This is a genomic window from Kitasatospora sp. NPDC056783, assembly GCF_042789895.1.
Classification (GTDB): Bacteria; Actinomycetota; Actinomycetes; order Streptomycetales; family Streptomycetaceae; genus Kitasatospora.
The window spans coordinates 1-54,570 of record NZ_JBHUAF010000001.1; the positions used below are offsets into that span (position 1 = coordinate 1).

General features: G+C 71.8%; 62 protein-coding genes and 2 pseudogenes (1 of these 64 only partly in view). 50 read left to right on the plus strand and 14 right to left on the minus strand.

The window, feature by feature from the left end; translation table 11 throughout:
* Positions 1 to 39 precede the first annotated feature (39 nt).
* Positions 40 to 1,668: an ADP-ribosylglycohydrolase family protein gene (locus tag ACFRMQ_RS00005; protein WP_380725082.1), complete on the minus strand. Its 1,629-nt coding sequence runs from the start codon at positions 1,666 to 1,668 to the stop codon at positions 40 to 42.
* Between the two features lie 315 nt (positions 1,669 to 1,983).
* Between ACFRMQ_RS00005 and ACFRMQ_RS00010 the strand changes: the two genes are divergently transcribed.
* From ACFRMQ_RS00010 to ACFRMQ_RS00180, 35 genes are all read left to right on the plus strand, one after another.
* Positions 1,984 to 2,283, plus strand: a complete 300-nt coding sequence (locus tag ACFRMQ_RS00010) for a DUF3263 domain-containing protein (protein ID WP_380725084.1) — start codon at positions 1,984 to 1,986, stop codon at positions 2,281 to 2,283.
* A gap of 38 nt (positions 2,284 to 2,321) precedes the next feature.
* The gene (locus tag ACFRMQ_RS00015) at positions 2,322 to 3,365 is read left to right on the plus strand and encodes a hypothetical protein (protein ID WP_380725086.1); all 1,044 of its coding nucleotides are present in this window, start codon (positions 2,322 to 2,324) and stop codon (positions 3,363 to 3,365) included.
* Positions 3,366 to 3,544: 179 nt separating this feature from the next.
* Entirely contained in the window at positions 3,545 to 3,742 is a 198-nt protein-coding gene (locus ACFRMQ_RS00020; RefSeq protein WP_380725088.1) for a type II toxin-antitoxin system HicA family toxin, read from the plus strand.
* A gap of 75 nt (positions 3,743 to 3,817) precedes the next feature.
* A complete protein-coding gene (locus ACFRMQ_RS00025; protein ID WP_380725090.1) occupies positions 3,818 to 4,096 on the plus strand; it encodes a hypothetical protein in 279 nt (92 codons plus the stop codon).
* Between the two features lie 80 nt (positions 4,097 to 4,176).
* Positions 4,177 to 5,652 (plus strand): hypothetical protein, encoded by a 1,476-nt coding sequence (locus tag ACFRMQ_RS00030; RefSeq protein WP_380725092.1) that lies wholly within the window; start codon positions 4,177 to 4,179, stop codon positions 5,650 to 5,652.
* A 407-nt stretch (positions 5,653 to 6,059) separates the two neighbouring features.
* Positions 6,060 to 6,623 (plus strand): hypothetical protein, encoded by a 564-nt coding sequence (locus tag ACFRMQ_RS00035; RefSeq protein ID WP_380725094.1) that lies wholly within the window; start codon positions 6,060 to 6,062, stop codon positions 6,621 to 6,623.
* 248 nt (positions 6,624 to 6,871) lie between these two features.
* The gene (locus ACFRMQ_RS00040; protein ID WP_380725096.1) at positions 6,872 to 7,345 is read left to right on the plus strand and encodes an ATP-binding protein; all 474 of its coding nucleotides are present in this window, start codon (positions 6,872 to 6,874) and stop codon (positions 7,343 to 7,345) included.
* Between the two features lie 66 nt (positions 7,346 to 7,411).
* Entirely contained in the window at positions 7,412 to 8,332 is a 921-nt protein-coding gene (locus ACFRMQ_RS00045) for a hypothetical protein (protein ID WP_380725098.1), read from the plus strand.
* Positions 8,333 to 8,381: 49 nt separating this feature from the next.
* Positions 8,382 to 8,657 carry a hypothetical protein gene (locus ACFRMQ_RS00050; protein ID WP_380725100.1) on the plus strand — a complete coding sequence of 92 codons (276 nt, stop codon included), beginning with the start codon at positions 8,382 to 8,384 and terminating at the stop codon, positions 8,655 to 8,657.
* Between the two features lie 2 nt (positions 8,658 to 8,659).
* The gene (locus ACFRMQ_RS00055; RefSeq protein ID WP_380725102.1) at positions 8,660 to 9,508 is read left to right on the plus strand and encodes a hypothetical protein; all 849 of its coding nucleotides are present in this window, start codon (positions 8,660 to 8,662) and stop codon (positions 9,506 to 9,508) included.
* A 63-nt stretch (positions 9,509 to 9,571) separates the two neighbouring features.
* Positions 9,572 to 10,486 (plus strand): N-6 DNA methylase, encoded by a 915-nt coding sequence (locus ACFRMQ_RS00060; protein WP_380725104.1) that lies wholly within the window; start codon positions 9,572 to 9,574, stop codon positions 10,484 to 10,486.
* Between the two features lie 144 nt (positions 10,487 to 10,630).
* Complete coding sequence (locus ACFRMQ_RS00065; RefSeq protein ID WP_380725106.1) at positions 10,631 to 10,939, plus strand: hypothetical protein; 309 nt, start codon at positions 10,631 to 10,633, stop codon at positions 10,937 to 10,939.
* Positions 10,940 to 10,976: 37 nt separating this feature from the next.
* Positions 10,977 to 11,492, plus strand: a complete 516-nt coding sequence (locus ACFRMQ_RS00070; protein ID WP_380725108.1) for a hypothetical protein — start codon at positions 10,977 to 10,979, stop codon at positions 11,490 to 11,492.
* Positions 11,493 to 11,861: 369 nt separating this feature from the next.
* Positions 11,862 to 12,128, plus strand: a complete 267-nt coding sequence (locus ACFRMQ_RS00075; protein WP_380725110.1) for a hypothetical protein — start codon at positions 11,862 to 11,864, stop codon at positions 12,126 to 12,128.
* Positions 12,129 to 12,252: 124 nt separating this feature from the next.
* Complete coding sequence (locus ACFRMQ_RS00080) at positions 12,253 to 12,858, plus strand: TetR/AcrR family transcriptional regulator (RefSeq protein WP_380725112.1); 606 nt, start codon at positions 12,253 to 12,255, stop codon at positions 12,856 to 12,858.
* A 223-nt stretch (positions 12,859 to 13,081) separates the two neighbouring features.
* The gene (locus ACFRMQ_RS00085; protein WP_380725114.1) at positions 13,082 to 13,396 is read left to right on the plus strand and encodes a DUF6354 family protein; all 315 of its coding nucleotides are present in this window, start codon (positions 13,082 to 13,084) and stop codon (positions 13,394 to 13,396) included.
* A gap of 197 nt (positions 13,397 to 13,593) precedes the next feature.
* Positions 13,594 to 14,277 (plus strand): hypothetical protein, encoded by a 684-nt coding sequence (locus ACFRMQ_RS00090; RefSeq protein WP_380725116.1) that lies wholly within the window; start codon positions 13,594 to 13,596, stop codon positions 14,275 to 14,277.
* 122 nt (positions 14,278 to 14,399) lie between these two features.
* Positions 14,400 to 15,635, plus strand: coding sequence for a hypothetical protein (locus ACFRMQ_RS00095; protein WP_380725118.1), 1,236 nt, complete (start codon positions 14,400 to 14,402; stop codon positions 15,633 to 15,635).
* 92 nt (positions 15,636 to 15,727) lie between these two features.
* Complete coding sequence (locus tag ACFRMQ_RS00100) at positions 15,728 to 16,432, plus strand: hypothetical protein (RefSeq protein ID WP_380725120.1); 705 nt, start codon at positions 15,728 to 15,730, stop codon at positions 16,430 to 16,432.
* 73 nt (positions 16,433 to 16,505) lie between these two features.
* The gene (locus ACFRMQ_RS00105; protein ID WP_380725122.1) at positions 16,506 to 17,243 is read left to right on the plus strand and encodes a hypothetical protein; all 738 of its coding nucleotides are present in this window, start codon (positions 16,506 to 16,508) and stop codon (positions 17,241 to 17,243) included.
* Positions 17,240 to 17,692, plus strand: coding sequence for a DUF6248 family natural product biosynthesis protein (locus tag ACFRMQ_RS00110; RefSeq protein WP_380725124.1), 453 nt, complete (start codon positions 17,240 to 17,242; stop codon positions 17,690 to 17,692). The genes ACFRMQ_RS00105 and ACFRMQ_RS00110 overlap by 4 nt, the downstream gene beginning before the upstream one ends.
* A 165-nt stretch (positions 17,693 to 17,857) precedes the next feature.
* On the plus strand, positions 17,858 to 18,217 hold the full coding sequence (locus ACFRMQ_RS00115) for a hypothetical protein (RefSeq protein ID WP_380725126.1): 360 nt from the start codon (positions 17,858 to 17,860) through the stop codon (positions 18,215 to 18,217).
* Positions 18,218 to 18,830: 613 nt separating this feature from the next.
* Positions 18,831 to 19,559, plus strand: a complete 729-nt coding sequence (locus tag ACFRMQ_RS00120; RefSeq protein WP_380725128.1) for a hypothetical protein — start codon at positions 18,831 to 18,833, stop codon at positions 19,557 to 19,559.
* A 108-nt stretch (positions 19,560 to 19,667) separates the two neighbouring features.
* Positions 19,668 to 19,868 (plus strand): hypothetical protein, encoded by a 201-nt coding sequence (locus ACFRMQ_RS00125; protein WP_380725130.1) that lies wholly within the window; start codon positions 19,668 to 19,670, stop codon positions 19,866 to 19,868.
* Complete coding sequence (locus ACFRMQ_RS00130) at positions 19,865 to 20,407, plus strand: DUF262 domain-containing protein (protein ID WP_380725132.1); 543 nt, start codon at positions 19,865 to 19,867, stop codon at positions 20,405 to 20,407. The genes ACFRMQ_RS00125 and ACFRMQ_RS00130 overlap by 4 nt, the downstream gene beginning before the upstream one ends.
* Positions 20,408 to 20,548: 141 nt before the next feature.
* Positions 20,549 to 21,292, plus strand: coding sequence for a hypothetical protein (locus tag ACFRMQ_RS00135; protein WP_380725134.1), 744 nt, complete (start codon positions 20,549 to 20,551; stop codon positions 21,290 to 21,292).
* A gap of 52 nt (positions 21,293 to 21,344) precedes the next feature.
* A complete protein-coding gene (locus ACFRMQ_RS00140) occupies positions 21,345 to 21,800 on the plus strand; it encodes a hypothetical protein (RefSeq protein WP_380725136.1) in 456 nt (151 codons plus the stop codon).
* Positions 21,801 to 21,868: 68 nt separating this feature from the next.
* Entirely contained in the window at positions 21,869 to 22,132 is a 264-nt protein-coding gene (locus ACFRMQ_RS00145) for a hypothetical protein (protein WP_380725138.1), read from the plus strand.
* Positions 22,133 to 22,274: 142 nt separating this feature from the next.
* Positions 22,275 to 22,706 (plus strand): hypothetical protein, encoded by a 432-nt coding sequence (locus tag ACFRMQ_RS00150; RefSeq protein ID WP_380725139.1) that lies wholly within the window; start codon positions 22,275 to 22,277, stop codon positions 22,704 to 22,706.
* A gap of 237 nt (positions 22,707 to 22,943) precedes the next feature.
* The gene (locus ACFRMQ_RS00155) at positions 22,944 to 23,468 is read left to right on the plus strand and encodes a hypothetical protein (protein WP_380725141.1); all 525 of its coding nucleotides are present in this window, start codon (positions 22,944 to 22,946) and stop codon (positions 23,466 to 23,468) included.
* A gap of 77 nt (positions 23,469 to 23,545) precedes the next feature.
* Positions 23,546 to 23,977: a PH domain-containing protein gene (locus ACFRMQ_RS00160; protein ID WP_380725143.1), complete on the plus strand. Its 432-nt coding sequence runs from the start codon at positions 23,546 to 23,548 to the stop codon at positions 23,975 to 23,977.
* Positions 23,974 to 25,275: a PH domain-containing protein gene (locus ACFRMQ_RS00165; protein ID WP_380725145.1), complete on the plus strand. Its 1,302-nt coding sequence runs from the start codon at positions 23,974 to 23,976 to the stop codon at positions 25,273 to 25,275. Before ACFRMQ_RS00160 ends, ACFRMQ_RS00165 begins: the two co-directional genes overlap by 4 nt.
* 485 nt (positions 25,276 to 25,760) lie before the next feature.
* Positions 25,761 to 26,213 carry a hypothetical protein gene (locus ACFRMQ_RS00170; protein ID WP_380725147.1) on the plus strand — a complete coding sequence of 151 codons (453 nt, stop codon included), beginning with the start codon at positions 25,761 to 25,763 and terminating at the stop codon, positions 26,211 to 26,213.
* A gap of 113 nt (positions 26,214 to 26,326) precedes the next feature.
* On the plus strand, positions 26,327 to 26,776 hold the full coding sequence (locus ACFRMQ_RS00175; RefSeq protein ID WP_380725149.1) for a hypothetical protein: 450 nt from the start codon (positions 26,327 to 26,329) through the stop codon (positions 26,774 to 26,776).
* A 48-nt stretch (positions 26,777 to 26,824) separates the two neighbouring features.
* Positions 26,825 to 27,511 (plus strand): GNAT family N-acetyltransferase, encoded by a 687-nt coding sequence (locus tag ACFRMQ_RS00180; protein ID WP_380725151.1) that lies wholly within the window; start codon positions 26,825 to 26,827, stop codon positions 27,509 to 27,511.
* Between the two features lie 150 nt (positions 27,512 to 27,661).
* On the opposite strand, the gene ACFRMQ_RS00185 is transcribed toward ACFRMQ_RS00180, so the two are convergent.
* Positions 27,662 to 28,312 carry a hypothetical protein gene (locus tag ACFRMQ_RS00185; protein ID WP_380725153.1) on the minus strand — a complete coding sequence of 217 codons (651 nt, stop codon included), beginning with the start codon at positions 28,310 to 28,312 and terminating at the stop codon, positions 27,662 to 27,664.
* Between the two features lie 139 nt (positions 28,313 to 28,451).
* Positions 28,452 to 29,702, minus strand: coding sequence for a transposase (locus ACFRMQ_RS00190; RefSeq protein ID WP_380725155.1), 1,251 nt, complete (start codon positions 29,700 to 29,702; stop codon positions 28,452 to 28,454).
* A 200-nt stretch (positions 29,703 to 29,902) separates the two neighbouring features.
* On the opposite strand from ACFRMQ_RS00190, the gene ACFRMQ_RS00195 reads away from it, so the two are divergent.
* Both ACFRMQ_RS00195 and ACFRMQ_RS00200 read left to right on the plus strand, forming a co-directional pair.
* A complete protein-coding gene (locus ACFRMQ_RS00195) occupies positions 29,903 to 30,175 on the plus strand; it encodes a helix-turn-helix domain-containing protein (protein WP_380725157.1) in 273 nt (90 codons plus the stop codon).
* Between the two features lie 93 nt (positions 30,176 to 30,268).
* Positions 30,269 to 30,478 (plus strand): annotated as a pseudogene (locus tag ACFRMQ_RS00200) (transposase); the annotation flags it as partial.
* 64 nt (positions 30,479 to 30,542) lie between these two features.
* Here ACFRMQ_RS00200 and ACFRMQ_RS00205 read toward each other — a convergent pair.
* Positions 30,543 to 30,965: a hypothetical protein gene (locus ACFRMQ_RS00205; protein ID WP_380725160.1), complete on the minus strand. Its 423-nt coding sequence runs from the start codon at positions 30,963 to 30,965 to the stop codon at positions 30,543 to 30,545.
* 207 nt (positions 30,966 to 31,172) lie between these two features.
* Between ACFRMQ_RS00205 and ACFRMQ_RS00210 the strand changes: the two genes are divergently transcribed.
* The 8 genes and pseudogenes from ACFRMQ_RS00210 (at position 31,173) to ACFRMQ_RS00245 (ending at position 37,748) form a co-directional block, all read left to right on the plus strand.
* Positions 31,173 to 31,934: a hypothetical protein gene (locus tag ACFRMQ_RS00210; RefSeq protein ID WP_380725162.1), complete on the plus strand. Its 762-nt coding sequence runs from the start codon at positions 31,173 to 31,175 to the stop codon at positions 31,932 to 31,934.
* 121 nt (positions 31,935 to 32,055) lie between these two features.
* Positions 32,056 to 32,280 (plus strand): hypothetical protein, encoded by a 225-nt coding sequence (locus ACFRMQ_RS00215; protein ID WP_380725164.1) that lies wholly within the window; start codon positions 32,056 to 32,058, stop codon positions 32,278 to 32,280.
* Positions 32,281 to 32,484: 204 nt separating this feature from the next.
* Entirely contained in the window at positions 32,485 to 32,955 is a 471-nt protein-coding gene (locus tag ACFRMQ_RS00220) for a DUF3145 family protein (protein ID WP_380725166.1), read from the plus strand.
* Between the two features lie 320 nt (positions 32,956 to 33,275).
* A complete protein-coding gene (locus tag ACFRMQ_RS00225) occupies positions 33,276 to 34,133 on the plus strand; it encodes a phosphoadenosine phosphosulfate reductase family protein (protein ID WP_380725168.1) in 858 nt (285 codons plus the stop codon).
* Between the two features lie 84 nt (positions 34,134 to 34,217).
* On the plus strand, positions 34,218 to 35,675 hold the full coding sequence (locus ACFRMQ_RS00230) for a hypothetical protein (protein ID WP_380725170.1): 1,458 nt from the start codon (positions 34,218 to 34,220) through the stop codon (positions 35,673 to 35,675).
* Positions 35,672 to 36,672: pseudogene (locus ACFRMQ_RS00235) on the plus strand (IS5 family transposase). The gene ACFRMQ_RS00230 and the pseudogene ACFRMQ_RS00235 overlap by 4 nt, the downstream one beginning before the upstream one ends.
* 28 nt (positions 36,673 to 36,700) lie before the next feature.
* Positions 36,701 to 37,324 carry a hypothetical protein gene (locus ACFRMQ_RS00240; RefSeq protein ID WP_380725172.1) on the plus strand — a complete coding sequence of 208 codons (624 nt, stop codon included), beginning with the start codon at positions 36,701 to 36,703 and terminating at the stop codon, positions 37,322 to 37,324.
* A gap of 10 nt (positions 37,325 to 37,334) precedes the next feature.
* Positions 37,335 to 37,748, plus strand: a complete 414-nt coding sequence (locus ACFRMQ_RS00245) for a hypothetical protein (RefSeq protein WP_380725174.1) — start codon at positions 37,335 to 37,337, stop codon at positions 37,746 to 37,748.
* Positions 37,749 to 38,292: 544 nt separating this feature from the next.
* Here ACFRMQ_RS00245 and ACFRMQ_RS00250 read toward each other — a convergent pair.
* The 6 genes from ACFRMQ_RS00250 to ACFRMQ_RS00275 all read right to left on the minus strand — a co-directional run bounded on the left by ACFRMQ_RS00250 (position 38,293) and on the right by ACFRMQ_RS00275 (position 45,143).
* Entirely contained in the window at positions 38,293 to 38,601 is a 309-nt protein-coding gene (locus tag ACFRMQ_RS00250; protein WP_380725176.1) for a helix-turn-helix domain-containing protein, read from the minus strand.
* 529 nt (positions 38,602 to 39,130) lie between these two features.
* Positions 39,131 to 40,354 (minus strand): lanthionine synthetase LanC family protein, encoded by a 1,224-nt coding sequence (locus tag ACFRMQ_RS00255; RefSeq protein ID WP_380725178.1) that lies wholly within the window; start codon positions 40,352 to 40,354, stop codon positions 39,131 to 39,133.
* Positions 40,347 to 43,130: a lantibiotic dehydratase gene (locus ACFRMQ_RS00260; protein ID WP_380725180.1), complete on the minus strand. Its 2,784-nt coding sequence runs from the start codon at positions 43,128 to 43,130 to the stop codon at positions 40,347 to 40,349. Before ACFRMQ_RS00260 ends, ACFRMQ_RS00255 begins: the two co-directional genes overlap by 8 nt.
* A 71-nt stretch (positions 43,131 to 43,201) precedes the next feature.
* On the minus strand, positions 43,202 to 43,369 hold the full coding sequence (locus ACFRMQ_RS00265) for a hypothetical protein (protein ID WP_380725183.1): 168 nt from the start codon (positions 43,367 to 43,369) through the stop codon (positions 43,202 to 43,204).
* A 75-nt stretch (positions 43,370 to 43,444) separates the two neighbouring features.
* On the minus strand, positions 43,445 to 44,683 hold the full coding sequence (fxlM, locus tag ACFRMQ_RS00270; protein ID WP_380725185.1) for a methyltransferase, FxLD system: 1,239 nt from the start codon (positions 44,681 to 44,683) through the stop codon (positions 43,445 to 43,447).
* A gap of 163 nt (positions 44,684 to 44,846) precedes the next feature.
* The gene (locus tag ACFRMQ_RS00275; RefSeq protein ID WP_380725187.1) at positions 44,847 to 45,143 is read right to left on the minus strand and encodes a DUF397 domain-containing protein; all 297 of its coding nucleotides are present in this window, start codon (positions 45,141 to 45,143) and stop codon (positions 44,847 to 44,849) included.
* On the opposite strand from ACFRMQ_RS00275, the gene ACFRMQ_RS00280 reads away from it, so the two are divergent.
* Positions 45,048 to 45,344, plus strand: coding sequence for a hypothetical protein (locus ACFRMQ_RS00280; protein ID WP_380725328.1), 297 nt, complete (start codon positions 45,048 to 45,050; stop codon positions 45,342 to 45,344). The genes ACFRMQ_RS00275 and ACFRMQ_RS00280 overlap by 96 nt on opposite strands.
* A gap of 272 nt (positions 45,345 to 45,616) precedes the next feature.
* Positions 45,617 to 46,354, plus strand: coding sequence for an SDR family NAD(P)-dependent oxidoreductase (locus ACFRMQ_RS00285; protein WP_380725189.1), 738 nt, complete (start codon positions 45,617 to 45,619; stop codon positions 46,352 to 46,354).
* A gap of 12 nt (positions 46,355 to 46,366) precedes the next feature.
* Here ACFRMQ_RS00285 and ACFRMQ_RS00290 read toward each other — a convergent pair whose 3' ends face one another.
* The gene (locus tag ACFRMQ_RS00290; protein WP_380725191.1) at positions 46,367 to 47,749 is read right to left on the minus strand and encodes a hypothetical protein; all 1,383 of its coding nucleotides are present in this window, start codon (positions 47,747 to 47,749) and stop codon (positions 46,367 to 46,369) included.
* Positions 47,750 to 48,020: 271 nt separating this feature from the next.
* On the opposite strand from ACFRMQ_RS00290, the gene ACFRMQ_RS00295 reads away from it, so the two are divergent.
* The 3 genes from ACFRMQ_RS00295 (at position 48,021) to ACFRMQ_RS00305 (ending at position 51,067) form a co-directional block, all read left to right on the plus strand.
* Positions 48,021 to 49,526, plus strand: coding sequence for a transcriptional regulator, XRE family protein (locus ACFRMQ_RS00295; RefSeq protein WP_380725193.1), 1,506 nt, complete (start codon positions 48,021 to 48,023; stop codon positions 49,524 to 49,526).
* Positions 49,527 to 49,596: 70 nt separating this feature from the next.
* Positions 49,597 to 50,595 carry an asparaginase gene (locus ACFRMQ_RS00300; protein ID WP_380725195.1) on the plus strand — a complete coding sequence of 333 codons (999 nt, stop codon included), beginning with the start codon at positions 49,597 to 49,599 and terminating at the stop codon, positions 50,593 to 50,595.
* 1 nt (position 50,596) lies between these two features.
* Complete coding sequence (locus tag ACFRMQ_RS00305; RefSeq protein ID WP_380725197.1) at positions 50,597 to 51,067, plus strand: PPC domain-containing DNA-binding protein; 471 nt, start codon at positions 50,597 to 50,599, stop codon at positions 51,065 to 51,067.
* A 23-nt stretch (positions 51,068 to 51,090) separates the two neighbouring features.
* On the opposite strand, the gene ACFRMQ_RS00310 is transcribed toward ACFRMQ_RS00305, so the two are convergent.
* The 3 genes from ACFRMQ_RS00310 to ACFRMQ_RS00320 all read right to left on the minus strand — a co-directional run.
* Positions 51,091 to 52,080, minus strand: coding sequence for an aldo/keto reductase (locus tag ACFRMQ_RS00310; RefSeq protein ID WP_380725200.1), 990 nt, complete (start codon positions 52,078 to 52,080; stop codon positions 51,091 to 51,093).
* Positions 52,081 to 52,694: 614 nt separating this feature from the next.
* Entirely contained in the window at positions 52,695 to 53,600 is a 906-nt protein-coding gene (locus tag ACFRMQ_RS00315) for a phosphotransferase family protein (protein ID WP_380725202.1), read from the minus strand.
* Between the two features lie 33 nt (positions 53,601 to 53,633).
* Positions 53,634 to 54,570: the 3' portion of a hypothetical protein gene (locus ACFRMQ_RS00320; protein WP_380725204.1), read on the minus strand. The gene runs 368 nt beyond the window's last position; 937 of the gene's 1,305 nt are visible here — the last part of the coding sequence; its start codon lies off the right edge, out of view; its stop codon occupies positions 53,634 to 53,636.

The following is a 54,570-nucleotide window of genomic DNA, read 5'->3' on the forward strand; positions in this document are numbered from 1 at the left end:
GAATGGGGGCGGCCACCGCCGCTCGCTGTTCCCGGACCACTACCAGTTGAGAGGCGAGTTCCAATCGCGCCGGGGGGCATCCCGGTGACCGGGCCACGGCTGCGGCTGGCCGCCCGCCAGGCGGAAGACCGCCTGGTAGATGTCGGGGTTGTGCGGCAGACGCCAGTGGCCGCCGAGGGCGCGGTGGACGGCCTGCAGAGCCCTCATCGGCCGGGTACCCGTGCGCAGCGAGCTGTAGCGGGCAGCGACTGCGGCCGTACGGCTGCGGCCCGCGACGCAGTGGATCAAGACCCGCTTGCCCTCCCTGCGCAGGCGCAGGACCTCACGGGCGGCCTGGTCGAGGACGAAATCGGGGTCGGTGTTGGCGCCCGGAAGGTCCACAAGCCAGACCTGGACGTGTTCGACGGTGCGTCCGGCCAGGATGGGGTCGGTGCCCACGCGGCAGAGGGACACAACGGCGTCCACGGGTGCGGCCTGGGGAGTTTCGGTGAGCGGGAGGTTGCCGAGGAGCACCCCGCTGTCGTGCGGGTGGACGGCGCGGTAGGCCGGGCCGGACTTGTACGTGGAGGGGATGCGGGAGACGGAGGGCCAGCCGTTGTACTCGTCGCGCCCCTGCCGGGCGGTGAGGACGGCCAGGCGCATCAGGTCGGGGCCCTGGAGGCCCGGCCATCCGTGGACGGACTGCTGCCAGCGGAGCGGGATCGCACCGATGCCCCAGCGCGCGCCGAGGAGCATGCCCGCGATGGCGGCGACGGTGTCGGTGTCGTTGCCCGCGTGGACGGCCGCCTCCAGGGCGTGGGTGAAGTGCTGGCTGCGGAACGATCCGCGCTCGGGGCGGTGCTCGGGGATCGGGGTACGGATGATGGCGGACCAGGCGGCCTGGAGGGCCGACACCACGAAGCCGTTCGGGTTGAAGCGCCGAGGCGGGTTGCTCTCAGCCTCGTCCAGCCACGCCGCCCACTGATCGCGGCGTTCCCCGGGCAGAAGCGCGAGGCCTTCCCGGACACCGTCGAAGGAGCCCTTCAGCACGGCGGTGCGGATGCCCGAGCACCACAGGACGCATGCGTCACCGGCCAGCGGGTCGGCGTGGGTGAGGGAGCTGACCGCGCGTGCCGCCTCGGCCAGCGCGTGGACGTCGCCGAGATGGGCGAGGGCGACGATGCCGGTCCGCATGAGACTGCCGTTCCCGGCGGAGCGGGGGTTGCGGCGGGCGTACCCGGCGGCGGCACTGGTCATGGCGGTGCCGGGCGCGCCGGTGGAGCGGGCGGTGGCGGAGAGGACCGCGCTGGTCTGCATGCCCCGGTCGCTCGCGCCGTTGCGGATCCAGTCGAGGAAGTTGAGCGCGATAGCGTCCAGGGCCTCCGGGGTACGGAGGTCCGCGCCGGTGGCGGCGACCTTGGCGACGCAGACGTGCATCTGCGTGTCGTCCGAGTACTCCCCGGGTGCGTAGGGGCCGAGGCCACCGCCAATCATGGCGGGCCGCTGTCCCGGGAGGAGCTCCGTGCTGCCGAACTCGTAGGGCACGCCGAGGCTGTCTCCGACGGCGGCGCCGATCAGGACGCCGGCGGCGCGGGCGGTGGCCACCTCGCTGAGCGAGACCGGGGTGCGGCGCCGGGCCTGGTCGAGGGCAGGGTTGGACATGGTGCCTCCGGTGTGGTGGGTGGCCACGCTCGTTCAGCGTGGCTGTGTGGGTGGGGAGTTGAGCCTCGGGGCGGGGCGCCGGACGGGCGCTTCCGCACACCCCGGGTGGCTCGGCTGCACCATGCTGACACAGCCTTCGCCTTATCGTCAAGATGACGAATAAAGGTTGCCATGGTCAATATAATGCTGTAAATTATGCATCTCGTGCGGCTTCGGTCCGCCAGTTGCGGGCAGCGAGTGATGCGCGCACGTACCCCTCGACAGACAGGCATGCCGCTTGCCCGTGACCAGCGGACCGACCTGCCACCGAGCCCCACAGCACGAAGCCTCTGGAGGACAACCTTGCCCATCTCCAGCGCCTCACCGAGCGAGCCCAGCGGAATGGCGCAGCTCTCGGACCAGGAGAGCGCCGTCCTGGCGTTCGAGTACCGCCACTGGGCCGCCCACCCGCCCGTCCCAAGCGGCGTCAAGGAGTCCGCGATCCGGCAGGAGCTCGGCATTGCGCCCACGCGCTACTACCAGCTGCTCAACCGTCTCCTGGACGCGGAGCCGGCGCTCGCGCAGTACCCCGTGATGGTCAACCGGCTCCGGGCCGTCCGTGAAGGCGCCCGAGCCGCACGGCAGAGCTCCCACGGCGCCTGACGAACAGCCGCCGCCCATCCCAGCGAAGAAGGAGACCCATGTCCATCGACTGGCGTTCCGTTCCGATGCCGCCGGCACTCGCCGCCCGGCCCCGCACCCGCGCCGGCCTCCCGGTGCCGGCGAACACCCCCTGGAAGGCACCCGGAGCCGAGCCTTCTCTGCGGCTGCACCACACCGAAAGCCTCGGCGACCACCTGACCTGCGACTGCGTCCCGGGCCAGGGGGTGGCGGCGTTCGGCGACCAGTGCCCGGACGAGCAGCGCCGGCTGCTCCTGGAGGAGAGGTGCGGCCTGTGCGGGCGGGAGTTGAAGGAGGGTGACGAGCCGCCGGTTTTCATCGCCGCCGGGGGCCCGCCCGTCTTTGTCGAGCCCGCAATGCACCAGCCCTGCGCCGCATTCGCCATCGCCGCCTGCCCCGTGCTCAGTTCGGCGCGCGACCGGCTCGTCGTCAACTCCTTCACGACGTACACCGTCCACGAGCGCCGGGCGTACGCGCTCGACGACCAGGGCCGGCCGCGGTACCGGGCGTTCGAGGTCGGCCACCCTCTGGGACGGCTGCTCGGTGTTCTCGACTTCTACATCGCCAGCCCCGACGACGGAGTCCCGCAGGCCGTCAACGAGTGGCTGGCGGAACGCCTGGGCGACGCCGCCCCGGGAGCCCCCGGCCACCAGACGAGCACGGTCGCAAGTGCCGATCTGGTGGCGCCCGCAGCTGGCACAACCAGCGCGCCCGACATCCTCGCGCTGGAGGCTCTGGAGCAGTTCGTCCGCCTCTTCCCGCGGCCGCTCGGGTCGGATTCCAACCCCAGTCCTGCCGATGTGGTGAGCGCCGGTCGCGCCCGCGGCGATGCGCAGGTCCATCTCGCCGTCGGTGCCCGCTGGGAAGAGGCTCAGGAAGTACCTGCCCTCTGTGACGCCGTGCTGAGCCGGCCGGTGGAGCTCGCCTTGGCACAGACGGAGAACATGCCCACCTGCCCGGTCTGCTTCGGCCGGCGCTCTGGCACGGCCTCGATCGTCCTGCCGGCGGCAGCCCACGACGCCTGGATGAAGATCCTGGATGCCGGGCCGGCGAACGACGACTAGCACCGCCTCACCCGGCCGCCAACAGCCCCGTCCCGCCTCGGTCCAGCTGTAGCCGCGCCGCCGACCCAGAACGGGGCAGCCGAACTCACACCCACAGACCCTTGCCCAACTAGCCCATGTGCTGTAAATTATTACTTGTCAGGGCGAGGGGCGCCCGCCAAGCCAGTGAGGGGCATCGAGTGAACAAGGAAGTGCGCGATCTGGAGCGGGCGCTGGTGAAGCAGGGTTTCGACGTCGAACGGTCCGCCAAGAACCATCTCATCGTGCGAAAGGACGGACGGCGGCTTGCGACAATCGCGTCGACGCCGTCCGACCCTCGTGCCCTGAAGAACGCCGTCGCGCCGCTTCGGCGCGCTGGGTTCGTCTGGAAGCGCTGACACCCCAACGGCCCGCCGGACAACCGGCGGGCCCAGCCCCCTGCACCATCCCATCCGCCCAGGAGGTTTCAAAAAGTGATCGCCCGCACGCCGGCCACCCGCGGCTGGAGCGCCCAGATCGAGTTCGACCTCGGCGCCCACGACGACGAGCTCCACGATGCCCTGTTCGAGCTGCTTCAGCCGCACGCCGGGACGCCCACCACCACCGAGAGCGGCCGCCTGGCGCTCGTGCTCAGCGTCGAGGCCGAGGACCTCGTCGCGGCGACCTCCCTCGCCGTCCAGATCTGCCGGGACCTCATGTCCCAGGTCGGACACCCGGAGGCCACCCCCATCGGCGCCACGATCACGGAGTAGCGCGACCCTCTCCCACCCGCGCGCCCAAGTGCGCCCCGCCCCGCCCGACCCGACTTATCCACGACGAAAGAGGACTCCAGATGAACGGCCTTCCGGCACCGCAGGCACGGACACTCCTGAAGGAGGCCCTGACCGGCGCGCTGGCCGGCACCACACACCCGTCACCGACGTCCCGCCTGTACATCACGGGGAACGTCCGCAGCGCACTCCTCTCGGACATGTTCGTGGTGACCGGCGCCGTCGGTGAGGGCAAATCGGTCCTGAGGCGCGTGCTCGTCGACCCCGCCCTGCGGGGGCCCGCTGCACGTGCTTGCCGGCTGCCGCGGCTGGCTCAGGCCCGCGTTGTGACCGGCTTCGCCCCCGGCTGCGACGAGAGCGCGATCGACCCCGTCACGGTGGCCAACCTCACCGCCGCGGGCATCCAGCCCCTCCAGTTGTGGACTGCGGTCCTGCTGACGGTCAGTGGCGACATCGAGATGTCCTCCCTCGCGACCTGGGCCGAGCGCTGCGCCTGGGTTGCCAGCACCCCTGACGCCCTCGACCGGTACGCGGCCCGTTGCGCTGCGGAGGACAGCGGCGTCCTGGTCCTCTTCGACGGCCTGGAGATGCTGCACTCCGACCGCGCCACGGTTGAACGCCACGTCCAGGCGGTCCTCGACCTGTCCACCGCCCTCGCCGAAGCCTCGGCCCTCTTCCCCAGCACCAGCAGGCCGCGCATCAAGTTGTTCGTCCGCCCGGACGTTCTCGTCGGGCTGCGGGTCGGCCGGGCGGACGGCAGGTGGCGGCATCACAAGGCCGACCTGTCCTGGGTGCGCGGCAGCTACTCCGCCGACCGCTGGGTCGCCCTGTACGGCCTCCTCTTCCAGCTCCTGGGCAACCACCCCGGGCCCGAGGCCGCGGCTTTCCGCTCGCTGCACGCCGGCTGGCAGCTGGAGGAGGACGGCTCGTTCGATACCCCCAACGATCTGCGCTCGGACCCGGACACCCAGAGGCACCTCCTCAGCCTTCTGATCGACCCCCACATCGACGGGACCCCGCGCCGCGGAACCTTCTACAGCTGGCTGCCGAGCTACCTCCAGGACGCCGCCGGCCGTGTGTCGCCGCGCTCGTTCCTGGCCGCCCTCCTCGGCGCGGTCGACTTCACCGCGGACTCCCACCCTGCCCACGACAGGGCAGTCCACCACGCCGCCGCCCGCATCGGCATGCTGACGGGCACCCGTGAACGGGCCAAGGAGCTCGCCCGCTCCGCTCCCTGGATCGCCGACGCCCTGAACCCGCTCTCGGGTCTGCAGGTGCCGATCCCGCCCGACCAGGCGCTCGACCTGTGGAGCCGGAGCACCCTCCTCGGCCGGCCGCCGGCCCCAGGGGGCCCTGTCGGCCCCCGGCACGCCAACGGCTACGGGCTGATCGAGGACCTGATCAGCGTCGGCGCGATGCGTCTGCGCACCAACGGTGATCTCGACCTTCCCGATCTCCTGCGCCTGGCCCACGGCCTCGGCCGCCGCGGCGGAGTCCCGATGCGGGATCGGACCGGGGAAGTCGCTACGGCCCGCTGACCCAAGCCCGCACGGTTGCTTCGGCCGGGTAGTCTGGCGGGGGCAACCGTGCCGCGCCCGCGCGCTCCCAGCGCCCACACCGCCGGGAGGCCGAAGACGTCTCAGACTCGCACGTGCTGATCGGTACGACTTGTCGGCCTCCTCCTCGGCCGTGGTGTGTGGGCAGCCGGCCGGGCAAGGACGTACACAGTGACCGATCCGAAGAACCGTGCAGCGCAGCGCGCTGTACGGCGGTACCAGCGCGAGAACCCCGGCACCACCCTTCGCGACGCCCGTGCCGCTGTTGCCGCACGCGCAGGTGCACAAGATGCCCTTCCCGAGCGGATCGTAGGCTGCCCGGCCCCGGCCCCGGCCGAGCCGCTGTACGGCGTGTCGCCTGCCATCTCGGCACTGGTCTGCACCGAACCATGGAACGCCTCGGGCTGGAACCCGGAGACTCGGCAACCGCCCGCCTCGGCGAGCTCGTCCGCGACCTCGACGAGCACACGATGAGGAGCCTGCAGGCAGCCACCGGATGGAACGGTGAACTGTTCTGGCTTGCCATCGGTGTGCTGGGGAACGCAGACGTACCTGAGCTGTTCCCCAGGATCCGCCGCGGCAGCCAGGACAAGACCCGAACCACCGTCGACCTGTCGGCCGGCCTAGCGCAGCATGGCCAGCGGGCCCTTCTCTATGACCTCGACCCTCAGATGCGGGCCCTGCCCTGGGCTCCACGCGACGCTGCGGGGGCTCCGGATGTCCCGGTGGCCGGCCCCGTCGTCGTGGACCTGCCGCCGCTCGTGACGATGCTGGACGAGGGGGCGCGAGCGGCCGAGCGCGCGGTACCTGCGGCCTCGGCCCGGATGATCGCGGAGTTGATTCGTCAGCCGGCCGGACCGCGTCTGCGGCACCGTCGCGAGCCTGGCACATCCGATCCGGGACTTCCCGGGAACGGGGACACTCGCACGCCGCCGACTCCTGACAGTCCGTGACCTTGTCCGGCCGCTCGTAGTCGGCCCGCAACGCGCTCTCGCTCGAACGGCGATGTGACCCCGGCAGCCCCTGGCCTGCCGGGTCGCACGCCATGCGGCTTGCCTTGATGAAGCCATGAACTGATTGCACAGCAACGATTAATGCTGTAACTTATTTCTTGTAGGCAGTCGCTGGCACTGCCCTTCTCCCGATGCGCAGACCCGGGGGACGGCTCACACCCGCACGATCCGATTCCTGGGGGTACGTCATGTCCGCACCGAGCAGCCCCACCGCCGCCCGTCCCACGCCCCCCGAGCCTGGCTGGTTCCTCGTGACGGAGGCACTCGGCTTCCGGATCCACCTGGAGGTGGTCCCGGCCGCCCTGGCCCGGGTCCGTGCGGCGGCGCGCGAGCACCTGGCCCCGCACGTCCCGCCCGCCACGATCGAGACCGTCGAGCTGTTCGTCACCGAGCTCCTCACGAACGTGCACAACGCCCTCGGTCCCCACGCGCCAGCCGTCGTCCGGGTCATCCGGGGCGATGGCTTCGTGCACCTCAGCGTGGCGGACCCGGCCCCGAACTCCGGGCCGACCGCCGCGCACAAGCAGCCGGCCGAGGACATCGCATCCCTGTCCGAGAGCGGCCGGGGCCTGCTCCTCATCGACCGCCTCGGCAGCCACCGCAGGATCCGCTTCACCGCGACCGGCAAGCAGATCCACTGCCACGTCGCCGTCGATAGCTGAGTCCGCACCAGCCGGGCCGCGCGCCGGTCCTCACACCTAATCCGTTTGCCCGACGAAGGGTCATCCATGACTTTCTCCGCCTCCTTCCCTCAGCCGGTCATCGGTGGGCGCCACTACGCCGCGCTCGGCAACCGCGAGGAAGCCGCGCACGCCGTCGCGGAAGCGGCCGCCTCGGCGTGGCACGGCGCGCACGGCGGCAACCGCATCGAGGTGGCCATCGGCGTCGTCGCCAGCCTGGCCGTGTGCCCCTTCAAGGGCGACAGCGCCCCCCGCTACGCCGACTGGTTCATGGGTCTCGACGACCAGGCCCTCGCCGAGGTCTACCGCAAGTTCTGGACGCGGTGGTGGATCCTGCGTCCGGACCTGGTGAACCGCGCCCGGCCGCTCCACGAGTGGCTGCAGGACGACGAGCAGATCACGCGCAACGCCCACGCGGCCCGTGCTGTCACCCACGCCGTTCTCAAGGCCGGGATCCTCGACCTCGTCGGAAGCCTCGACCCCTACTGGCGCACCGACACCGACCTGCTCGGCTGGGTCGTCACGCTGATGCGTTCCTCCGGCGAGCAGCGCGCCCTCGCCGAGTTCCCGACGCCCCCGGACATGGCCGCGCTCCTCGGCCGCCTGATGACTCTCGACATCGACTCCGTCTCCCCCGGCCAGTGGTTCGCCGATCCGACGGGAGGCACCGGAGCCCTCGTCCGCCTCATGGCCCAGAGGCTGCGCGAGAACGGCCGCTCTCCCAGCGACTACCGCTGGGCACTGACCGACATCGACCATGTGTCCGCTGCCGTCGCCGCTGCCAACGCCATCCTGTGGGAGCTCGGCCCCAACGTTCTGGTCTGGACCGGCGACACCCTCCAGGAGGGTGACGGACCCGATCGCGCCGCCCGCGAGAAGGAGCAGCTGATCGCCCACCGCGACCGGCTCCTCGGCCACTCCTCCGCCCTCGCCGCCGTCCTCACCCTCGACGCCGCCATCGCCGGCTGACCCACCTAGCCACCCCGGCCGACCACTCCACACCGGACAGGAACCCACCATGCCTGACACCATCCGCCCGGATCCCGCCACCCGCTGGAAGGCGGGAGACCTTGTCGCCTGGGACATCGGCCACGGCGGCACCGTCGTCGTCCGCATCACCTCCGCGGTCCCGGGCCGCATCACCTACGAGTCGAGCGACGGCTGCGTGGAGGCGGCGGAGTCGACCTTCGCGTACACCCTCGACTGGGCCTGCCGCAGGTGGCGCGACGCCACCGCGGAGGAGACCGCCGAGTTCGAGCGCCGGTACCGGCCCGCCCCGCACAACTGGGAGTAGACATGCATCCGACCGACCCGAAAGAGAACGTCGTCGACGCCGTGATCCTCGACGGCGAACTTGTCACAGCCGAACCGGGGACGGACCTTGTCCTCTCCAGTGCCCAGCCGGCCGGGCACCGGCCGCAGGTCGAGCAGCTCGGTCTCATCCGTACCGGCGCGGCCGGCAGCTTCGCCCACTTCGAGTTCTCCGGCACCTCCAACCGCGCCCCCGAGCGCCGCGAGCTGGCGATCCAGCTCGCGGCCTACCACGGCCTGACGCCGGTCCGGCACGCGATCTGGACACGGCAAACCGAGGAGACAGGTCACGAGCTGGTCGACGGAAAGCTCCGTGCGACCAGCCGGACGACGGAGAAGCTGGAGTTGAGGTCGGGGCGCGGTCGCACCGATCTGGAACTGACTGGGGAACTCGGGGCCCTTGCAGCGTTCGCCGAGGTGCTGCCCGACGCCCTGGACGTCGTCGATCGCCTGTCGGCAACGGGCTCACGCCTCTACGCACGCCAGCTCAAGACCCTTGCCGAGGCCGACTACCTGATGACTTCCAGGGAGCAGCCGGCCGCTGTCACGCGCTGGCGCAAGGAGTTCCGCAGGGTGCTGTCCACGGCTACCGGTCGGCGCGCCACGCCGGTCGAACTCGTCCTCCGGGGCGAGTTCCTCCACCGCAGGGAGGAACAGGCCGCCGCCACCGCGCTGGCGGCCCTCGGGCCGCGGTGGCTGGAGAACCCGCGCCGGGCCCTGGAAGCCATCGGCCGGCACTGGCTGGAGAACCCCACCCCCGTGGTCGCCCTCGGCGGGCCCGGTATCGCCCGGCCGGCGGCGCCGGCCGAACTCGAAACCGCCGCCGGTCGGTAGGCCTGCGAGCTATCCCCGCCGTCCGGCCGGCCGTCGCCGGCCGGGCCCGTTCCTGGAGTACCTGTGCCCAACCTCGCCTTGTCCCCTGCGGAGGTCGCCCGCCTTCCTCTGTTCCAGTCCGCCCGCGCACGGCGCATGCTCATGCCGGAGGACGGCGCCGACCACGCACGCACGATCGCCGACACTGTCCGCGACGCCTGGCTCACCACCAACGGCGGCGCCGGCATCGAAGTCGCCATCGGTACCACGGCCATCCTGGCGATCCTGCCTGTCATCGATCCTGATGCCGCAGCGCTCGCCGGGCGGATCGCGGCCCTCTCCCCGGCTACGGTCACTGAACTGCTGGACCGGGCCTGGCAGCGCCTGTGGTGGCAGCAGCCGGACATTGTCGATCGCGCCCGGCCCCTGCGGGCATGGCTCGACGCCCCCCAGGCATGGCAGCAGCACGGTGCTCTCGTGGCCGCTCAGACCTGCATCCGCACCGGCCTTCTGGAGCTCGCCAGCGACCACGAACGGGCTGTCAGCGGCGACGTGCTCGGCCGTCTCCTCCAGCAGCTGCGAGGGCATGCGGACAAGCAGAGTCGCGGCGAGTTCCACACCCCGGCGGGAGTCACCGACTTCATGGCCGAGGTCTTCGATGTCGCTGGCACCGTGACGGACTGGAGCATCGGGGAGCCGGCCGCGGGCAGCGGCGCCATGTGGCGCGCCATCGCCCGCCACATGGTCACCGCAGGGGAGGACCCTGCCAAGAAGTGCTGGATCGGTGCGGAGATCGACCCTTTGGCAGCCGCGGTCCTGGCCGCCAACAGTGTGATCTGGAGGCTCGGGCCGGACGTCCTGATCGCGGCTGCGGACGCTCTCGCCACCCGCGACAGCGGTCTCGGTCGTGCCGCCGAGGAGCGCGCAGCTTCCTTCGCCCGTCGTGACGCCGCCCTGGTGCTGGTCCGGGAGGCCACCGGGCGGCCGGGCCACCCGTGAGGCCGGCCCGCTTCAGGGTTGCCAAGATTTCAGAAGTGCTGTAAATTATTTCTTGAAGCGAGAGGAGGCAGCCACTCCCGCTCTCCCCGCCTTCGTTCTCAGATCGGATCCGCCATGCGCAAGCTTCCTGTTCTCGTGACCGCCATGACCGCCGGTGCCATAGCCCTGACCGGATGTTCCAGCAAGCCCTCGGGGCCGCCCACGTGCCCGACCGTGTCGATGCCCGGCGGCGACTTCGTCCCCGACTACGCCCCCCGCCCCTGCCTGGTACGTGCGACCGCCCCCGCCTCCACCACATCGGCACGCTCGACGAGCAGGACCATCGCGCCGTCCGCCTCGACCGTGGGCACCCCCGCCGCTCCGGCCCCCGCAGCGAGCGCGGCACCGACCAAGCCCACCGCGAGCGCGCCCAACCTGACGAAGTCCCAGCCGCCGACCAAGACGCGGCGCTGACGCGCCTTCCCGAGATCGGAGAACCATGTCCGGCGACATGCCCTTGAGCCTCGTATTCGCGTCGTGCCCTCCGGCCCAGGTCGCACCCCTTCTCGCGGCCCTGGCCGACCACGGCTACGAGCGGTTCTGCCCCGAGCACCTGAACAACCCGGACATCCGGTGCCTTCCGCTCGGCCTCGACGGTACGGACGCCGAACTCTATGAGTGGGAGATCCACGACCTGTACGCGGCGCTGCGCCGCGCCGCGCCGCAGGCCGGCTTCGCCGTCGTGGGCGGTGCGAGCGAGGAGGGACCCGGGGTGCTGCGGATGAACCACCCAAGGCTCGGCGACTTCCCCGCCAACGTCCCGTCGGAGAACCACCGGCTCTCGCCGCTGTTCACCACCCCACAGATCACCGCCATGCTCGCCCGCAGCGCGAACCACCCGGACGCCGCCCTCCGGCTCCATGTCGCCCTCGGACAGCCGTGGAGCCGCCAGTTCGAGAGCATCACGCCAGGCTGCCTGGTGGCCGCCCCCGGGTGGCGCGCCGCTACCCCCGAGGACCCGCAGTGAGCGCCTTCCCGCAGGTGGAACTGGCGGCTTACCGCACTGAGGCGGCGCCCCCCGGCGCCAGGGCTGCGGCCCGGCGCATTCTCACCAGGTCCGGCGGCATCCTCGCCGGTCCGGCCAGTCGGACCCGGCCGACGTCGTCCGGGCGGACCGTCACGCAGCACGTGGCGGTCACCGGGTACGGCCTCGCGCATGGAACCGTCATGGCGGCCTGTGACGGGGCTCGGCCGCTGGTCGAGGACCACCTCTTGATCAGCGTCGACGCGGTACAGCCCACCGCCCGCTGCACACGATTCGCCTGCGCTGCCCTGTGGGCCGCAGTCACCCCTAGCACCTGAGGCCCGCCGCCCAGCGGACCCACCGGAGACCGACATGCCCATCACCCGTCCGCCCGGCCGCGGAAGCGTCCGGATGGCCTTCGAGCGCGCCGTCCACCCCGCGACGAAGCTGCCCCTGCTCGGCTCGCAGGCCGAAGACGCCACGTGCGGCGGCTGCGCCCATCTCTACCGCAGGGCGTCCGCCCGGGGCCAGACCCTCAACTGCGCCCGCAAGGCGTCCCGGACCCGGCCCGGCGCCAACATCCAGCCCGTCTTCCCCGCGTGCACCGCCTACGAGCCCGGCACCCCCGCCATCGGGTAGTCCGGCCGCCACCGGCCGGGGAAGACAGCTTCCCCGGCCGACCCTGTGCTCAGATCACAACCCGCCGCCCGGCGGCCGTGGCCTTCGCGCCACCGAGCCGCCCCCGCCAACCCCAGGAGTGACCATGACCGGATCCATCCGCGCCACTGACGGACGCACGCTCGGCGACCGCGCGAAGCTGACCCGCGAGAATCTGCTGACCTGCCTGACCGGCCTCCTCGCGGACAAGGGCTGCGGCGACGCGAAGGTGGTTGACGTCGCCAAGGCGGCCAACACGTCGCCGGCGACGTTCTACCAGTACTTCCCCGACATCGACTCCGCGCTCCTGGCCCTGGGCCAGCGCGCCGTCGAGGACGCTCGCGCCCACGCCTTCACCGACACCGCTTCCGCGGAGGCCGTCGCAGGGGAGTTCTTCGCTCTCCGGCGCAAGCACCGTGTCGTCCTTGCCGCACTCGACTCGCGCGCGGCCCGTGGAGACCAGCGGTTCACCGCCATCGACCGGCAGTTCCGCGCGCCCGTCACCGCGGCGCTCGCCGCACTGGCCAAGGAGCGCGACCCGTCGGCTGCCGACGACCTCATCCAGCAGCGCGTTCTCCCCCTCGTCCTGATGCTCTCCGCGGCCAGTCGCGACACCAGCCGGTCCCAGGGCAAGGCAACCCGCGCGATCGCGCAGTCCACGACCCGGATCGTCGGCATGGTGCTCGCAACTCCTGCGCAGCTCGCTGCCTGACCGGGCGGCAACCCCAACCCCGCAGGCGGGAGCGGTCCACACGGCTGCTCCCGCCAGTTGGGCAGGCCACAAGCCGACGCGATGTCCCAAGCGCGCCAGCCGCCACAGCGAGGATGCTCATGCCGGCAACGGGCGGACGGCATGAATGACCAGCACCTATGGTGCAACCCGCAGGGCAACGCTCCAGAACGCGAGAGGATCAACCATGGGTAGCATTCCCGTCATGGCAGGCCAGCTCTACCGCGACCTGGCCCCCGACATGAAGGCCCGCGACCGGCGCCTGCGCGTCCTCGCCGTAGGCCCCGAACGCGCCGACCTCGCCGTCGAACACGACCTCGGAGGCCCGGTCGGCCGCAAGACCCACGCCAGCATCGCCCGGCTGCGGTCCTCGGCGTTCGAGCTGATCGAGGACGCGACTGATGCCGACCCGCAGTACCTCGCTGTTCTGGCTGCGGTCACGGACGTCCACCAGCCGGACGCCACCCCGGCCGACTACGCACGCGCCGCCCTGCATGCCATCCGCAGGGCGGCACAGTAGCCCACACGGCAGGCGCAGCACCGCCCAACTGGCAGCCGGACGCCGGCCCCCGGCCCCAGCCGGGGACCACCACGCAGCCCCCTGCCAGCCCCACCTGCCACCACCGCGCGTCCGCGGAGTCGACTCGGTGCACGTTCAGGGGCAACCAGCGACCGAGTCGCTTGGGCGCCGTCTTGGGCACGCTCTAACGTGATCGCATGACCCGACAGGACCCCGTTCCGCCGCTCACCACGGCGCAGCGCCAGGCGCTTCTGTCAGCCGACGAAGCGACCGGTGAAGTGGCGGGCATCCGCTCGGTGCTGGATGCCTTGGTCGGCTCCCGCCTGGCCATCGTGTACGGCCGGCGCGGCGCTGTGTACCTCACACCGGCCGGCCGCATCCTGCGGGCCCGGCTCGCCTCCGGGCCCGAGGTGCCAGCCGCTCCTGCGGATGATCGGGGCTTCCGTCCGGCAACCGGCGACGGCCTCGGTGCACCTGCCGCAGGTGGTGACCGGGTCCGAGAGGTGGAACAGGCCTGGGCCGGGGTGATGGAGATCCGGCGGCTCAACGGCAGCGCAGGCGCGCCGGCGCCCTGGGAACTGGCGCGGAGGGAGTGGTCGGTCTCCCTCGCCCTGGAGGCGGCCGGGATACCCTCCTCCGCGGTCGACGGGCGGGGCCGCCGGGTTCGGTCCGGCTGCCGGGTCGTCGGCGGCCTGGAGGCGGGCGAGGTCCGTGTCGAGTGGCGTGGTCCGGACTCCTACCAGGCCAGGCGGGAGGCGCCCGTCCGCCTACAGGAGTGCCTCGTCGCCCTGGCCGCGTGCGGGTGGGAAGCGACGCTGTATCAACGCTCGGGCGGAGAGCACTTCCTGACGGTCGTTCCTATGCCAGCCGCGGGCGCCTGACCCCTCACCGCACGCGGCAGGTTGCTCAACTCTTATTGATGCTGTAAATTATTTGTTGTGCCGCTCGGTGACACCTCCCGCGGCCGTGAATCCCGCCCGCAGTCCACCGATCGTGAGGACGCATGTCCGTCGCCAACTCCGACACGACTCCCTCCCTCTCCAGCGCCAACGCCTGGAGGGCCTCCGACCCGCTCCGGCTCCCCGTCTGGCGCACCCAGGTGCGGGACTACTTCCGCCAGCGGCCGATCCACCAGTTCCTCGCCCCGAAGGTCGCGTCCTGGGACGAGCGCCACACCCCGTACGTGCCGGGGCGCAGCGGCCCGATGACGGCCGCGCGGATCCTGGCACTGCAGGAGTCTCAGCGGCTCGACGACGCCCGCCTGTACTACGCCGACGAGGACATGACGGCGCTGTCGGTGGCCGTCGGGGCGAAGCGGCCCGAGGAGCCGCTCTCCATCGACCGCATGCCTTCCCCGGTGGGGTTCATGGTCTTCGCCACCGCCCTTGGCTCCTACACGGCGACCAGCCGGGAGATGTTCGGCGTCGTCCCGCTGCCCGACGAGACCCCCACGCTCCACGTTCCGATCGTCGCGGCTTCCTGGAGCATCTGGTCGCCCGCCGACTGGAAGCACACCCCGCCGGTCAGCTGGATGTACCGCTCGGCCGACGAGGAGCAGGCGAGGATGCCCGACCGGCGGGGAATCTGGCTCACCTACTACAGCACCCGGAGCATGGGGTTCGAGATGCTGGCACCTGGGACGCGCCTGGGCACCGAGACCCTCACCGGCCGCGCCATGACCGCCGGCGACCAGGTTCGCCGGTCGATGGGCCACGCCCCGCTCAGCCGCGTCGACACGGTCTTCCTCCCGTTCGACGACCCCTTCCCTGAGGAGATGCCGTCCGACTCGCCGTACCACTGGACCCAGTCGGTCTACACCGCCTGGCAGCTCGTTCAGCACGAAGGCCGTAACGGCTGGACCGAGACCGAGGACGTCGTCGCTCCGTCCAGGGGCTCTGCCCGCAAGCGCGACCCGCAGCGTGACACCGTTCGCGTGATCCGTCTGCGGCCCAACCGCCGTCCTTCCCGCGAAGCGGCCGAGCGCGACCGCGCCGAGGCCGACACCAAGAACCCCACCCGCTACACCCACCGCTTCCCGGTGCCGCCCTACCGCCGCCCCAACGCGTGCTGGAACAGCGCCATCCACGGCGACGACCCCAAGACCCGGCTCTGCAGGCACGCCGAGCAGATCGTCGCGGGATCCATCCGCGGACCCAGGCACCTCCCGCTGCGCGTCGGCCCCGTCTTCAAGCTCACGCCCTCGCCCGACGCCCCGGCCACCGCCGCAGCGGACCAGTGACCACCCGCCGTGTCCCCCCGGCGTACCGCCGGGGGGACACGGCCCCTCCCGGCCGGGCGGCCGTCCCGGCACCGAACTTCTAAGGAGCAAGCATGGGTCACGTTCTCGTCGTCGTCGCCCTCTCACCGACCGCCGTCGAAGACCTCGGGTGCGCCGCCGACGAGGCCCTGGAGGGGCTGGCGGCGGAACAGCCCCGCTGGTCCCGCTGGCTCATCGGCGGCCGGTTCGCCGGTCACTTCTCGCTGCGGCCCGGCGCGGACAGGTCCGGCGAGATCCTTCGCGGGTCACAGGGGCCGCTGGACCGTGCCGACGGAGGCGTGCTCCAGCACCTTGACCTCGCCGCGATGCGCAGAGGCGCGGCGGACCGCGCCCGGGCCGCCCACGGCCGCTGGCGGGAGATCGATGCTGCGGCACCGGGCACACTGCCGATGTCCCACTTCCACACCCTCCATCTGGCCGCACCGGCCAGCTTCCCGCTCCACGTCGCCCGCCAGGCCCACGCTGCCCAGCCGCAGGTGGCCACCGCCCGCGCCGAGGGGCTGATCGGGCGCCACATCGACCCGGTCGCCGCACTCGCCGACGAACAGCACGCGGTCACCACCGCGGCGGACCGTGCCATCACCGGCAACGGACTGGCCGCCTTCCTCGACCTCGACGGCTGCTGGAGCGCCGACCCCGCCAACATCGGCGATTTGCCCCCGAGCGCCGACTCCGACCGGTTCCACCGCGAGACGAACGACTACATCGCCGCGCTCGACCCCCGCTGCGCCCTCGTCGCCGTCGACCTCACCACCTAACCGCAGGACCCGCCCTCTCTTCCGCCCCGGCACCGGCCGGGGCGGGACGACCAATCAGCATGGAGACCGAACAGTGAACAAGGAGCAGCTCGCCGCGCTCCAGGCCCGGCCGCAGGGACGGGCGACGATCAGCGCCGCCGAGATCGGCGGTCCCGACCGGACCCTGGCGCTCGGGCAGACGCCCTCGCGGTACGCCTGGCACCTCTACCTGGAGACAGGGTGGCTGCACGTCCTGACCTATCACTTCGCCGGCGGCGGGACCATCGTCGAGCATCATGCCGGAACGGTCCTGGCCACCTCCGATCTGACCCCGGGTAAGCTGCTTCGCCCGGAGAGCACCGACGAGCGGTTCGCGCTCCTGGTGCGCGAGCGGGGCTACGACCTGGACTTCGAGGCGTTCAACGCCCGCAGGTACGCCCACTTCGCGGAGCGCGCCTTCCACGGCCCGGTCGTCGAGGCCGGGACGGACCGCCTGGTGGAGCGGACCGGGCCGGCCGTTGCCCCGGCCGCGGGTCCGGTCGGCAGGGAGTTCGCGTTCAAGGTGGTCGCCACCGCTGTGCTTCACGTGCGGGCTGCCACCGATCACGAGGCCAGGACCGTGCTGGACGGCCTGCTGCACACCCCGCTTGCGCTCGACCACACCACCGCAGGTGGGCACCGGATCACCGCGCTGGTGCCGGCGGACGGGTGGCCGGAGGACGTCGGCGACGCGTTGGTCGAGCCGCCGCACACCGCCCGGGAGCCGCGCGGTGTCTCCCCCGCCGCGGGGTCTACCGACGGCACACGGGCGAAGAGCGGTGATCCGAGGTGAACGATCCCGCACTGACGCCGCGTCGCCGGGGCCCGAGGCTTCCGCTCGCTGCCGGGCGGCCGGTCACCCTGTTGCGCCTGCACGGCGCGGCCATCCTCGCCATCCGCGAACCCATCCCTTCCGCGACCCCCTCGCCCATGAGTGCGGAGGAGGCCGCCTGGGTCCGGGCCCACGCCTGGTCGGCGTCCCTGCGGAAAATCGACGACTCCTACCCACACGGCTACTTCTGCTGGTGCGACTGCGAGCGGGGCGTCTGCACGAACTGCGTGGGTGGCCGGCACCACAGTTGCGCCACCCGGAACGGGCCCGTGCCCGGCATGGAGTCGATCACCGACGCCCGGGGCTACGTTCGCGCCCGGGTGGTCACCGCCCCCGGTCAGCGCGCCTGCTCGTGGATCTGCCCGTGCGAGTGCTCGCCCAGCTCGAAAAAGATTGCCTTACGGCATTAGATGCTGTAACTTATATCTACATGGGGGGGGTTGGCGCCCGGAAGCCCGCGAAGTGGGCAGGCTCGTGGCCCGCAGGCCCGGCCGACGCGCCAGGCCCCGGCCAGACGGCCCGTCAACCGTCGTCTTCGACGGCTTCTCGCATTCCGACCGCGAAAGGGATCCACCGTGGACATCGAAGGAATCGACATCGAGTACAGAGTGCCGCTGGAGGAACTGGAGTACGTCGAGATGACGACGCCCGAGCTGGCCTCCGCGCTCCGCGAAGGCGCCGTGATCGAGGCGGCACCGACCCACGACCTCCGCTACGAAGTGTCGCTGGAGGGTGTGCTCCAGGTCGTCATCGCGGCGATGGGCAGCGACGGTGCGGCCCAGCTGCGCACCGCGCTCTCCGCCTCCCTTGACGGCACGTCGACGGCCACGGTGCAGACGGGCGTCGCCATTCCACTCGACGACTCCCTCGACCGTGCACAGGCCGCTCTGCTCGTCCGTGCCCTGGACGCACTCGCGATCGTCACCGGAAGCTGACCTCCGCACGCCGACAGCCACCCGGGCGGCCCGCCGGTGGCCGGACCCGTGAACCTCGCCCGGCCCGGTCTCGGGCCGCTTGATCACATCACGGGTCCGGCCGCCGCCCATGGAGCCGACCGCTGATCATCGCGCGCCCAATCGCATCCGCCGAACCCTCGACCGGGTCAGCGGAAGCGGCCGGCCACCCCAGGGTGCAGTCCCCTGGCGGGCGCCCCGAGGCCGAGCCGTGCGGCGCTGTCGCGTCTGGCGCCGTCTTGTGGAACGTCACCGCGACCGCTGAGACCTCAGCCGACACCCCCGCCCGTCGACGCACTGGGCGCCACCGGGCCGCCGGCCGGCCTCGTCCGCCGCGGCACTGCCCACTCCGCTGGCCCCGACCTCACTCTGCGCGTGCTCGTCGTCGGGATCGCCGACCTCGACGGAGGGCACCGCATCCACCGGGGCCGCGCCGCGGGCCTCACGCGGACACCCCCTTGTCCTCGCCGGGCACCGGGAACTGCAGGTCCACGTGCACGGCGGCAGCGAAGGCACCCCACCGCGCGTCCTCGCCCGTGACCTCCCACGCCGGTGCAGCGCAGCCCGACACGACCAGACGAAGGAGAGCCCCTCAATGACGACCGACACGGGATCCCAGGAACTGCCGAGCTTCCAGAACCTCCCGCTGCACCCCAACGGCCATCTCGGCCTCGTCCGGGACGGCGCCCTGGTGACCGTGCTGCGCATGGAGGGGCAGGAGCACATCCTCGGTGTGCGGCACAGCTGCGTGGTCTGCGACGAGGGCTCTCAGCTGCAGGTGGGCGCCCGCGCGGTCGAGGTCACCAACCCGTGTTCCTACCCGGACGGCATCACCACCGAGACCATCCTCCATGTCCCCTCGGGAAGGATCGTCATCGCCGACGACCTTCGCGCCGTCTACGGCTGGGACCGGGAGACGATCGGCGACTACAACACCGCCGCTGGCCAGGACCGCGCCATCCGCTCACTGGCCGCCGCCGGCTGCGCCTTCGGCCCCGTCGGCAACAGCTGCCCCGGCCTCTATCGCACCAGCCCCGACACCTACGTGATCGCCACTGCGGGCTACCACGAGAACGGAAGCGAAGACCAGCTCGCTGGGGCGGAGCGCGTCGCCGGCATCATCACGGACCTGTGGGCGTACTCGATCGCCGACCTCGACGACTTCACTGCCCGTGGCGGCAGTGTCGCCGCACTCGCCTGGAGCGCCGACATCGTCGACATCACCCCCGGCACCTACCAGGTCACCCACCACACCGGGGAAGTCGGCTTCGACCACGACGCGCCCGGCGCCCTCACCTTCGCCCACATCCGGCGCATCGCCTGATCACTTCACGGCCGCAGGGACCGGACAGCGCTGGACCACCCCGACATCTACCGTCCCTCCCCGCGCGCCATCACGACCACGCCCGAGACGAGCACCAGGAGCACGACCATGAACCCGGCGAACGGCCGCCCTGCCCCCTTCGAGCCCGGCCACTTCGACGACCGGTGCGAGGACTGCGGCGCGCCGCCCGGCGCGTACTGCCGGCCTGGCTGTGACAGCGGCTACAGCGCCGACGACGCCCGCGCCCACGCGCTGCTGACCACCGACCCGACCCCGGACTCACCCGACCAGAACAGGACCCACCGGTGACCCTCCAGACCGACCGCCCTCTCGAGTACCGCTCCCTGCACCCGACGTACAAGAGCGTGTCCGAGCTGGTGAAGCGGGTGGATGAAGGGAAACTCGACCTCGCGCCGCCCTACCAGCGCGGCCACGTGTGGACCCCGGTGCAGCGGCTGGGGCTCGTGAAGAGCTGGCTGCTGGGCGTCTCCGCCGGCGTGGTCGTCCTGTCCGACCGCACCAACCCGACGTGGACATCCACACACCCCGACCGCAACCCCAACAACACCGTCGACGAGCACTGGTGGGCATGCGTCGACGGCAAGCAGCGGATCACCACCGCACTGCTGTGGCAGCACGGCGAACTCGCCATCCCCGCGAGCTGGCTGCCCGACGACCACATCGCCTCGACACACCAGACAGCCGACGGCCCGTACGTCTACCGCAGCGAGCTCACCCCCAAAGGCCGCCTGCTCTTCGACCGGCACGCCGGCCTGCAGGTCAACGGCGCGGGCACCGCCCAGCAGCCCGCCGACCTCCACCGCGCTGCGCGGATCGCCGCATCCTGAGCGCCCCGTTCAGGAACGACACGGACACCACCGGGCAGGCAGCTGATGCCGAAGCACGCATACGACCGCCGAGACCGCGTTCGTCGTGCCCCTCGCCCGCATCCAGTCTGCGGTCCCGGCGCGATCGAGGCGCTGCGGCGCATGCGCCAAGACCAGGACAACACCTTGGTCGCCGACGCCGCCAAGGCCCACAAGCGCGGACGGGCCATCATGGCGACCGACCTGCACGAGCGGCTGCACGAACGGGGATCCCGTGCGGCTGGCGCCCCGATCAGCCAAACGGCCGTCGGCCAAGGAAGGACGCGGGAAGAGGAGGCCGGCACTTACGGTTGCCACACAGACGTCAGTGCTGTAACTTATTTCTCGAACGGGGGCCATCCGGCGCCCGCCGGACCGCCACCGCCCAAGGGGAGCCAGTTGAGCACCGAACTGATCGACTTGATCGACGCTATCCGCGAGGACCTGACGGAACGCTCGTTCCCGTCCCCGGTGGCCAGCCTCGCGGTCGACGTCATCCACGAGTACGACGACGGACCGGCGTACGACGACACCCTCACCGCAACGCTGCTCGACGGCACCACCGTGACGATCGACTTCGGCCGGACCATCGCCGATGAGCTGGTCGAACTCGCGGAAGCCGAGGGGAAGTCGAGCATCAAGCCGTTCACCATCACGTTGATCGAGATCCCCCGGCCGCCCAAGAAGACGTACACCGTCACCTGGGTTACGGAGATCGACGCCACCAGCGCCCGCCACGCGGCCGAGAAGGCGTGGGCCGCCCAGAGGCGGCGCGGCAGCGTCGCCAACATCTTCACCACCGAGGCCCCGGACGGAACGCGCGTCGAGGTCGACCTGATGGCGGGCACCGAGAAGGTCCTCGCCTGATCTGAGCCCGGCAGACCACCGCTCGCCCACCGACCGACCTTGGAGTGCTCCCATGAACCGCCCCGTACGCCGGACCGTCGCCCGCTCCCAGCCGAACCCGTGGCCCCGCTGGACCGTCCGCTGCGGCATACCCGCCGCCGCCACCGCCCTGGCCCTCGTCTGGCTCGCCGACACCGGATCCCCCGGCCAGGGCGCGCTCGTCGCCACCCTCGCACTCGCCGCCGTCATGGTGTTCGCCTCCACGATGCCCGCCAGGCCCCGCCGGCCCGCCAGGCCGACCGCACACAGGGTGCGCGACGCCCGCGTGACCGTGTTCGACGCCGCCCCCGACGACAGCCAGCCCAGCGACACCTACGAACTACGGGTCCACGGCGTCAGCGTGCTGGTCCGGCTCCGTCCCGACCCCAACGGCCATCCCGTTCCCTACGTCCACGTCGAACACCTCGCCGACCGCCCCCGGGTTCTGCTCGTCGAGGTCGACAACAAGGGCGAACGCATCCACATCTGAACCCTCAGCCCGGCCCTCGGCCGGGACGCCTCCGACGTCCCGGCCACCACGCCCCCGGAAGGAACCCCATGTCCATCGTGCTGCTCGGCCGCTGGGACTCCGACAACACACTGACCATCACCGGCTCCCAGCGGATCGACGACGGCGACCAGGCCGCCTTCGCCGCCCTGGTCGAAGAGGCCGCCGAGCACGACGGTGCCCACTGGGCGTGCGAGCTCGACGTGGACCACCACCGGGAGGCCATCCAGCGCGCCTACGACGAGTACGTCAGCGACGACGCCGGCGCCACACTCATCGACGACGTCGAGGGCTGCGAACCCGACACCTGGTAGAGCCCGCCAGTCACACCACCGCGCCCGAGGCGCCACGCCATCACCCGCAGGGCCGCCCCGCCCTTTCCGCCCTATCGCGCCAGCGATCCGCTCGCCACCACCATCCAGCACCGCGTGCTGCCGACCCCGGATGTGAACACCCATGAGTCACGAGACCGCCAAGGCCCCGACCGAGATCTATGCCGTCCGCATCTGGGGCGTGTGGAAGACCTTCGTCAACCGCGACGCCCTGACCGCCTTCCTCGAGCGCTACCCCGATGTCGAAGTCCAGCGTGCCACCCTCCGCTTCGAGTCCGTGGACACGGCGGAGTTCCGGCGGCCCGTGCGCGTCTACAGGGTCAATCTGCGGTACAAGGTCGGACGCGAGACCGTCTCCGGACCGGCCTTCGACGTCTGCACCGCCGTGCCCTCCGAGCTGGCCACGCTGGCGCTGGAAGCCGCCGCATCCGGGTACCCCCAGGTCGCCTCCAGCTGCTGGAACGTGAGCAGTCACCGGGTCATCGCCGACGCCACCCCCTGGGGCCCCGAAGGCACCAGCCGCCAGGTCCGGGAATTCACGCCCCCGGCCGGATAGACCCCGCTCGCAGGCCCGGCAGTTCGCCACGAACCGCCGGGCCCTGACTCCACTTCTTCGCCGGGTGTGCCGTGGCACCAGCCGCCCGACCCGCGAGAACACCGGCCCGGCCGGCGGTGCGTCGATCAGCGCCTGCCCGCCGACGCCCGTTGACCCGCAGGGCGCCGCCCCCAACCGCCCCGGGCTGGAAGACGGCACAACCCGCATCCGCCGAACCCACCCAAGGAGACCACCAAGATGACCGACGGACCCATCCCTTCCGCCTCGGCGGGCTTGTACACCGTCTGGGAGGACAGCGTTCGGGAAGCCGATCGCGTAGCCATCGCCGTCCTTCGCAGCGCCCTTCCCGGTGCGGCAACAGGCACGACCCCCGACGTGCTCCTCGCCCCGGTCCCCGGAGGCGGCCGGATCACCATCCGGCTGGAATCCAGTGCTGCTGTCGTCATCACGGCCGACCGGCTGCCGGTCGCCGCTGCCCAGGTCCTGCTCGACGACGCGGCGCAGCCCGGTTGGTTCTCCGCACTCGCCACCACGGACGGCCGCCCGACGGAGTCGCTCGCCGGCGCGGACCCGGATGAGTACGGGGAGCCCAGCAGCGACCGCGTCCGCGAGGACACGCTCCGGGTCCGCTCGGATGGCACCGCCGACCTCCTCCTCCACGACATCAGGCTTCGCCGCGCCGTGAACGCGCTGCACGCGACCCGTGCGGCGCTGACCACCGTCGACCGGTCGTCCGCCTCGACCCCGGCCGGGAACATCTGATGCAGGACAGCGGTCTCTTCGAACCGGACGCGGTGGCCTTCACCCGCCGGCCTCGCCGCGCTCTCACGATGGAGCGCGTGAGCACAGTCCTCCCGGCGGCACTCGCTGCCCCGGCGGTCGCGCTCGCCGGCGAGGCGGTGACGTTCCTGACCCCGGCCGTCCCCGTGTGGCCCTGGTGGGTTCTCAGCGCGACCGTGGTGGTCTGGGCCAGCCTTCGCTGGGTCCGGCTGCGCGCGGCCTGGTCCTGGAGCGGCTACAGCCTCACCGAGACCGACCTGTGGGTTCGTGCAGGGCTGTGGACGCGCCACATCGAGAGCCTGTCCTACGGGCGCATCCAGACCATCACGGTCCACTCGGGCCCGGTGCAGCGCCGCTTCAGGCTCGCCACCGTCAGTGTGGCGACGGGCTCCTACTACGCACTCGCGATCGCCCATGTCTCCACCGAGCAGGCCGAGGAGATCCGCGACCGGCTGACGGCGGTCGCCAGGAACGGGCAGGTTCCGCTGTGAGCGGCGAGCAGGTGCTCATGAAAGGACGGCTGCACCCTGTCACCCCGTGGCGCCGCACCTGGGCGGCGGCCACCGGAGCGGTCACCTTCCTCTTCCGCGACATGCACGACTGGATCGACCTCGTCGTGGACCTGCCGGCATGGGTTCTCGCCCTCACCGCCGGCCTTGTCACCCTGCTCGCCGCCAGCTACGGCTTCACCTCCTGGCTCAGGACCTCCTGGCAGCTGACGCCCCAGGCGCTGCAGGTACACAGCGGCATCCTCTTCCACCGGCACCGCCGGTTCGAGCTGGCGCATGTCCAGGAGGTCGACGTCCACCGACCCCTGCTCGGAAGGCTGATCGGCGTGTGCACGCTGCGCGTGTCGGTCGCCGGGCGCAGCGCCGACCTCGCCTACCTCGGCATGGTCCAGGCGCAGGCCCTGCGCACCGAGATGCGGCGCCACATGGCGGCATCCGCCGAGCCCGCGCACCGGCAGGCCGCCCGGCCCGACGACGCGCGGGAAATCCTGTCCGTCCCGGCCCGGATGCTCGGCCTGTCGATCCTCCTGGACGCCCACACCATGGCGCACGTGGCGGCGGCCCTCGCACTCGGCGCCGTGCCGTATCTGGTCCTCGGCGAGCCGTTGGCGCTCCTGTCTCTGGCCGGTTCACTGGGCTGGGCATGGAAGTTGACCGCAGGGCGCTGGCCGGCCTGGCACGGCTGGACCGTGACGGCGCACCGGAGTGGCTACCGCGTCGACCATGGACTGTTCAACCACCGGCACAGCACGCTGCGCCACGAGCGCATCCAGGCGGTGGTCCTGACCCAGCCCGTGCTCTGGCGCCGGCGTGACTGGGTGAGGATCTCGTTGGCGGTCCCCGGCCACCGGGGGCTGGCCATGCTCGCTCCGGTGGCCACCCGCCGTCAGGCCGAGGAACTGGTGGAAGGGCTGTGGGGCGAGGAGGCGGTGGAGGTCGTGCGGGCCCAGTGCCCGACGCCGCGCCGGGCCCGGTGGGCGACGCTGCGCAGCCGCATGCTTTCCGCCGTGGTCCGCCCCGGATTTGCCGCCGTGTGGCGCGGGCTGTTCCTGCGCAGCGTCGTCCACGTCTGGCCGGCGGCCAAGGTGCAGCAGGTCGAGGTCGTGCAGGGCCCGTGGCAGCGTCGGCTCGGCCTGGCTACCGTGGAGATCGCCCTGGCGGGTGGACCGAACCCTGCGGCCCGGCACCGGGACGTCATCGAGGCTGCTCACCTCGCCGAGCAGTTGCGGGCCAGGAGCGGCCGCGGTCCGGAGGTCCCGGTGGCCGTCTCGGACGAGTGACGCGTGGGCGGGGGTGTCGGCCAGGGTGAGGCTCGCTGATGGGTTGCCCTCCGTCGACCAGGCAGTTGCATCACACGGGCTAGTGCTGTAAATTATTTCCCGTGAAGATGCTTCGCTCACCCGGGAATTCGACCGTGCCGTCCGTTCCCACCCCCGGCCTCGCCGAGAGCCGAGCCCTGGCGCCCCTCGACTGAGGCGGCGCCGGGCTCCTGGACCGACCGTCGGTCCGCTCGAACGAGGAGCCCATCCTGACCGAAACCCGCCTGTCCTGGCTGCCCAATCTCGTCCACCTCGACGAATTCCTCGGCCCCTACCCCGCCCAGACCAGCGAGCTGACCTGGAACGGCTGGGCCTGCCCCCGCTTCACCCTGGAAACAGCCCGCAAGATCGCCCTCGACACCCAGCGCCTCGCCGCCGAGTCGAACGACCCCAGCGCCTGGGAGACCGTCCACGTCGCCGACGGCGAGGTCGAGATCCGCTCCACCATGTGGTCCGAGGACGGCCTTCCCACGGTCGAACACATCGAGCCCGACGACGACGGCCTGTTCCACATCGGCAGCCACTCCTGGACCTGGAGCGAGCACGACGACCGGGATGCCAGGCAGACGACCGAGCAGCTGCGCCAGATGCGCCGCACCACCTACCCGGCCACCGGCCGCGACCGCTGGTGCGTCGTGTTCGCCGACTACGGCTGGCGGATGGTCCTGCTCGGGATCGTGCCCGAGATCGCGCACGACTGGAACGACGACCTCTTCGCCGACTTCTACACCGCGCAGTACGGCGAGGGGATCAGTTCCTACACCCTCCACGCGGAGAACCCGGCCGCCGCCTACACCGCAGCGCGGCGGCACTTCGGCGCCGAGCGCGTCGACGCCGACCCCGAATCCCCCGTCCAGCCGCTCACCACCCCCTTCCACGAGATCAAGCCCTCCACCTGACCGCACTCCGGGCGGCCCCACCGAACGCGGGGCCGCCCGGCCAGACAGCAGGCCACCGCCGTCATCGCCCGGACACAGCACGCTCTTTGACGCGGCAGCCCCTGAGGAGACCCATGACCACCGAGCTGTCCCCCACGCTGATTGCGCACCTCCGCAAGGCCAGCGCAGACCCGCAGGGGAGCCTGCCGGCCGGCATCAGCCGCCGCGGCCGCGGCGTGCTGCTGGAGGCCGGATACGCCTACGCCGAAGACGGCGACGGCTACCGTCTCACTCCCCCCGACGCCCGGGAGCGGCACGACAGCGCGCTGACGATCACGCTCGAAGGCCGCCGGGCCGCCCTCACCGCGCCGCAGCTCGCCGCGCTCACCACCGACGTGGCCACCGACGGCGGGCTCAGCCCCAGAACCCGCTGGCAGACCGTCCACAGCCTGCGCGCGCTCCACCTCGTGGAGGCCCGCGCCCCGGACGGAGCCGCCTCGGCCACCACCGGACCGGACGGCGAGAACGGCCACGCCTACCGCACTCGCCTCGGCGACGCCATCGCGACCCTCCCCAGCCCGTAGGCGGCCGACACCCAACAGCCTCACCGAACCCTGAACACCTGAGGACCCATGGCACGCAAGCACCGCCCCACCTTCACCGTCCACGACGCCACCCGCCACGACACCGCGGACTTCCTGTCCCTGCTCGCCCCGGCGGATCCCGGCAACCCCGCCCCCTACGACTACGCCCGCCACGTGCTCGCCAGCCGGCCCGGCGGGCCGCTGACGCACGGCCGCTACCTGTGCCTGATCGCGCGCACGACCGACGGCAACCCCATCGGCGCACTGGCCGCCGGCCCCCCGCGCTGGTTCTTCGAGCACGACGCCACACGCCACGACGAGAACCTCGTGGATGTGCTGGTCGCCCGGTTCTGTGCCATCGGAGGAGTCGCCGTCCACCCCGGCCATCGTGGAAGCGGCATCGGCACCACCCTGATCCGCCATGCCGAGCGCCGCTGCGCCCGGGCCGGGTACGGCGTGCTCGGCATGGACCACACACCGCCTCTGGAGCCCTACTTCGCGGGCCTGGGATACACCGCGGGCCCGGCCGTCATCCTGAACCTTCCGGATCCCTTGCCGCTGTTCGCGCAGCAGGTGGGCGACAGCCTGATCTCGACGAAACCGCTCGAGCGCCGTGTACGTCTGCAGAGCGTTCCGGGGCTGCCGGCGCCCGTGATCTGCGGGCTCCTCCCGCGCACGCACCTTCGCCCGGGGACCTTCTTCCTCGCCGGCCGCTTGTGCGAACCCGCAGGGTGAGCGCTCTGCCCCAGGGCTTCCGCGGCCACGCCAGCGGCCACCTCCTCGCTGGCGCGGCCGCGGTCACGGCCACGATCGTTCGCTAGCGAGCCGGTCCTCCCCACCACAGGTGTTCCCGCCGTCGACCTGGACCAACGGGGCGATCGGCTGCTACTGGCCGACCGCCAGTGCATCACGGAGGACCTGATCGGCCGGGGACCAGGAGCGGGCCTGTTCCAAGGCATAGGGCCAGTGCCCGGTCGGGTTCGCCGTGAGGTGTTGGTGCCCGGATGTGCCCGGTCGGCTGTACGCCAATGCCGCGACCGTCCGAAGGTCGACCTGCGATCCCCGCGCCCGCTGGGCGAGCGCGACGACCCTCATCAGGGCGTTGCGGTTCCGACGAGCGAGGAGTTCCAGCGTCATGTCCAGCGAGATGGCGTGGACCCCTCCTCGGCGGCGCTGGTCGCCGAGCACGGTTCCGATGCTGGGGCCGCCGGGGCGGTGTGCCTGCCCGTCGGGCGCGGTGACGGCAAGTGCGGCATGGACGGCCAGGGTGGCTGCGAGGGCGTTGTCCTGGACGACCTGGAGCCACGGGTCGTCGGCGCCCCGGCTGTCCGGCGGGATCGGCAGGCCGGCCTCCTCGGCCGTGCGGAAGAGGGTGACGGGCTCCGAAACGACTCGCAGCCAGGCACCGCGCACCGTGCCGTTCGGCGGTGCTGCCCAGGCACGGGCCCGAGTGATCCAACCGCCGCCGCGGGGAGGTTCTTCGGCGAGGTGGCGGCAGAGGTCGCTCAGGTAGGTCTCATCCAGCAGGTCGCGCATCGTGCTCGCCTTCTTTGGCCCGGTGGTGGCCGTGGTTCGGCCGAGAGGCGGCCGGGGTGCCGTACCCGCGTAAGGGCTCGATGGCCCGGGGTGAATCATCAGGCGTGTCCCCGGCCGCCCGTCGGCGGCGCCACGGCGTTCAGTCACCGGCGCTGTGCGGCCAGGCGGCGTCCTCGCGGTAGTGCTCGTTCTTGGCGAGGCAGTGGTGCAGGCAGGTCAGCAATCGGCCGAAGGTGTGCCGAAGTGCGGCGGTGTGCCGATCGCCGGCGGCACGCCGACGGTCGTAGTGGTCCCGGGCACCGGGTGAGCGGCCGATCGCCGAGAACGCCCAGTGATGCCCGGCGGACTTGAGATGGCTGTTGGCGCCGCGTCGGCGGTGGAAGACCAGCCGGCTGCTGCTGCTCGTCCAGGTGAGCGGCGAGGCCCCGGCGTACCCTCGCAGTCCGCGCGCCGTGGCGAAGCGGTCGGGCGCGTCCCCGAGTTCGGCCAGCAGCCTCGGCCCCGTGAGGCGGCCGACTCCGGGAAAGGAGCGGTAGATGTCGGCCTGCGGGTGGCGGTCGAAGGCCTGCACGGCAAGGCCTGCCAGGTGCTCCGCGTGATCGGTGGCTGCGTTCAGCAGGCTGACCGACACCCGAACATCCTCGCCCATCGCTTCCTCCAGCAGCAGCGACTGCTTCAGGACGGGTAGCCGGAACTCGGTGAAGAGTCGGGCCGCGTGGTCGTCGAGGTTGCGGGTCCGACCTCCGGCTGCCAGAAGGTCGTACAGGCGTCTCTTGCTCAGCCGTGCGGCCGACCGGCTCGTGGGCGCCGCTGCGATCACCTCGCGAGCCTCGCCCCGTGCGATGCCACCGGGCAGGTGCCCCCAGGCGGCCAGCGCCGCCGGATGAACGAGCCGCAGCTGTGAGCGAAGCCGCAGCAGGTGGAACTGGCGCGTCCGATTCGCCTTGACCTGCGCGCGGGCCAGGGACCGGATCGCATAGGCCAGGTCCGAGTTCTGCGGCAGAGGGCGGTGGTTGTGCCCGTCCGTCCGGAGGATATCGGCCAGCAGGGCCGCATCCGCCTTGTCGGACTTCGACTTCGCCGCGCCGGCCCTTCCGCGGTAGGCGGCGACCACCAGCGGAGGCACCACCACCACGGGTTGCCCGGCCTGGCGCAGCGCGGCGACCAGCAGGCCGTGCTCGGTCTCGATCGCGATGGGCACCCTGCGCCGACTGTGCTGGTGGCTGCTCTTCAGGCCGGAGAGGGTCTTCAGGATCTCCCGCACACCGTCCGGCGTCTCGGCTACGCGCGCTGTGGCGATCACCTGCCCGCGTTGGTCAATGACCGAGAGGTCGTTCAGGTTCTCCGACCAATCGATCCCGGCGTACAGAGGGCCTAGACGGCCGCCCATGACACCCCCACCTCAATCGAACTAACGTCCATAGTGGTAAATAGATTTACCACAGGCGGGGCGCGTGCCCCACCGCCGCACCGCAGGGGAGAATGAAAGGGGTCAGAGCGTTGGAGGAATCGGAATGGGAGGGGTGCATGCCCCGCGGCCCCCGGCACCAGCCTCCCGCGAACTACGTCGTCTCGGGCTCATGGCCCAACGTGACCCTCACCCCGGACGCACCGCCAAGCGCGCTGATCGGCCTTGAGTTCGCCCGGAATCTGCACGCCGCGATGGAGGCCGGCCGGCTCACCGACCGTGCGGTGGCGAAGGCGGCCGGCCTCTCGCATCCGACCATCGGACATCTGAAGCGCGGAGAAGTACTTCCCGACCTGGGCACGATCCTGCTTCTCGAGATCGCGACCGGGACTTCGCTCTACCCGGCCAACCTGTACCGAAGGGTTGCCCACCGCCCGCCCACCATCGAGAGTTGATCACCCTCCGGGGGTACTTACAACCCGCAGGCCCGACCAGTCGGCGCCGGGTGGACAACAGGCGCTCCGCACTTCCTGCGGGCACACCGGCAGGCCGCGAAGGTCCAGCTCGCCCGGCGAATGGTGCGCCGGGCGATCGACGGCAAGACCCGGTTCCGGTGGGTGACCGCGGGTGCCGGCTACGGCAACAGCAAGGGCTGGCGCTATGAGCTGGAGCAGGCCGACGTCATCCACGTGGTGGCCACCACCCGCCACGGCACGGTCGTCACACGCTTGGTTGGAGACGACGAGATCGGCGACATCGGAGCCCAGTGGGCCGCACTGGGCGGGCAAGAGTCGCGGTGGTTCGGCCGAAGTGCCGCAACACCTACCCCATGATCGCTAGCGAGGTGCCCGTCGACCCCATCTCGACCCCGCCCTTTCTGCTGGTCAGCAGCATGTAGCCGGTCCCGGCACCCGTAACACCGGGCCCCGCCGTTACGGCTTCGCGTACCCGCTCGGCCTTCCGGGCCCGGTACGCCGCCTGCCGGCAGGCGCCGCAGCAGTACACGGCGTCGCGGCGGTGGCCGTGCCCGTGGGCGAAGCGGCGGCCGCAGGCGGGGCAGCGCACCACGTGCTCGGTCTCGATGCCCTGGGTGAACCACAGGCCGATGGCGACAGCCTCAAGGAAGTGACGCCGCCTGCGGCGGGCCGCCGCCTTGCACCGCGCCGAGCAGTACCGGGCGTCGCTCCGCGCACCTACGCGCAGCGGGTTCCAGCAGTACGCGCACCGGCGCACCCGCCCGTCCATGCCTCCACGGTACGTCCAGACCGAGACACATGCCCTACTTGCCTTACAACGCGATCATGCCCCTGAGCTGCAAGAACTCTCGCAACACCTTCAGATAAGCCATGCCCCTGTCAATTACGGCTCCCGCCCCAGTCGCACGAGTTGCACAATCACCATTAGCGCTGTAACTTATTTCTCACAGCGACCGCCTTCCTACGGAGCCACCCCTTGACGACCTCATCGCCGGCTGACGCCCTGGCCCTCTCCCTGATCGAGAACGACTGGACACTGCCGAAGTCCCTGGAGGAGCGCTACCGGGAGGTACGCCGCCGCGCCGGGCCCACCGGCCCCACCGCCATCCTCGCGGCCCTGGACAAACTGGCCTCCGAGGGCAAGGACCCGGCGGAGGAGCAGCTGGCTACCCGTCTGGCCGACGCCCGGTTCGCCGCCGAGGCTGTCAGCCACGACCAGTACATCAGCGCGCCGAGCACCATGCCGGGCGTCGAGGGCCATCGGAACGCGCTCCACCACTGGGAACTGCGCCGTCGGGTGTTCGGCCACGGCCGCGACCGCGTCGAGCGGCACTCCGACGGCTCCCTGGTCCTGCGCTACCCGAACGACACCTTCACGACCTACCACCCGGCGACCGTCGACGAGCTGGAGCAGTTCCAGGAGAACAACCGGCAGCGGATGGAGGAGGTCGCCGCCGTCGGCAAGCAGGTCCGCGATGCCCTCCAGCAGGCCGACTCTGCCGTGCCCCTCGCCTCGCGCAGCACCCCCGCTACCTCCGGGGTCGACGTCCACGTCGGCGGCGGTTCCGTCAGCGTCCACTGGTGGTATGCCACCTGGGAGGAAGCGATCGCGAACCGGGGCCGGGCCGACCAGTGGACCGCAGACGGCGGCCTCCGCGACCGGGTCGCCGAGCTGCTGCGCGATGCCGGGATCGCCACCGAGCCCGACCGCGACTCACTGCAGGTCGTCCTGCCCTGACCCGCGCTCGCGGACACCGGCCCCGTTTCGGCGCCCGTCGTGGCTTCGCTGCGCCATCGACCAGCGGTCATCACACCGCACGACGCGCACATCACCAACAACCGCCAAGGAGCGAAGTCAGATGTACTCCGTCGGCTTGACCCCGCTCTCCGACATCCCAAGCTGGATCGTCCTGATCGCGGCCGTTGCGTTCGTTCTCGCGTTCTGCGCGATCGACGAGTACCGGCGCAGCAGGGAACGCAAGGCCCGAAACACGGCTGCCAAGGCCCGCGAGGACGCCGAGTGGTGGGACGAGAAGCAGCGGCTGCGGTACATGGGCCTGCTGAGCAATGAGGGACGCGAGTAGGAGGCCACACACGTGGCGCAGCCGACAACGGCCAAGACCTCGTTCACGCCTCCGCCGCTCCACCGGCCCCGGGGCGGGGGTGCCCGCCCCGCCGAGTACCACTCCAAGACCCCCAAGCCGGACAACACCGGGCCGGCCGAACCGGCCCCGCTGCGCCGCGGCCAGCAGCCAGCACCTTCCCGCCTGACAAGGAGACCCCAGCCCATGGGCAACCGTTCGCCGCTGCAGTGCTACGTGCACAAGGCCGACCCCGCCGACCATCCCGCCATCCTGGAGACCCTCGCCGAGTACGTCGGACGCGACGACGAGGCCCACTCGCCGGACAGCCTCGCGCTCAGTACCCGCTACATGGACGTCGAGGCGCTGCTCGGCAGCTCGGCCGCGCTCGCCGCCGCGCTGAAGCACGCCGCCCCCAGCGCCGTCTTCGAGCTCTGGCAGGACCCCTTCCCCTCGGCTGCCGACGGCCACTACGTCGGCCACGTCCCGGGAACCGGTACACACGAGGGAGCGTGCAACGCCGAGGGGGAACTCCTCATCCCGGTACGGAAGGTGGCGGAGAGCCTGCGCGAGGCTCCGGGCGGCATCACCGTCGAGATGTGGCTCGCCACCGAAGGGCGCAGGCAGTTCGGCGCCGACGTCCTGGCGCAGCTCGCCGCGTTCGACCGCCGGTGGTAGCGCACCGCTCGTCCGGGCCCGGACCGGCCCCCACCGGGACCGGGTCCTCCCCTGAGGCCGTACTCCTGAACTGCCTCCGTCTGGGCATCCAGAGCGGCGGGGCCGTGCGCACAGCCCGTCGGGCCACGCGCCGCGATCTCACGGGCCCGAAGCTGCGCGCCGCTCACCTTCGCCTCCGGGCCGCCGGCCGCAGGTTCCGCCACGACGACGCCGCCTGGCGCACGGCCTGGCACACGGTTCACCAGAGCCGTTTCCGCGGCCCGGCGCGCGACGCTTCCACCACGTTCCTCGCCGGTCTCGGCGCGGATCAAGAGGCGCTGATGCGCCGGGCCGACGCCGTGCTGGTGCACACCTCCGCAGGCAAGGACTCGGTCGTGGCGCTGCACCGGACGGTCATGGCGGCCAAGGCGGCCGGGTGCCTGGACAAGGTGGTTGTCGTCCACGCCGACCTCGGACCCGGCACCGAATGGCCGGGGGTGCGCGAGCTCGCCCAGCGCCAGGCGGAACGGTACGGGCTGCGCTTCGTCGTCGTCGCCGCCCCGGGCGGATTCCTCGGCATGGTCGAGAACCGCGGGATGTGGCCCGACGCCGCGCGCAGACTGTGCACCTCCACGCTGAAGCGCGACGCCAGCGCGCACCTGTACACGCAGGTCGCCACCGCGCTCGGCCTCGACGGCCAGGCGCTGCTGCTGTCGGTCTACGGGGTGCGCGGCGGCGAATCCCGGGCCCGTGCCCTCAAGCCCGTCCTGAGCATCGACACCAGGGCCAGCAGCGGCCGGCGCCTCATCCTGAGCTGGAACATCATCCACGACCTCACCAGCGACGAGGTCTGGCAGGAGATCCGCGACCACGGCCTGGAATACCACCCGGTGTACGACTGCGGGCTCGACCGGCTCTCGTGCATTTACTGCGTCGTTGCGCCCGAATCCGCGCTGATCCTGGCCAGCCGGGCATGCTTCGCACTCGGGCTGACCGCGCCCGAGGTCTACACCGAGTTGGAACGCCGGATCGGCCACACCTTCAAGCCCGGCATCACCCTGGGCGGTGTCGTCGCCGCAGCCCGCATGCTCGACGCCCTCGACGGACCACTCACCTGGGAGCGCGGAGACGCGCTGCGCCGGCACCTGGGCGAGGACGCCGTACAGGAATGGCGCCGCAACCTCGCCCTCGCCATCTGACTCCTCTCTGCCCGGCGACGAGATCGTCGCCCTTCTAGGGCAAAACCGCCCGAACAGGCCCTCCGGTCGGGCACGATGACGCCCATGCTCCGACGGACCGCCAACCCCCTCCGATGCTCACGCTGCGGGCGCAGCCACGACGATGCGGCCGACAAGACGGCGTGGAACGGCGACTTCGATCGTGGGGTCCTCAGAGCGGTCATCTGCCCCGGGTGCCAGACCGCGGCCGAGGCGGTCGAGGCCGCCGCCAACGAGGTGCTGGTCGACTCCTCCACCATCAGCCACACCGCGGACGGCCGGGTTCAGGTGCTCGAGCCGGGCTCCTGGACCAGGGTCGAGGCCGCCGCCCACCCACTGGTCCAGGACGACCCGGATGTCCATCTCGCGATCGCAGCGCGTCACGGCGCGCTGCTGATCTCCGTCGCCTCGCACAGCGACGCCGGCCTCGTCTCCGCCCTCGCTCCCGGCCCCTGCACCCAGGTCGCGACCGTGGCTCTGATGCAAGCGGGCGCCGTAGCGCGCGGGCGCCACGTGACGGTCCAGGCCGTGGACACCATGACGGTCGACACCGCGATCCTGGCCGCCGACCACGCCGCCCTCACGGACTGCGAGGACCGCGGCGAACTCGTCCTGCTCTTCCACCCCGACATCGACCCCGCCCTGCTACGGGCCTTCGCCCCTGACGTCGCCTCCGCGATGCGCAGCCAGCTCGCCGCCCCCGCTGTGTCGGGAGACGGCCGGGCCCTGCCCTCCCCACGGAGCGCCGGCACCGACCTGACGGCCGTCGGACTCGTCGACAGCGGACCGGCCTGGCAAAACTTCTGGTTCGGGTCGGTCGACTCCGGCTACGATCTGGAAGCCGGTCTCATGAGCTGGACCCACCGGATCATGGCCGACAGCGGAGCCAGCACCGTCCTCTCCGCCGGGCACGGACTGACCTGGACGGAGCTGCCACTCGAGCACCGCAGCCAGCTCCACATCCCGGCCGCCGGCGACGGCCCCGGCCTGAGCCTGGCCACCCTGCTGCTGAGCACCCGAGAGGCCGACTGGCAGTGGGACCGCACCTTCGCGCGCGTCACGCCCGACCGCCTCAGCCCCGACCTCCGCGGCTTGCTGCCCACGCACGTCAGCGCCCTGCGCGCCGGCCTCGTCACCGCAGCGGACTTCCAGCCCGACCGCCGACGCAGCCCTGCCACCCGCCTCGCCCACCGCATCGCCGCGCTGGCCACCACCGCGGCCTACCTCGCGATCGACAGCAGCCACTTCATCCCCGCCGGCCTCGCCCTCGATGTCGCAACCACCGCCGAGCTCGACGCCGACAGCCACCAGAACCTGCGGCTGCCCGGTGGATGGTCCCTGGTTCACCACGAGCCGGTCCCGGTACGGGTGATCGCCGCGGGCGACGACGAACTCGAGGTCATGACGGCCCACGGTGTCGTGGTCGGCCGCGAGCAGGCCGTCCTAGGGCGCGTATTCGGTCGTGATCAATCTGTGCGATTCACCCTCGCGGCGGGTCCTGATCCGGTAGACCGTGGTGTGTGACGCGAGCGCAACTGACGGATGCGGAGTGGGAGTTCATCGGGCCGTACCTGCCGATCGGCGAGTACGGCCCGTACCCGGAGCGGCTGCGGCAGCAGTTCGAGGGGGTGATCTGGCGGTTCCGCTCCGGCGCCCAGTGGCGGGAGATGCCGAGGGAGTTCGGCGCCTGGTCGACCGTCTCGAATCGGTTCCGGCAGTGGAGGGACGCCGGTGTCTTCGAAGCTCTAATGGAGGGCGTGATCGCGGAAGCCGCGAAGCGTGGCGAGGTGGACTTATCCCTGGTCAGCGTGGACTCCACCACTGTGCGGGCCCATCATGACGCCGCCGGGATGCACCTCGATTCCGACACCATGGACGCCCTGGAGAAGGCCGCTGAGGAGGCGGAGAAGGCCCGGCAAAAGGGGGAGGCCCGGAGGAACAAGACGGGCGGGACGCCTCAGATGACCCGGAACGGGAGGAACGGCGACGTATCCGGCGTCGGAGCAGGCTCCGGCTGAAGGCCGCTCTGCTCGGACGCTCCAGGGGCGGGCAGACTAGCAAGGTCCATTGCGCCGGCGACCGGAAGTGCCGCCCGCTGGTGCTCGTTCTGACCGAGGGCCAGGCTGCGGACAGCCCGCAGTTCATCCCCGTGCTGAAGAAGGTCCGGGTCCGCGGGCCCGTCGGCCGGCCCCGCACCCGGCCGGACGCGGTAGCCGGGGACAAGGCCTACTCGTCACGCGGCAACCGCGCCCACCTGCGAAAACGCCGGATCAAGGCGGTCATCCCGGAGAAGAAGGACCAGAGCGCCAACCGGAAGAAGAAGGGCAGCAAGGGCGGCCGGCCGGTCAGCCATGATGCCGAGCTCTACAAGGAGCGGAACACCGTCGAGCGCCTGATCAACAAGCTGAAGGCCTGGCGAGGCATCGCCACCCGGTTCGACAAGACCCCGGAAAGCTACCTCGCCGGCCTCCACCTCCGCGGCGCGATGATCTGGATCAAAGACCTCACTCGAGCCCATTGATCACGACTGAATACGCGCCCTAGGCGCGGTGCTCGCCGCCCACGGCGACGGCACCCTCGACACCACCATGGGCCTGATCCTCGTCACCGACGTCGACGACCGCGGCACCCACCGCTGGTACCTGCAGCCCGCCGCCTACGGCAGCCATCCGGCCGGCCGGCTCCTGTACTCCTACGCCGCGCAACTCGCCTGGGCCCGGTGGCTGAACGCGCCCGAACCACCGACCCCGACCACCTCCGGCAAGCCGGGATCGGCGAACGGGCTCAAGCGCCTCGCCCGGGACCCGGCGGTCAAGGCCGGCGCTCTGCACCGCATGCGCGTCCTCGACTACACACCACCCCCGGACGAAGCCGCCACGCCCCGGGATCCCAGCGGCACCGGAACCCCGCTCACCCACTCCACCACCCGGCGCGCCTACTGGAAGCCAGGCGTGCGTATCGGCATCCGAGACGCCGCTGGCAACTTCGTCGGCCCCGTCTACAAGGACGACGCCGTCGAAGGCAAGACCTACACGAAGGAGCGCCGGTGGATTCGGCGCACCACCGTTCGCCCGGACCTGCCCCCGTCGCCCGACCGCCCCGTCTACCGCGTCACGGACACCGGGACCAGGCCGGCCGGTGAATCCGACGCGACCGACCGACCGCCCCGATAGGCTCGCCCCCATGACCGAACCGCTGGCCAGCACCCGGACCATGTTCACGTTGCCGGCCGACCCGAACGACATCACCGCCCTCGACAGCTGGCTCAGACCGCTCGGATGGTGCGTCGAACCCGACCCTGCCCAGGCCCGCCCCGGCTACCTGCGCCTGCGGCCTCGGTACAGGGCCGACCCCGACGACCACGACGGCGGCCTCACGTTCGTACCCGGAACCACCGTCCGCTGGACGGGCTCCGACCTCGTCCGTGTAGCGCCGGCCATGCCCGCGTCCCTCCTCCCTCTCCTCGACGCGATCGGAAACCCGACTCGTCGGCCCGCGGTACGATCCGGCGCGGCCCAGACAGCCGACCCCGGCGCCATCCGCACGCGTCTCCGAGCAGGAGCCGACCTGTGGGAACGTCACTACAACCCCGGATAGTCGGCGAACACTGTCCGGAAGCGTCCCCCGTCGCTCGTCACCCGGCTGCTCGGACTCGGCTACGAGCGGGAGGTTGAAGCCCAGGGCAGCTGCGGCGAGTGGTTCTGCGCGCTGGAGTGGGCCCGGCTGCCGGGCCGGCGGGGCGAACACGAGCAGGCGCTGGAGGTACTTGCTCCGTACGTGGCGACGGCTTGGGGCCCATGGGAACCGGCCGACAACAATGACCAACGCCGACCGACCAGGCTGCGTCATGGTGGCAGCGTGCTGTTCCCCTCCGGGCACGCGCTCGCGCTGTTGGACGCCGCCCTGGCCTCGGGACCGCGTCCTCGCCGATCCGGCTTGGACCTGCCCGCGTGCCCCGAACTGCCGCCGACCGGCCGCTCTTCCGCATGCTGCTGGCCCGAGTCCCGCCCGCAGCTCCAAAGCCGCCGATGGCGGAGAGGAGACCAGCTCCTGGTCACAGTGCAGCCACGCCACGTTGTCCTGCGGCCCTCTGGCGGCCGGATAGGCTCGGGGACACGCTCTCGCACTCCGTGACCTGCGTTCAGCTGCCCGGCGGCCGGGTGACCTCGTAGTCGACGCCCGCCGTGACGTCGATATTCAGGCCAACCGCCCGCGCGTATCTCATGACCGTCGACAAGCGAGGATCTCCACCCAGCCGTTCGAACTCCGACACGGCCCACGGCGTCGTCTCCATCTTGTCGGCAACAGCCTCCTGCGTGAGCTTGGCGGACTTCCGGTGCGCCACGAGCGTCTGGATGAGCTGCATAAGGGCTTCCGCGTCTTCATAAGCGTGCTGGACATCCGGGTCGTCCGAGTCAATGCCGAGTAGTGATGCCAGGTGCTCATCCATGGTGCTCTCTCCCCTTGACGATGCTACGAGTATCGCCTCAGCCGGATAGCCAGAGCTGTCGGCCCCATGGCTGAGCGGAAGCTGGCCAGGCAGTGCCCACCGCGAGCCGATCTCCTCTCCCCGGCGGCCCCTACGGCAACGGCCGCATTACGCCACACTGCACGGGGACCGCGACCAGGGGATGGCCGCTGCGGAGCAGATATCACTGGTGGGCAGCTCTATCGCTCGATGCCGGTCTCGGCGGCGAGCCGGCTCGTATCGAGCAGATGCTGGAGCAACGCGCTGCGGCCGCTGCACCCTCGCCGGACCCGCCGAGGCGACGGCGCCCCTCGACCAGCGGCGCTCCGGGTTGCCAGGTGTGCGGCCAACATCCAGGACCACCGCAGCCCCAATCCGGGCGGCCAGGGCGCAGGGATCGCCGCACCTGGGTCAACTCGGTGACGATCGTACGCACTTCCGACCCGTGCACGGGAACGCCCCAGAGTGGCTACACGGCCCATCGGAGCGCTGCGAACACAGATCGAGTGGGTCAGGCCAGCATGAGCAGCCCGTCCCAGGGGGCGTTCTGGCTGGTGGGTTGGCGGTGGGTGGCCAGGGCGAGGGCGGCTCCGGCGCGGCCAGCGAGGAAGCCGGTGACCGGGCCAGCCTCGTGGAAGGTGTCGGTGGTGTGCCGGGAGGCTGTGTCGGCGAGCGGTCTGTGGTTCAGACGTGTGGCGACCTCGAGGGCTCCTGCGCTGCCGTGGCAGAGCCCGGGCCCGATGGTGTCCCAGGTGGCGGGCGGGCGGCGGGCGAGGGTGTCAAGGGCTTGGCGGGCCAGGGAAATGAGGGCGGGGTCGGCGAGCGCTTGGCCGCTGTGGTGCAGGGCGGCGGCGATGCCGGGGGTGCCGTAGCACCAGGCGTCGCGGCGGCCTGGGGCTGTGGCCAGTTGTTCAACGGTCTGCGGGTGTGCAAGGTCGTGTCCGCTGATGTATGGAGGCCAGGACGGTCCGGGGGCGGCCCGGGTGAGGAGCCAGTGGGCTGCGGTGGCGATGGCTTCCTCCTGGCCGGGGACGGAGTTGCCAGCTTGGTGCGCGAGGGCGAGCAGGGTGAGGGGTCCTGCGATGCCGTGCGCGGCCCCGGTGCTGGCGGTGCCGGAGGGAGGCAGGGTTCCGGGGACAGCGAGGGCGTGGTCTTCCGCGCGGACCCACCAGCCGGGCAGGCGCGCGTCGTCGGTGGTGGTGATCATGCGGGTGAGGGTGGTGAGGGCTGCGGTCAGCCCGGGCCTGGCTTCCGGGAGGCCGAGGTGTGCGGCGGCAAGGAGTGTGCGACCGATTCCTGCGAGGCCCTTGATGGTGTCGTAGACACCCCACAGGGTTCCGGGTGTGCCTGCTCGCTTCCGGGTGGCCTGGTGTTCGGCCAGGCCTTGGGCGCGGGCGGACAACCAGGCGGTGGCCCGGTCGAGGGCTTCGTGCTGGCACCGGGCGGCGGGCAGGTGGGCGCTGCCATAGATGAGGGAGGCGGCCAGGGCGCCGGGGCCGGCGTAGATGCCGTCCGGGCGGGAGCCGGCGACTAGGCGGGCGGCGGCGTGCCAGTGACGGTCGGCGGCGTCGATCAGCGCGGTGTCCCCGTCGGCCACGACGGCGAGGAGCAGCGCGGTGCCGGGAAGGCCGTCGGCGAGGGTGGCGGCGGCGCCGGCGGTCAGATGCGCGGTGACCTGGTCGGGGTCGAGGACGGCGGCCACGGTCTCCTCGACCAGCACCAGGGGGTCAGGCATGGCGGAGGAGGTCGGTGGCGAGGGAGCGGGCCAGGTGCTCGCGGTCGCGGTCGGTGCCGAGGAGGCGATTACAGTGCATGTGGATCAGGTCGTAGGCGCACAGTGGTGCCGTCTCGTCGGCGAGGAGGGGCCGGTAGGTGGTCAGGGCGTCCAGCAGGGTCCTCCACGGCTCGGTGAGGTCGCCGGGCACGGTGGCCGTGCGGCACCGAGCCCGTAGCGCTTCGCGGCGGCGGCGCGAGTCAGCAGGGAGGGGGCGAGGGCGGGCGGCGGTGGGGGTGTTGAGGGTTCGGGCGATGGCGGCGGCGGTGTGGGCGGCGAGGATGAGCCGCTGGTCGTCGCCGTGGCCGGGGAGGGCGGTTCGGACGAGGGCGGAGTCGGCGGCGAACACCGTCTCGGCCGCGCCGATCGCGCCTGGGCCGCCGTAGCGCTGGGTCTCGCGCTGGTACGGCACCGCGGTGAGGTGGCCGTTGGTCAGGTGCTGCCCAACCAGCCGCGCCGCGAGGCCCGCGAGTTCCTGCTGAACCTCGGCCAGCAGATCGGGGGTGCCGTGGTAGCGCAGGCGCAGGTGGGGGCCGAGGTCGGGGGTGGTATACCGCAGCCAGTAGGACAGCGTGCCCGGGTAGTGCGGAAGCCGGGCGAGGACAGCGTCCTGGTGCCGGACCAGGACGGGCAAGGCGAGGGAGAGCCAGGTGCCGCCGGGGAGGTCGGCCACGCGCGGACGGGCCGCGATCCGGGGGTCGAGGAGCACCGGCTTGCCGTCGTCGTGCTGTTGGCGTAGGCCGATGACGAGTTCGAGGTGGTGGCGGCCGTCCGGGCCGTGCACCGGCGGTCGGCCCGACAGGACCTCGCTGACGGTGCGGCAGCCGCGGCGGACGCTGCGCCGCAGCAGCTCGCGGTGGCCGGCCTCGCGCAGGTCGATGGGCAGGTGCCGGTCACTCTCCTCGATCACCACCTGCTGCGGCACCGGCATGGTGGGGCGGGCCAGCCAGTCGTCCAGGCAGGTGTGCCAGCGGTCGCGGTGGTCGACCAGCGTGTGGAGGCCCTGGGGAAGGAGCCAGCGCTGCGGGGCGAGGACGGTGGAGCGGTAGGTGACGCGCGGGGTGTAGGGGGCGAGGGCGGCGGGGCCCCAGGACCAGGGGTGCCACGGCCTCTCGTCCGCGTGCCCGAGGAGGTGAAGGAGCTGGGCGGCCGGGGTCAAGAGAGCGCGGGTGATCCGGCTGAGCAGCACCGGCCTGACCAGGCAACCGAGTTGCGGTGTGTAGAGGGCGAGGTGGCCGGCCCGGGTCGTGGTGACGAGCAGGGTGCGGGGGTCGAGGTCCCGGGGTCCGGTGAGGGGAAGGCCCACAGGTATGCGGTACGCCGTGCGGCCGCTCTCCACCGCCAAGGCCCCGGTGCCGGCGGTGAGGGGGCGGCAGACGATCTCGGCCGGCACCGGACCCCTGTCGGCCTGCGGCTCGGCGGCGAGGTCGGGCAGGTAGCGGCTGAGGCGTCCGGCGGCCGAGCCGGCGTCCTGCGCCGCATGGGTGCCGATCGCCAGGACGAGACGGCCGGCATGGTCTTCCCGGACGCGGACGTGGACCTCGGCCGTGCGCGGCGGCCGCCCGTCGCCGTGGTGGGCCAGGGCCTGCACCATCTCCTCGGTGAGCTCCACCTCCTGCTCGCCGCTCGCTATCGCCGCGGTGAGCACTCCGAGGAGAAGCTGGGTGCGGTGGTCGTCCAGGTCGGTGCGGGCGCCGATCGCGTCCTGCGGCCCGGGCGGCCCGATCCCGGTGGCCGGGTCGACGGCCTCCAGCAGCGGGACCATGCGGTGCGACCCGTACATCTCGCGGAACGTCGCCGTCCAGGCGTGCAGCGGGGCCGTGCGGTGGCCGATGCGCCAGAGGGTGTCGACCGTCCGCGCCGCCTCCCTGCCCGCCGTGGCCGGGATGCGCAGGTCGGCGTCGGCGATGGTGTCGCAGGTCAGCGGGCGGTCGGTGGTGTGGATCGCATCGGCCGCGCGGCGGGCGGCTCGCAGGAGCGGCAGGCGCTCGGGGGCGCCGGGCCGGTGCCGGTCCGCGTCGGCCAGCAGAGCCCCCAGGTCGAGGACGGCGGCGCGCAAACCCGCTGCTGAGGGGAGCTTCGTTGCGAGATGGCCCAGAGGGTCGTCGGTGAGGTCGGCGGGCAGGAGGTCGGTCAGGAGCAGGCCGGTGCGGACCAGCGCGGTGATCGCGCCCCGCACAGCCGCGGTGTCGGCCCCGGGCCAGCGTTCGAGCGCCGCACCGACGACCCGCCCGGCCGGCGCGCCGCCGGTGCGGTCGCACTCGCGCATCAGCCAGCTGGAGACCTCGGTCGCCCGGGCCGTTCCCAGCTGCGCCGTGCCGTCCGGCCCCGGGTGCTCGACCTCCAGCACCGCGCCGCGCCGCTGCGCGCTCGGGTTGGCGAACAGGCCCAGGTGATCGAGCACGCCCGGCAGGTCCAGGGCCAGGTCGGCGACGGCCGCGAGCCAGGCCGGGCTGGGGAGTGTGGCGCAGCGGTGCTCTGCACCCAGCAGCAGGACCGGTTCTCCGAGCGTCAGGTCGGCGGTGGTGGTGGCGGCCCAGACGCCGTTGGGGGTGGTGCGGGTGCGGGCGCGAAGGTCGTAGGCGGCCCGGGCCGGCGCGCTGGCGGGTGCGCCGTCGAGGTCGCGGGAGGTGAGGAACAGTCCCTCGGTAGCCAGCCCGCCGGCCTTCGTGCTGTCGGCGGCCAGGAGCGGGAGGCGGGCGAGTGCTACTGGGTCGGGCATGAGACGGCTGCGCACGGACGGTTCCCCTTGGTCGAACGGCCGGGTGGGCGGCACCGGGGCCGCCGGTGCCGCCCACCCGCGTACTGCTACAGCTGGTCCGGGATCAGACAGCCGCTGGTCGGGCCAGCCGGGGGCGATTCCCCGCAGCCGTCACCGGTGGTGTCCCCTTCGGTGTCCGCGTAGTTCTCGCGCACAGCGGTCAGTGGCGTGTTCACCGCGTCGAGCGCGAAGGCGTCCAGCAGTGCGTTGGTCATGTGCGTCCTCCTTCCATCGTCCGAGTGGGGATGGTGCGCCCGGACCGCGCGGGTCCGGGAGTGTGTGGGTGACCGTCAGTCCTTCGGCCAGGTGAGGACCATCGGCGCCCCGGGCCGCTCCAGCACCCGGCCGGGGGCCATGGCGGCGGGGTCGGTGCCCGTGTCGTAGACGTGGAGGACGGGACCGGGGCGTCCCCGGTGGTCCCGGTCCCACTCCCGCAGGCTCTCCACCAGGGCCTCGGCCAGGGCCTCGTCCTCGCCGTGGAGGATCACGCCGTACTCGTACCGGCCGCTCTTCCCCTCGACCGGACGCATCGTCACGTAAGCCGCGGTGGTGGAGTCGGTGGTCCAGGTGAGCGGGGTGCCGCCGGGCAGCGCCCGCAGAGCGGACTTCTGCGGGTCCACCAGCAGGGTGCCGTAGGCGTCGAGGACGGTGGCGAACCACAGATCGACCACGGGCCTGGTGCCCTGGCTCGCGCCCACCTCGACCCCTGACCAGTACGAGTTGCCGGCGCTGTCGAGAGCCTTCGTCAGGGCCTCGGTGTCGAGCAGCTGGGTGCCGTCGACCCGCACGCGGGCTCCGGGGCTCAGTGCGTGCGTCTGGGTGGAGTTCGCCGCCTCCCCCCGCATCGCAACGAAGCCACAGGGCAGCCAGCCGCCACCGCTCCAGTACCCTGCGCCGGATGAGGTGAGGGCGATGAGCCGGCCGAGTCCGCGCACGCGCAGCGGGACGACGAGTACGCCGTCGGGGGCGAGCTGGTCGAGCCAGGTCTGCTCGATCGCGGCCGCCTGCACGGTGACCTCGATCCGGTCGTACGGGGCCGCGTCGGGGACGCCGTGTGCGCCGTCGCCGGTGAGGATGCGGACGGAGTCCTCCAGGCCGGCGGCTCGTAGGCAGCGGCGGGCGCGTTCGGTCACCGCCGGGTCGATGTCGATGCTGGTCACCGCGCCCGCGTCGCCGACGAGCCGGTGGAGAAGGGCGGCGTTGTAACCGCCGGAGCCGATCTCGAGGACCGAGTTCCCAGGGCGCGGGCGCAGGTACTCCAGCATCTGCGCGACCAGCCACGGGGCGCTGACCGAGCTGAGGAGCCGGCCCTCGCCGTCGCGGTCGGTGGGCTGGTAGTCGTCCCTATACGCCTCGGCCAACCCGATGCCCGGGACGAAGAGGTGCCGGGGCGTGGCCCGGAACGCCGCTGCGACCTCCGGCGTGGTGATCCTGCCCGCCCGCTCCAGCGCGCAGACCAGGTGCTCGTTCAGCTCACCCGCCTCGGCGGTCCGCTCTTCGGTGACATTCGAGTCACTGAGGGTGTTCATGGTGGGGAGCTTAGACACCGGCTGACCTTGAGGAGGCCGGTTCCCAGAGAGCGATGCTCACGGAGACATCTTTCGGCCAGTCGCGGACGGTCGGATGTCACCCTCAGAGCCGGCTTCCCGTAAGCCGCCACGGCTTGGCAGCTGCGGGTGACGCCCCCGTCTGTCAGCGGACGCGGCAGAGCCAGATCCCACTGTCCCTTGACACCCGCCCTCGGGACCACCCGCGTGCGCGGTGGCGGACGTCGGCCTCCTCGGGTCTGCCGACTATATCGGCGGCGATGGCGTGGAGAAGTTCGGTGTATGCCTGAGGTGTGACGGCCAGTGCCGGGCCGTACGGATCCTTCGAGTCCCGGATGTAGTAGACGTGGCCAGTTGCGGCAACCTCCCCACAGTTTCCTCCTCCGCCGCTGTGGTGGTCGGCCAGGAGCAGGCAGTCCTGGGCGCGGTGCTCGTCACCCACGGCGACGGCACCTTCGACACCGCCATGGGCCTGATCCTCGTCACGGACATCGACGACCGCGGTACCTGCCGCTGGTACCAGCAGCCCACCGCCTCCGGCAGCCACCCGGCCGGCTCCTGTACTCGTACGCCGCGCAACTCGCCCGCACGTTCGTACCCGAAACCACCGTCCGCTGGACAGGTTCCGACCTCGTCCGTGTAGCGCCTGCCATGCCCGAGTCCCCCTCCTCGATGCGATCGGAAACTCGACACGTCGGCCCGTGGCACAATCCGGCGTGGCCCAGACAGTCGATCTCGGCGCCATCCCCTACGCGTCTCCGAGCAAGGCCAGTGCCCGTCGCCGGCACGGTTGAGACTGCCTATGGCGTCTACGCTGGTTGCCAGCTGGTGTCGTGGGTGACCTTGGGGGTCGTCCGCCGGTCAGGGTGAGGTCGAGTGCACGGTTCGAGTGGTCTGGCGGGTCGACGGTTGGCCGTGACAGGTGGTTCCCGGGGGTTGGGCGGCGAGATCGTCCGGGCGGCGCTGGCTCAGGGGGCGGTGGTCTCGACGTGTGCGCGCGGTGGCGAGCATCTGGCCGCTCTGGCGCGCGAGGCCGACGAGGCGCCGCTCTTCACAATGGTCGCCGACGTTGCGCAACCGGGGGCGGTGGGGGAGTTCGTGCGCTTCGCGGCCGAGGCAATGGGCGGTATCGACGGGGTGGTGGCCTGCGCCGGGGGTGCCCGGGGACGCGGGCTGGAGGAGGCGACGGCAGATGACTGGGCATGGACCTGGGAGGTGAACGCGGGCCACAGTGCGCGGCTGCTGGCGGCCGCGGTTCCTCATCTGCGGGCGGCCGGCGGGGGGTCGGCGGTGGTGGTGTCGTCGATCTCGGGGTGGAAGCCGGGGCCGCAGGCGCAGTACGGGGCTGCAAAGGCGGCCCAGCTCCACTTGGTGTCCTCGCTGGCCCGTGAGCTCGCGCCGGACGGGATCCGGGTCAATGCGGTCTCGCCGGGGTCGATGATGATCGAGGGCAAGCGCTGGGACCGGTTGAGGCGGGAGGAACCGGGGGAGTTCGCCAGGCTGGTGGCCGAGGTTCCTGGCGGTCGGCTGGTCACCCCACAGGAGGTGTCGAAGGTGGTGGTGTTCCTGTTGTCGGACGCGTCCTCGGGGGTGAGCGGGGTGAACGTGCCGGTAGACCGGGCGCAGAATGCGCCCGGTCCGCAAGGGTACTGATTTGGCGGGTGGTCAGGCTGTGCGGCCGAGGACGGGCCGGGCGGTGCGGCGGAACTCCCGGACGGTGGGGACGTCCGCGAACGGGGTGAGGCGGCGGTCGAGGTCGCGCAGCGCTTGGACGGATCGTTCGCTGTTGGTGTCCGCGAGATGGTCGAGGGCCTGGCCCGCGGCGTGGAGTGCGGCGTCGAGCTGGTCCTGCTGCAGCAGGGCGGTGGCGAGGACGGAACGGCTGATGGCCTGGCGCCGGCGGCGGTCGTGGTTGGCCTCGACCGAGGCGCGGGCGAGACGTTCGGCCTCCGTCGCCTCTCCGAGGTCGCGATGGACCAGAGCTGCTTCGGCCTCGAGGTAGTGGGCGTCCAGGTAGGCCACCCACGGGGATTCGGCGGCGGGGCCCTGGCTGGCGGCTAGTGCGGCGTGGGCGTCGACGAGGGCCTGGCCGGCCTGGCGGTGGTCGCCGAGTGCGGCGTGTGCGCGCGCGTGCATGGCGTGCAGGCGCATCAGGCCGAGCGGGCTGCCGGTGCGCCGGGCGGTGGCGATGCCGGTCTCGGCCAGGTCGGCGCCATCACGTGGGTTTCCGAGGCTGGTGGCGAGGTGGGAGAGTCCGGCGAGGATCTGGCCGGCGAGCACCCGGTCGCCTCCTTCCTCGCACAGCCGCAGGGCCTGGATCATGTAGCGCTGGGCGAGGCCGTAGGCGGCGCTGTCGTAAGCGGACCAGCCGGCCATCGCAGCGAGTTTGGCGGCGCAGGTGAACAGCTGCGTCCGTTCAGCAGCGGCCACGGTCCCGCGTAGGTGTGGCATGAGCTGGTTCGCCAGGTACCCGGTGATGCTCGTGCGCACCCCCGCACCGCCGAAGCGGTTGTCCATCTCGTCGAACATGCCGATCATCGCTGTCGCCTGGGCAAGCGTGCTGCTGTCGGCGACTGCGGCCAGGCGGGCCGGTTCGCTGTCGAGCAGGTGCAGCAGCCAGCTTCGCTGCGCCGGCAGGAGGGCGGAACCGACGAACGGGAGGGCGCCGAGAACGGCGCGACGGGTGACGTCACCGTGGCTGAGCTCAGCAACCACGTGGAGAGCTTCTTGCACGGACTGACGATACGTCAGGGCATGCTTCGACAGAAGCTTGTGCGGGTCGGTGGGAAACCCGATCTGCGCGGGCTCGACCGGCCGGCCGAGGCGTGCGGACAGTTCCTCGGCGATGAATTCCGGCGCACGGCCGCGCGGAACATCTCCGTGCCGGACCCATCGGGTGACCGAGGCCTTGTCGTAGCGGGTATCCAGGCCTTGCGCGTGCGCACGGTCGTTGACCCGCCGGGCAAGGCCCGCGTTGGAGAAGCCCGCCTCGAGGATGGCGGCCGCCAGTGCCGGATTGCCGAGCGTTTCGGGATTCTGGCCTGCCATGGCTGAAATCATGCCGGTACGGAGCGTGTTCTGTCAGGCGAACGCTGGATCAAGAACAGGACCGAGTGCACCAGCGCACACCCGTACAACCCCCGCACAACCTCTTCCGGCCCTCCCGCCGGGCACCACACTGAGGACGGCCCACCTGCACGCCTGGTGGGCGTGTCCGGCTATGGCAGTCTCCGGCTCTCTCGACACCGATCCCCTGACGGTGATCACCGGCCGGAAGCATGGCCGGGGACCTTGTCGTCATGCACGGGAGGTACCGGACGTGAGCACCGCCGCCGTCGTGGAGCCGCAGAACCCGACGCTTCTGTGGCGCCGCCTCCAACCGCTGAGGGCAACGTCCTGGAGCGCCTTCCAGATCCACTTCGCCCAGGCCGCGCGCCGAGCCGCCCACGAGACCAAAAATCCCCGCCTGGCTACGCTCGCGGTCTCCAACAACAGCTTCCGCCGCTGGATCGCCGGCGAGCAGATGCCGCGCGCTGATGCCCGCGCCGTCCTGGAACACTGGTTCGGCCAGAGCGTCGAGGTCCTCCTGGGGCCCGCGATGGGTCTTCCCGCAGCACGCACCCTTCCCGACGACACACTGACGCTCGCCCGCACCGTAAGCCGGCAATGGGCCACCTCCACCCTGACCCCCACCGAGTCCGTCCCCGGGACCGGCGGCCACTGGCGCCTCGATGGCGTCGCCACCTTCGACCCAACCGACGTGACCGTTCAGCTGTACGAGGCGCGCCGACGGGGAGAGATGCTGATCATCGACCCGGCCGACCACGAGCACCTCCGGCACCTGGCCGCCGGGTCCGGACGCGCACTGGTCATCGCGGCCCACGAGGGCGAACTCCACCTGCTGGACGCAGCCCACGCCCGGCGCCATCTCGCCTCACCCCACCCCCTGCCCCTGGTACCCGTCCACCGCTCCCACCGCCTCGACGACCTCACCTACGCACTCACCTGGGCCCTGCTCCTGTGCGACGACGCGCTGCTGGCCGACGACCACGCCCTGGAGGACCAGCAAGAGGCGCTGGAGCAGTACCGGCAGCTCCCACGATCCGCGCCGGCCCGCGCCTCCATGCCCGACCTGCGCGCCGCCACCAGCGCCTTCCTGGGCTCCGAGTTCTGCGCACGGCACATCCTCGGCCTCCTGGAGGACGCCGGGACGGTGCCCCTCTTCTGGACCAGGGAGCAACGGGGCGAGCAGGCGGTGGGATGGCTGCTGTTCCGTCACAAGCACGCCTATCTGCGGGCCGCCGGCGCCCGGTTCGGTGTGCGGGGGTCACGCCGGATGGCCCGGGCGTTCTGCATCCCCGCCGACACGGTGGCAGGAAGTGACCCGTACGAGCGGATCCTGCTGTTCCTGGCGGTCGCGTTGATGGAACTGCACGGCCTGGACGTGTGGGTGTCCGCCGACGAGGCCTACGCCGGCGTAGAGGGCTTCGTCCTCGTACCGGGCGAGCGCGCGATCGTCGCGAACTGGGTGGCGGGCAACGCGATGTGGCGGGTGGACGCCACTGACGCGCCGGGCGACCTGCTGGGCTACGAGCAGCTCCTCGACGATGCCAGCGCCGCCTCGATCATGCGCGGCGACAACCCGGGTGACCGCTTACGGGCCCTGAGCGAGCACCTCGCGCTCGACTGGGCATGGCTCACCGGGCGCTGCGGTGAGCTCGCCGCCACCGGCGCCAGCACGATGCTGCGCCCGCGCAGCCGCCACCTGACCCTGACGGAAGTCGACCGTGTGCTCGCCTTCGTGGCCTCCCTGGAGCGCCGATGAACACCGACCGCTAGGCTCCCGCACGGTACGGCCCCCATGTGACCCGACGGCAGACGCGAGGACGAAGCCGATGACCCAGCACCCCCCGACCGTCCTTGTCGTCGGGCTCGGCGGCACCATCGCCATGGTCCCCGAGGCGTTGGGCAGCGGTGTCGCCCCGGCTCTGGGCCCCGACCAGCTGGTCGCCGCGATCCCGGGCCTGGCCCACCTCCCCGTCTCGGTGGAGACCTGGAACGCCGCACAGGTTCCCGGCGCATCCCTGACCATCGACGCCGTCGCCCACCTCGCGGCCGAACTCGCCGGCCGCCTGGCATCCGGCCGCTACGCGGGCGCGGTCGTCACCCAGGGCACCGACACCCTGGAGGAGACCGCCTACCTGCTCTCCCTCCTTCACCCGAGCGACCACCCCGTCATCGTGACGGGCGCCATGCGCGCACCATCCCTCGCGGGCGCCGACGGACCGGCCAACCTCCTGGCGGCCGTCACCGCAGCGGCCGATCCCCAGCTGCGAGGTATCGGCCCGCTCGTCGTCTTCAACGACCAGGTCCTCGACCCCGTCCGCACCCGCAAGACCCACTCCACCAGCACCGCCGCCTTCGCCGCCCCCGACACCGGCCCGCTCGGCCACATCATCGAGGGCCGCGTGCACCTGCTCGCCCGGCCCATACCGCACACCCCCCACTCTCTGCCGTTCACTCACCCCGCCCGCGTCGGCCTCATCACCCTCGGACTCGGCGACGACGGCGAACTCCTGCGCGCAGCCGAGGGCCGCTTCGACGGCCTGGTCATCGCCGCCTTCGGTGCCGGCCACGTCCCCGCCGGCCACGTCGAACCCCTCCAGCAGACCGCCGCACAGATCCCCGTCGTCCTCGCCACCCGCACCGGAGCGGGCCCCACCCTCACCCACACCTACGCGTTCCCCGGCTCCGAGAGGGACCTCCTCGCCCGCGGCCTGATCGGCGCCGGCCACCTCGACCCGTACAAGGCCCGCCTCCTGCTCACCGTCCTGCTGCGCACCGGCGCCGACACCGCCGCCGTCCGCGCGGCCTTCACCGGCCAGGAGGCATGAAATGCAGTCCCGTCTCGCACGTGAGGGCCGCACGTTCGTACTCGCGTTCGCGGACGGCGACGACTTCCTCGCCGAACTCCAGAACTTCTGCGCGAACGAAGGCATCGCCCAGGGCTACATCCCGATGTTCCTCGGTGGGTTCCGCACCGTCCGCCTGGTCGGCGCGTGCGGGCCGCTCGCCGACCCCGACGCCCCGGTGTGGGAGGAGGTGGCCCTCCAGCACGTCGAGGCCCTCGGCGCGGGCACGCTCGCCCGCCACCCGGACACCGGCGGGTTCGACCCGCACATCCACCTGACGGTCGGACTCAAGGCCGAGCAGGCGATCGGCCGCACCAGCCACCTGCTCGGCGCCGAGGTGCAGTTCATCCAGGAGATGGTCGTCGTCGAGCTCCTCGAACCGGAACTTCTACGGCCCCGCGTCGGCCCCCACCAGATCCCCACCCTCAAACTCGGCGGCACCGCATCCCGGTAGGCCCCTGGCCGAGGGGCTCCGGGTCAGGCTCCCAGCGCTGCGAGATCCGCCCGCAGCGCGGCGAACACCTCACCGGCCAGCGTGAACTCGTCGTGTGACAGCGGACGTTCCGCGGCCTCGAGCGTCTCCCCGGCCTGTCCGGCGCTGCCCACGCCGACCAGCACCGTGGTGCGCGCGCTGACCTGCAGGCAGTACCGGAGCGCGGCCCTGACCAACTGGACCGGTTCCGCACCGAAGTGCTCCCTCAAGACGGCGAGGTGCCCGTCGACCACCCGTCGTGCGGCCGGCCTGAACCAGGGATGGCGGGACCGAAGGTCACCCGCATCGAACACCGACGGGGACCCGGCCGGGTGGAGACCGGTGAGCAGCCCGTACACGAGCGGACCATGGACCAGAACCTCGCAGTCGGTCCGCTCCGCGAACTCGAACAGCGACTCGTCCCCGATCACGGTCAGCGGAGACAGATCGACCATGGCGACCTGCAGAACCTCGGGGCGCAGCTGCTCATGGAGCGCGAGGAACCGGGCGTGCCGCGCGGAAGCGTCGCCGCGGTCCCCGGCTGCGGGCACGGGGATGCCGATGCGCCGGGCCCAGCCGGTGTCGCGCAGGGACAGCATCGCCTCGACCGCTTCCTGGGATCCCTCGTTCCCAGGGGCGGCTCCCACGTCGGCGAGCGCCACGAGGTCGAGCTCCTCGACACCCGTGTTCTCCGCGAGCTGTTCGAGCTGGTGGCGCATGTGCACGGCCCGCAGGGGATGCGAGGCGGTTCCGCGGTAGACCCCAAGGCGGGCGGAGAGTCGCAGTTCGGCGGCCTCGGTGCCCAGGTCCGCCCGGAAGCGGCCGATGAACCGCTCGGCGCGGCCCAGCCCGTAGGCGTCGCAGGTGTCGAACCAGCGGACCCCCAGGTCCCACGCCCGGTGCAGCGCGGCAACCGCCTTGTCGCAGGCCACCTCCCCGCTGCCGACCGGCACCCCGTCGATGACGGCCGGCCCGCCGAGCGCGCGGGTACCCACGCCAAGGCGCCGAGCCGAATGGCTTGACGGCGAATCAATCGTCACAGGGGCTCCCGGGTAGGCGAGTGTCTGGCACGTCAGGGTGCCACGCGGCCGGTTGTCGTTGCGCCCCCCGATGGCGTCGTTCCGGCGTCGTTCTGCGGCCTCCTGGCCCCACGATCAAGCGGACCAGCGCGTGACGCACAGCATCCTGTCGATGCTGGGTCCCATTCAGCGGAACGAACGACCCCGAAACGACAGACCAGCCTGTAGCGACGACTTTGCTCCGAACGCGAAGGTTGCCTCTCGCCACCGCTCGCGGTGAGTGGTCGCGGGCTTCGACCGTGTAGCTGCTGATGGGTTGCCGGTCGTCCTGGCGAGCTGACTCCGAGCAGAAGTACATCGTCGTCCTGACAAGAGGGGGTGCACCGATGAGGACCATATTGCAGGTCAGCGCCCTGGCAGCGGCGGCCAAGCCGATCCGTCTGCCTAGCTGGCGTACCTCGGCCGGGCGGCTCCTGTGGCCCGCGTGCGCCAACCCCGCGAACGTGCGGTCGGCGAGCCCGGCATTCGGCGACCGGCACCCGCTGGTCAGGCGGTGCCGCGTTGGCGTCGCGTTGCCGGTCGTCTCGGCTTCAGAGGATGTTCCACCGTTGCTCGATGTCCCCGTCGGCCAGCCGGTTGATGCGGCGCCGAACTTCCTGGAGGGTCACGCTGCCGGGGGCTGCGCGCTTGGCGTTGGTGGTGATCATCCGCAGCTCCCGCAGTGCGGCCAGGACCGGGTAACCGTCCCAGGCGGTGATGTCGATGCCGTACTGATCGGCAAAGGCCTCGTAGTGTGCCCGGCCGTAGCCGAATCGCCGGCAGTGGATCTCGACCGTCGTCAGGTCCCATTCGGGCTGGCCGAAGCCCGCGGTGTCCCAGTCGCACAGGACCGCCCGGCCGTCGCCGGTGTGCAGGGCGTTGCGGTGCTGGGGGTCGCCTTGGATCACTGCGGGCCGCAGCAGGTAGGTAGTGCGGGCGAGGTCCGTCTCCAGCTGCTTCAGGCGCTGGTGGAGATAGTTCAGCTCCTGCGTGGTGAGTGCGCCGGTGGCGGCCAGGGAGCGGCGGACGGCGGCGACCGTGTCCACCGGGGCCAGTGGGACGGGCGGGTCGGTCAACCGGTGCAGCGCTTGGAGTGGGCCGGCCAGTTGTTCGGCGGCTACGGGGTGGCCGGGCTGGGGCAGGTGGGTCCAGATCGTGGCGAGGTGGCCGTCGGCCTCGACCGGCTGGCGCACGGGGTGCAGGCCCACGGTGGGGAAGCCTTGTGCGCTGAGCCAGGTGACCAGGGCGACGGTCCGTCGGACGGACGCGGCGGGTGTGCCTCGCCGGGCTATCTTGACGACGACGTGTTCGCCGGGCAGGTGGTAGACGGCGTTCGTGTGCCCTCTCAGCAGAACGGCACCGTCGGGGCGGAGCCCGGCCGTACGGCACACCTGGTCAAGGACTGCAGCCAGGTGGCCGGCGGTGAAGCCGCCGGCTGTAACTGGGGTGGTGGTCATGATGGTCAGGCTTTCCTATGCCGTGGGCCGATGTCACCCCTGCCCGGCGGGCAGGGCGAGCACCTCCGCGAGCTGGCGGGCCGGGCGGCCCGACCGGAGCTGGGCGGGCAGTATCGCGATGACGTCCCGGGCGCGGGCGCCGAGGATCGCGGTGCGGTGCGGCCCGGATACCCGGTCGTAGGTGTGGACCGTCAGCTGCAGGGCCTCCGCCGGACTACGGTCGATGACCAGGCACATTGCTTCCTCGAGGCGCAGCAGGGCCGGGTCGATGCCGGTGTGGCCTTCGGGGTAGAGCGCCAGTGCCTGCCGCTGGGCGTGACGGGCCTGGCCGGTCTCACCGAGGGCGGTGTGCGCGCCGGAGAGGTAGAGCCACAGGCGCCGCTCAGGGAAGGCCCAGGCGTCGTCCTGGTCGGCTTGGCAGTGCTCGAAGAGGTCTTTGGCCAGGCGGATCGCGGCCTGTGCGCCGTCGCGGTCGCCGAGGCTTGCGAGGGAGCGGGCTTCGGCCGCGGCCGCGAACACCGCGGTCGGTCCGGGGCGGCTGCGGCTGAGCAGGCGGGCCTCGCGGGCGAGGTTCGCGGCGGCCAGCAGGGGGCCGTAGTAGTACGGGAGCATCGCGGTCTGCACGCGGACGCGGGCTCGCAGCTCGGCGTTGCCGGCGTCGTCGGCGGCCAGGCGGGCGGTGCCGTACCAGCGCTGTGCCTCGGGCAGCCGGCCCAGCTTCATGTAGGCGTCGGCCACCAGGGTGGAGGCGATCGCGGTGAGCTCGGACAGGCGGGACTGCGCCGTGGCGGGCTGCCGCTCGGCGGCCAGGGCCTGAATGTCGTCCAGGTCACCGAGCAGGTGCTGGATCATCTGCTCGGGCGCAGCGGTGACGTAGAGGCGGCGGGCGGTGTCGAGGCGCTCGTCCAGCAGGTCCAGCTCTCCGGGGCTGACCGTGCTCGCGGCGAGGTTCCGGTTGATCGCCCGGCGG

What these genes read in the sequence shown, in the direction of transcription:
- ACFRMQ_RS00085 (WP_380725114.1), top strand. Translation starts at nt 13,082, where the DNA reads ATGGCAGGCCAGCTCTACCGCGACCTGGCCCCCGACATGAAGGCCCGC.
- ACFRMQ_RS00100 (WP_380725120.1), top strand. Translation starts at nt 15,728, where the DNA reads ATGGGTCACGTTCTCGTCGTCGTCGCCCTCTCACCGACCGCCGTCGAA.
- ACFRMQ_RS00215 (WP_380725164.1), top strand. Translation starts at nt 32,056, where the DNA reads ATGTACTCCGTCGGCTTGACCCCGCTCTCCGACATCCCAAGCTGGATC.
- ACFRMQ_RS00155 (WP_380725141.1), top strand. Translation starts at nt 22,944, where the DNA reads ATGACCGACGGACCCATCCCTTCCGCCTCGGCGGGCTTGTACACCGTC.
- ACFRMQ_RS00035 (WP_380725094.1), top strand. Translation starts at nt 6,060, where the DNA reads ATGGAACGCCTCGGGCTGGAACCCGGAGACTCGGCAACCGCCCGCCTC.
- ACFRMQ_RS00300 (WP_380725195.1), top strand. Translation starts at nt 49,597, where the DNA reads ATGACCCAGCACCCCCCGACCGTCCTTGTCGTCGGGCTCGGCGGCACC.
- ACFRMQ_RS00315 (WP_380725202.1), bottom strand. Translation starts at nt 53,600, where the DNA reads ATGACCACCACCCCAGTTACAGCCGGCGGCTTCACCGCCGGCCACCTG.
- ACFRMQ_RS00150 (WP_380725139.1), top strand. Translation starts at nt 22,275, where the DNA reads ATGAGTCACGAGACCGCCAAGGCCCCGACCGAGATCTATGCCGTCCGC.
- ACFRMQ_RS00095 (WP_380725118.1), top strand. Translation starts at nt 14,400, where the DNA reads ATGTCCGTCGCCAACTCCGACACGACTCCCTCCCTCTCCAGCGCCAAC.
- ACFRMQ_RS00070 (WP_380725108.1), top strand. Translation starts at nt 10,977, where the DNA reads ATGCCCTTGAGCCTCGTATTCGCGTCGTGCCCTCCGGCCCAGGTCGCA.
- ACFRMQ_RS00055 (WP_380725102.1), top strand. Translation starts at nt 8,660, where the DNA reads ATGCATCCGACCGACCCGAAAGAGAACGTCGTCGACGCCGTGATCCTC.
- ACFRMQ_RS00045 (WP_380725098.1), top strand. Translation starts at nt 7,412, where the DNA reads ATGACTTTCTCCGCCTCCTTCCCTCAGCCGGTCATCGGTGGGCGCCAC.
- ACFRMQ_RS00065 (WP_380725106.1), top strand. Translation starts at nt 10,631, where the DNA reads ATGACCGCCGGTGCCATAGCCCTGACCGGATGTTCCAGCAAGCCCTCG.
- ACFRMQ_RS00185 (WP_380725153.1), bottom strand. Translation starts at nt 28,312, where the DNA reads ATGCGCGACCTGCTGGATGAGACCTACCTGAGCGACCTCTGCCGCCAC.
- ACFRMQ_RS00190 (WP_380725155.1), bottom strand. Translation starts at nt 29,702, where the DNA reads ATGGGCGGCCGTCTAGGCCCTCTGTACGCCGGGATCGATTGGTCGGAG.
- ACFRMQ_RS00050 (WP_380725100.1), top strand. Translation starts at nt 8,382, where the DNA reads ATGCCTGACACCATCCGCCCGGATCCCGCCACCCGCTGGAAGGCGGGA.
- ACFRMQ_RS00075 (WP_380725110.1), top strand. Translation starts at nt 11,862, where the DNA reads ATGCCCATCACCCGTCCGCCCGGCCGCGGAAGCGTCCGGATGGCCTTC.
- ACFRMQ_RS00220 (WP_380725166.1), top strand. Translation starts at nt 32,485, where the DNA reads ATGGGCAACCGTTCGCCGCTGCAGTGCTACGTGCACAAGGCCGACCCC.
- ACFRMQ_RS00305 (WP_380725197.1), top strand. Translation starts at nt 50,597, where the DNA reads ATGCAGTCCCGTCTCGCACGTGAGGGCCGCACGTTCGTACTCGCGTTC.
- ACFRMQ_RS00120 (WP_380725128.1), top strand. Translation starts at nt 18,831, where the DNA reads ATGACGACCGACACGGGATCCCAGGAACTGCCGAGCTTCCAGAACCTC.
- ACFRMQ_RS00245 (WP_380725174.1), top strand. Translation starts at nt 37,335, where the DNA reads ATGACCGAACCGCTGGCCAGCACCCGGACCATGTTCACGTTGCCGGCC.
- ACFRMQ_RS00250 (WP_380725176.1), bottom strand. Translation starts at nt 38,601, where the DNA reads ATGGATGAGCACCTGGCATCACTACTCGGCATTGACTCGGACGACCCG.
- fxlM (WP_380725185.1), bottom strand. Translation starts at nt 44,683, where the DNA reads ATGAACACCCTCAGTGACTCGAATGTCACCGAAGAGCGGACCGCCGAG.
- ACFRMQ_RS00290 (WP_380725191.1), bottom strand. Translation starts at nt 47,749, where the DNA reads ATGGCAGGCCAGAATCCCGAAACGCTCGGCAATCCGGCACTGGCGGCC.
- ACFRMQ_RS00145 (WP_380725138.1), top strand. Translation starts at nt 21,869, where the DNA reads ATGTCCATCGTGCTGCTCGGCCGCTGGGACTCCGACAACACACTGACC.
- ACFRMQ_RS00135 (WP_380725134.1), top strand. Translation starts at nt 20,549, where the DNA reads ATGCGCCAAGACCAGGACAACACCTTGGTCGCCGACGCCGCCAAGGCC.
- ACFRMQ_RS00140 (WP_380725136.1), top strand. Translation starts at nt 21,345, where the DNA reads ATGAACCGCCCCGTACGCCGGACCGTCGCCCGCTCCCAGCCGAACCCG.
- ACFRMQ_RS00080 (WP_380725112.1), top strand. Translation starts at nt 12,253, where the DNA reads ATGACCGGATCCATCCGCGCCACTGACGGACGCACGCTCGGCGACCGC.
- ACFRMQ_RS00125 (WP_380725130.1), top strand. Translation starts at nt 19,668, where the DNA reads ATGAACCCGGCGAACGGCCGCCCTGCCCCCTTCGAGCCCGGCCACTTC.
- ACFRMQ_RS00170 (WP_380725147.1), top strand. Translation starts at nt 25,761, where the DNA reads ATGTGGTCCGAGGACGGCCTTCCCACGGTCGAACACATCGAGCCCGAC.
- ACFRMQ_RS00040 (WP_380725096.1), top strand. Translation starts at nt 6,872, where the DNA reads ATGTCCGCACCGAGCAGCCCCACCGCCGCCCGTCCCACGCCCCCCGAG.
- ACFRMQ_RS00090 (WP_380725116.1), top strand. Translation starts at nt 13,594, where the DNA reads ATGACCCGACAGGACCCCGTTCCGCCGCTCACCACGGCGCAGCGCCAG.
- ACFRMQ_RS00225 (WP_380725168.1), top strand. Translation starts at nt 33,276, where the DNA reads ATGCGCCGGGCCGACGCCGTGCTGGTGCACACCTCCGCAGGCAAGGAC.
- ACFRMQ_RS00180 (WP_380725151.1), top strand. Translation starts at nt 26,825, where the DNA reads ATGGCACGCAAGCACCGCCCCACCTTCACCGTCCACGACGCCACCCGC.
- ACFRMQ_RS00255 (WP_380725178.1), bottom strand. Translation starts at nt 40,354, where the DNA reads ATGCCTGACCCCCTGGTGCTGGTCGAGGAGACCGTGGCCGCCGTCCTC.
- ACFRMQ_RS00230 (WP_380725170.1), top strand. Translation starts at nt 34,218, where the DNA reads ATGCTCCGACGGACCGCCAACCCCCTCCGATGCTCACGCTGCGGGCGC.
- ACFRMQ_RS00015 (WP_380725086.1), top strand. Translation starts at nt 2,322, where the DNA reads ATGTCCATCGACTGGCGTTCCGTTCCGATGCCGCCGGCACTCGCCGCC.
- ACFRMQ_RS00205 (WP_380725160.1), bottom strand. Translation starts at nt 30,965, where the DNA reads ATGGACGGGCGGGTGCGCCGGTGCGCGTACTGCTGGAACCCGCTGCGC.
- ACFRMQ_RS00265 (WP_380725183.1), bottom strand. Translation starts at nt 43,369, where the DNA reads ATGACCAACGCACTGCTGGACGCCTTCGCGCTCGACGCGGTGAACACG.
- ACFRMQ_RS00175 (WP_380725149.1), top strand. Translation starts at nt 26,327, where the DNA reads ATGACCACCGAGCTGTCCCCCACGCTGATTGCGCACCTCCGCAAGGCC.
- ACFRMQ_RS00030 (WP_380725092.1), top strand. Translation starts at nt 4,177, where the DNA reads ATGAACGGCCTTCCGGCACCGCAGGCACGGACACTCCTGAAGGAGGCC.